This window comes from Longimicrobium sp. (assembly GCA_036387335.1).
In the GTDB taxonomy this organism is placed as follows: domain Bacteria; phylum Gemmatimonadota; class Gemmatimonadetes; order Longimicrobiales; family Longimicrobiaceae; genus Longimicrobium.
On record DASVTZ010000140.1, the window covers coordinates 1 to 53933 of the forward strand.

The following is a 53933-nucleotide window of genomic DNA, read 5'->3' on the forward strand; positions in this document are numbered from 1 at the left end:
CGTCGGCGGCCTGCCGGCTGTCGACGTCGTTCCAGCGGCCGGAAAGGTCGATCTGCTGGTCGGGGCTGATGCGGGTCACCTGCTTGCCGCACCCGCCGGACACGACGACGAGGCCGGCCAGGGCGAGGGCAGCGCGGCGGATGGCGCGTGCTTGGGTCTTCATGGGATCTCCCGAAACGGGTTGCCGCGGAGGAAGGACAGGGTGCTGCTTGACGGTCTGCGGGAACGCATCCGGCGTACCGGAAACGGCCTGATTCGGATGTGAATATAGCGAAAAGAGTTACGTTGCGCGGCCCCCGGCAGGGCGGATCGGTGTGTCATCGCGGGAGGACAGGGGGGAGGACAGGCCCCCACTCCCCGGCCCCCTTCCCTCGCAAGCGGGGGAGGGGGAGAACTGTCCGTCCTGTCGTCAATGCCCTCGTAGGGGCTGCGATTTATCGCGCCCGTGCCCGACGCCGCTCCGTCAGCGGCGGAGGAGGGGGTCGCGGCGGGGGCGGGACATCAGCCAGCCCACCAGGATCATCGCGACGCCGCCGATCCCCAAAAAGATCCAGTCGTAGAGCGGCACGTGCCCGGGGAGGTCGCGGACGTGGTGGAGGGCGAGGAGGTGGTGGTCGATCAGGCCCTCCACCAGGTTGAAGAGGCCCCAGCCCAGCAGAAGCTGGCCCGCGAGCGCCCGCGGCCCCGGGAGCGGATGCCCCTGCCGCGCGTGCGACCAGAGCATCACGATCCCCGCCATCGCCGCCAGCCAGGTGCCGGCGTGGAAGAGGCCATCCCACAGCATGTTCTGCCGCATGGCCTCCATGGTGTCCGGCCGCAGCACGGACGAGCCCATGTTGTGCCACCGCAGGATCTGGTGGAGGACGATGCCGTCCACGAAGCCCCCCATCCCCACGCCGATGACGATGCCGCTGCGGGTGCGCGGCCCGTGCCTCACCAGCACCATGCTCAGAAGCCCGCCGGGCGACGCGTGTGCCAGTCCGTGTGGCGCTGGTACTCGGCGGCCACGGCGATCACCTTCGCCTCCTCCCACGCGCGCCCCGTGAGGGAGAGCGAGGTGGGGAGGTTGTCGCGCCCGAAGCCGTTGGGAATGGCGATCCCCGGGAGGCCCAGGAGGTTGGAGGCCGCCGAGATCGGCTCGCCGCCGCCGGAGGCGTCGGTGTAGGCCTCGCCGAACTTCTTCCCAACCGGGTACGAGACGGTGCCGCGCGTGGGGTGCGCCAGGGCGTCGAAGCCGCGCTCCGCGAAGAAGCGGTCCATCGCCTCCGCGGCGGGCGTGCGGATGCGCAGGGCGCGCAGGTAGTCCTTGGCGAACACCACCTGGCCCGGGTAGCCGCCCAGCCGGTCCTCGGGCGCGGTCAGCTCGTGCACGCGGCCGCTCTCCACCAGCTCCTCGAAGATGCTCGCCGCCTCCGCCTCGATGATCAGCGACGCGGCGGCGCCGTAGGGGAACTGCGGAAGGGTGATGTCGCGCACCACCTCCGCGAACTCGGCCATCCGCTGCACCGACGCCTCGAAGTTGCGCCGCACCTCCGGCTGCGACCCCTCCGCCAGCCCCTTCAGCACCCCGATGCGCGGGCGGCGGGTGGGGCGCGCCGCGGCGTGGCGGTACGGGCGGTCTGCCGATGCGTCGTCGCGCGGGTCGGGCCCGGCGATCGCCTGCAGGATGACGCCGGCGTCCTCGGCGGTGCGGCACAACGGGCCGATCTTGTCCATCGTCCACGACAGCGCCATCGCCCCCGCGCGGCTCACGCGGCCGTAGGTGGGGCGCAGGCCAGTGACGCCGCAGAAGGCCGCGGGGGTGATGATGGAGCCCCACGTCTCCGACCCGATCGAAAAGGGGACGAGCCCCGCCGCCACCGCCGCACCGGGTCCGCTGGACGAGCCGCCGCTCCAGAAGTCGGTGTTCCAGGGCGTGCGGCCCGGGCCGGTGAACGATGCGTTCGCCTGCTCGTACCCCATCCCGCCCGCCAGCTCCACCGATGCCAGCTTCGCCACCAGCACCGCGCCCGCCGCCTTGAGCCGCGCGACGACGGTTGCGTCCTGGTCGAAGCGCTGCTCGCGGTACGGCTGCGCGCCCCAGGTGGTGGGGTATCCCGCCGCCGCGATGAGGTCCTTGGCGCCGTACGGGATGCCGTGCAGCGGTCCGCGGTAGCGCCCCGCGTTGATCTCCGTGCGCGCGGCGCGCGCCTCCGCCAGCGCGCGCTCGCGGGTGAGCGTGACGACGGCGCCCAGCCGCGGCCCCAGCGACTCCAGCCGCTGCAGGGCGGCCTCGGCGAGCTCCACCGGATCCAGCCGCCGGTCGCGCACCTGCCCGGCGAGCCGGGTGAGCGGCTGGTAGAAGACGTCGGCCGGGATCATCGCCCGCCTCCACGGTACGCGCGGAACACCGTCGACGGCTCGGTGGAGATGGGAAGCCGGAAGTCGTGCAGCGCCTTGGCCACGCGCAGGTTTCCCTCGATCCCCTTCCTCACCTCCTCCCACTGCTCGCCGCTGAGCCGGTCACGGTACTTCGCGCGCAGCACCTCCATCAGCTCCTCGGCCATGGGGTCGCGCTGCTGCTCGTTCCGCCGCTGCGGCGGCGACGAAGGAGCTGTGGGCGTCGCTCCCGCCGTCGCGGCCGGCGCGGGCGCACGGGTGGGCTCCGGCTGCCCGCCCGCGCACGCCGCCATCGGCGCGATCACCGGTACGAGTGCCGCGGTCGCCGCGGCCTTTGCGAAGCCGCGTCGGGTCAGGTTCTGCGGATCGGATGACATGCGTGCGCGGGTGCGGGGTCGTGGCTGCGTGGATTTGGATGTGGGTGCAATGTGGGGCGCGGGCGGCGATCCGGCGAGGGGGGCCCTCACCCCCGCTCGTTCCTCGCTGCCCCCTCTCCCGATAACAGGAGAGGGCTCCGCCCTCTGTTATCGAGAGAGGGGGCGTGGGCACCTTTCCGTCACGCCGATGTCATTGTAGGGGCGCGATTTATCGCGCCCGTGCCCCGCGCGGCTCCCCCCCCGCCACCTGCACACCGAACCGGTAGGGGCAGACCCACGTGTCTGCCCGCCCTCGCCGCTGCGCAGACCCTCGACTAACGCACCGATCCCTGTAGGGGCTGCCCCACGTGGCTGCCTGTGCCCCGCCGCGCGACGCGCCCTGCCACCGCGCACAATGCCCGCCACCGCCCCTCCCCCAGGCAGTTGTGGGGGAGGGGCCGCGAGTTCACGAGCGGGGGAGGGGGCCCCGCCCGCCCCCCTACTCGCACCGCCTCGCCTGCGCCGCCGCGGCATCGGCGTGCGGAAACAGCTCGTGCGCGGCCTCCGCGTGCCGGCAACGGAGCACGCGGGTGCGGCGGCCGCTGTAGGAGCGCGCCAGGCGCAGGTGGATGCGGTAGCTACCGGGGTCCAGGCGGGACGCCTGCTCCATCACGCGCGCCGCACCGCTGCCGGCGTATAGGTGCATGGCCGCGGTCTGCGCGGCGCTCTTGGCGGCGAACCCGCCGATCCCCGCCAGCAGCACCAGCATCCCCAGGAAGCGGACCCCGCCCCCCGCATCGAAGCCCCACCGCCCCTCCTCGCCCGCCGTCAGCGCACCCAGCGCGGCCCAGATCAGCAGCGAGGGAAGCGCCAGGAGGAGGACCGCGTCGAACGCGCCCACCACCAGCGTCGCGACGAGCGTGGCAGCGAGAGCGAGGGCGACGAGCCCCTCGTCGGCGTCGCGGGCGGTGCGCATGCGGCGCCAGGCGGTGCCGGCCAGCCCCGCCATCGCCAGCACCAGCAGGGCAAAGGCGGGAAGGCCGCGCTCGGCGAGGAGCGCGACCCAGTCGCTGCTGGGCCAGGGGTTGGAGGTCATCCCGCCCTCGTTGGGATCCATCGAGGGGTCGCGGCGCCTCGCGAAGCCGGGGTACTCCACGGGCCAGTTGCCGGGGCCCACGCCGAGCACCGGGTGCGCCGCGGCCATGCGCAGCGTGTTGCCGTACTGGATCAGCCGCCCGCGCCCGCTCCCCTCCTGGTAGTTAACCACGCCGCGCGCCGTCTCGCCGTACGGATCGTCGCTGTTCCAGCGCAGCTTGTTGGGGACCATCAGCGCCACCGCCACGCCCCCGCCCGCGAAGAGTAGGAGCATCACCAGCCGCATCCAGCTGCGCCCGTCGCGGCGCACGGGGCGTACGATGAGCCAGCCGAGCACCAGCGTCGCCAGCCCCGCGGCCACTCCCAGCCACGCCGCGCGCGAGCGGGTGAGGACCAGCACCGCCGCCAGCGCCGCGAACCCCACCGCGCCCAGCGCCACACCGGGGCCTCGCCACGCCCGCAGCGCGCAGAGCGCCAGGATGGGGAGCCCGAAGGCGCAGAGGTGCGCCACGAAGTTGCGGTTCCCCAGCGTGCCGCCCGGAGCGCGGTTGACGCTGAAGAAGTCCAGCCGCACCCCGTACGTCTGCGCGAGCGAGGTGAGCGCCCCCAGCGTCACCGCGATCCCGATCGCCACCAGAAGGGGTCGCGCCAGACCGGCCCGGCCCAGCGAGCGCGCGGCCCAGAACACCACGATCCCGGACCCGCTCACCCCCAGCGCCCGCATCCCCGCCCACGGGTTCTGCGCCAGCGCGGCGGACACGGCGCCGAGCACCAGGTATCCCGCCAGAAGCAGGTCCACGCGCCCCAGCGACACGCGCCGCGCCGCGCCCAGGCAGAGCAGCCCCGCGATCAGCGCGGTGAGGTGCAGCACCAGCTCCTTGGGGACGAAGAAGCGGTCCAGCTCGAACACCTTGTACGTGGCCGCCACCAGCACCACGGCGAGCGCGCCGGCCTGGAGCACGCGCAGCGCCAGCCGCTGAGCCCCACTCGGCTGCGCCGGGTAGATGTAAGTATCGTCGCCTGTGTGCTCGTAGACGGGGGTGCGGCGTGCGTAGAGCGACATGGCCGGGGCGTGGAGGCTGGGTGACGGCGGGGAGCGGAAGAGTATGCGACGCCGCAGCTTCCACCGCAATCGGCGCGGCGCCCGGGCGTCAGTGGCCTCCGCCCCAACTCCCCATCCAGAGCCCGGTGAGGAAGACGAGGCCGCCGCCCAGCAGCACCTGCACCACCGTCTTCCCCAGCGGCGACTTCATGAAGCGGTAGCGGATGTACGCGATCGCGACGAGCTCCACCGCGACCACGACGTACGCCATGGTGAGCGCCAGGTGGAGTGACGACAGCAGAAAGGGGAGCGTGTGCAGCGTCCCGCCGACGATGGTGGCGGCGCCGGTGATGGCTCCGCGCATCCACGGATGGCCGCGCCCGGTCGTCTCCCCATCGTCGGAGAGTGCCTCGGCCAGCCCCATGCTGATCCCGGCGCCGATCGACGCCGCCATCCCCACGATGAAGGCTTCGCGTGGTTTGCCCGTGAGCGCCGCCGCCGCGAAGAGCGGGGCCAGCGTGGATACGGAGCCGTCCATCAGCCCCAGGAGAGCCGGCTGGATCACCTGCAGGACGAAGCGCGAGTCGGCTTCCCGCGTGGCGTTCATTCTCAAATCGTCGTGGGATGGGTATGATGGCGCGCCGGCTTGCGGAGCGCGGGGAGGAGCGGGCGGCTCAGGCGCCGCCGCATCCCCGGATGGCCTGCCGCAGGCTGGACTCCACCGATGCGCAGCCGATGTGCGCGGGAGCGCGGGTGATGGTGATGGCGAGCGTGCCCGCCTCCTCGTCCCAGCGGTACTCGGCCTCCACGTTGTGGTACGCCACGATCCCGCTGGCCCCCTTTGGAGCGGGAAAGCCCATGCTCCTGGCCTGCTGGATCAGGCAGTCGTACACCTCGCGCGTAACGCCGCTGAAGTTCATCGTTGGGCAGGACATCCGCATCTCCTTCGATCGGTAGCAGGTAGCTCGCTCGCCACCCCCCGCGCAAGTGAAGTGCCGGGCTCCGCAATCGATCGTCCGCGTCCAACGTGCGTTCCGACGCACAGGCTTGCCGCGTCGGTGGCTCATTAGAACTGCGCTTCGCTCGCTGTGCGTCACCCCTCGAACCACATTCAATCGGCCTCTGGTCATGGCATCCAATCTGAGGTACACTCCGATCGGCGCCGTACCTGAATAGGAGGAAATCATGTCACCGATAAGCGTCATCCACAGCGATCCGGAAATTCTTGGCGGCACGCCCGTGTTCGTGGGCACACGGGTCCCGCTGAAGAACCTCACCGACTACCTGAGCGCGGGTCACCCGCTCGAGGAATTCCTTGACGACTTTCCCGGTGTCACGCGCGAGCAGGCAGTCGCGGCCCTGGCGGAAGCAACGGAGGCTCTGATCCAAAGTGCGCGTGCTGCTAGACGAATGCCTGCCGCGGCAGCTCGCCACGGAGCTTCCGGAGCATGAAGTCCGGACGGTAAGAGAAGTGGGTTGGGCCAGCATCCAGAATGGAGCGCTCCTCCGGCGTGCGGGAGGCGTGTTCGACGTCTTCGTGACGGTGGATTCGAACATCGAATTCCAGCAGAACACCGCGACGCTTCCGATTGCGATCGTCGTGCTGATTGCCTACACCAACGATGTCGACGTCCTGCGCCTTCTCATGCCCCAGCTTCGTGAGCTCCTGCCGTTAGTCGAACCTCGCCGCCTGTATCGGATCGGACCGCCCGGTCCTACGCGCTGAATACCCCCACTTCCCTCCCTTCGCCGGACAGAGTCGTCACAGGCGGCGTCGCGATCGTCACTTCCAGGTTGGAGCGCGGGCCGGGCGGGCTTAGTCATACGCCCGTTCGACCGCAACCAGCCCACGGAGATCTCCATGACGATACGACCCCTGGCCCGCGCCGCCGCCCTCGCGCTCATCACCGCGGTTGGATGCGCGGCACCATCACCCGCGCAGAGCGCCCGGGCGGAGCGGCTGACGCCGGCCACGAGGCACGCCATCGCGGACAGCGTGGCGCGCATCCTTGAGGCACGCTACGCGGACTCCACTGTCGCGGTTCGGCTGGCGGAGCGCCTGCGCACGCGCGCGGCGGCGGGGGCGTACGAGGCGTACCACGAGCCGGCCGCGTTCGGCGCGGCGATGATGGCGGACCTGCAGGCGGTTCGCGCCGACAAGCACCTGCGGCTCAGCTATGAGCCCACGCGCGAGTACTCCGTGACGCCCGGCGCGGCGGGCGGCTCCGCGTCAGGCGGCGCCGTGCGCTGGAACCGGATCGACGGGCGCGACTCCGCGGCCATCGCGCGCACCAACTTCGCCTTCGACGCGGTGGAGCGACTCGATGGCAACGTGGGCTACCTGAAGATGCGGCAGTTCGTGCCGCTCGACTACTCGCGCGAGACGGCCGTGGCGGCGATGGCGTTCCTGGCGAACAGCGACGCCGTCATCGTCGATCTGCGCGACAACGTGGGCGGGAGCCCCGAGCTGGTGGAGCTGATCCTCAGCTACTTCTTCGGCCCCGAGCCCGTGTCGCTCCTCACCACCTACGGCCGGTATGCGCGGATCACCGGCGAGCGCCGCACGCTGCGCGAGGTGCCGGGGCGGCGCATGCCGGACGTGGAGCTGTGGGTCCTCACCAACGGCAACACCTCCTCCGCCGCCGAGATGTTCGCGTACGCCGTCCAGCGGCTGCGGCGCGGGACGCTGGTGGGCGAGACGACGGCGGGGGCGGGGATCGGCGGCGCCAAGCAGTCGGTGGGAGCGGGGCTGGCCCTCTTCGTACCGCAGATGCAGGTGACTTCCGGCCCCGGGTACGAGCGCACCGGCGTGACCCCGGACGTGCGCACCACAGCGGAGAACGCGCTCGCCGTCGCTCACCGCATGGCGCTGGAGAAGCTGGCCGCCGCCGACGCGCCCGGCGAGGTGCGGGAGGAGCGCCGCTGGGCGCTGGAGATGGTGCACGCCCGGCAGCGCCCCGCGGCGGCGGACCCGGCCCTCCTCCGCCGCTACGCCGGCCGGTACGGCACCCGAACCTTCACGGTGGAGGAGGGGCGCCTCGTCTCCACCAGCGCGCTCGGGTGGAAGACGGCACTGGTGCCGGTGGGCGGCGGCGTATTCCGCGGCGAGCAGGAACGGCTTCGCTTCGAGACCGGCGCGGACGGCGCGATCCAGGCCGTCACCATCGAGATCCTCAACGGCTCCTCCGCGCGGCGTGCGCGCGAGGCAGACACCCGCACCGCCACCCGGGAGTGACCATGCACCGCCACGCACTGCTCGTCCTGGCCGCGCACGTGGCCGCCGCGCAGGCGCCGCGCGCCCTGCCCCCGCGCACCGACGAGCTGGCCGCCCTGAACGACGAGTTCGCCAGCGCGGCATCGCTGGCCCGCTGGAAGGAGTTCCACACGGCGGAGGGGTGGCCCAGCATGACGCGCAGCATGGCCGTGGATTCCGCCTCCGGCGAGCTGCGGCTGGAGCCCGGCACCAGCGGATGGTACGCGGACTTCCACGCGCCCTTTCTCTTTCGCGAGGTGACCGGCGACTTCCAGGTCACCACGCGCCTGCGGGCGGACGGGCCGGACGGGGAGGTGCCGACCACGCCCTGGTCGCTCGCGGGGCTGATGGTGCGCGCCCCGCGCGCCGTCACGCCCGCCACCTGGACTCCGGGGGGCGAGGCGTGGCTCTTCCTGACCACGGGCGTCGCGGGGGCCCCCTCCACCCCCGTATTCGAAACGAAGACCACCGTCGCCAGCCGCTCCGCCCTGCGGCTTCACCCCGCGCGCGCCGGGTGGGTGGAGCTGCGCATCGTGCGCCGCGGCGCGGACTTCGAGCTCCTCACCCGCTACGACGGCGAGGCGTGGGAGGTGCGCGAGCGCTTCCACCGCCCCGACCTTCCCGCGACGGTGCAGGTGGGGATCAACGCCTACACGGACTGGAACTCGGCCGCCGCGCTCCACGGAGATCCCTTCCGCTTTAACACGGTGCCGTTCCAGGGCGGCTCGCCGGGGCTTCACCTGCGCGTGGATTGGATCCGCTTCGCGCGCCCAGAGGGGACGGTTCCTCTCTCTACCGAAGCAGCCTGCGCAGCTCCTCCGAGTGGGCGCGGCTGGAGGTCAGGCGGGTGCCGTCCGCGAGGGTGAGCGTGTACTCGCCCCTCGCGTACGGCTCCACGCGTGCGATGCGGTCCACGTTGACGATGGCGGAGCGGTGCACGCGCACGAAGCGCTCCGGGCTCAGCTTCTCGCGAAAGGCGCGCATGGTGTCGCGCACCAGGTGGGCGCGGCCGCCGGCGTGAAGGCGCACGTAGTTCTCCTCGGCCTCCACCCAGTCGATCTCCTCCGCCCGCACGAAGTAGGTGCCCCCGCGCGGGTCGCGCACCGCGAACCGCGCGGGATAGTCGCGCTCCCGCCGCAGGGAGTTCAGCACGTCGAGCAGCTCGGGGTCGATCGCCTGAGCGCCCGCCGGGGCCTCCGCGCGGCGGGCGAGGGTGTCCGCGGCACGGCCCACAGCGCGGCCCAGGCGCTCGCGGTCCACCGGCTTGGTGAGGTAGTCGCGCGCGTTCACCTCGAAGGCGGAGAGCGCGTACTCGTCAAAGCCCGTCACGAAGACCACCACCGGCAACGGTCCGCTCCCCTCCGCCAGCGCGCGGGCGACCCCAATCCCGTCCAGCTCCGGCATCTGGATGTCGAGGAAGACCAGGTCCGGGCGGACGGAGGCGATCGCGTCCACCGCTTCCACGCCGTGCTCGCACTCGGCCACAACCTCCCACTCCGGCCACTCCTCCAGCAGCATGCGCAGGCGCTCGCGGGCGAGCGGCTCGTCGTCGGCGATCAGGACGCGGTAGGCGCTCATGCCGGCACCGGCTCCGCACGCGGAGAGCGGCGCAGCGGGAACTCGACCGAGGCGACGGTACCGCCTTCCGCCTCGCTCGCCAGCTCCAGCCGCCCATCGCTCCCGTAGAGCTGCTCCAGACGGCGGCGGGTGTTGGATAGCCCCACGCCCTCGTGCCGCGCCGGGCCTACGCCGGGCCCGTCGTCCCACACGGTGAGCCGCAGCCGTCCGTTCGCCGCTTCGGCGGCGATGCGCACGCGGCCGGTGCCGGAGCGCCGCTCGATGCCGTGCTCCAGCGCGTTCTCCACCAGCGGCTGCAGGAGGAAGGGGGGAACCAGCGCGTTCTCCAGGTCGCGCGGCACGGCCTCCTCCACCGCGAGCCGCGGGCCGAAGCGGACGCGCATGATGTCCAGATAGCGGCGCAGCAGATCCATCTCGGCGCGGAGCGGGACCTCGCGCGTGCCGGGCGTGCGCAGCGTGGCGCGAAGCAGGTCGGCCAGGCGCGTGAGCATCAGGTCGGCGGCGCGCGGGTCGCGGTGCATGAGCACCGAGATGGCGTTGAGCGTGTTGAAGAGGAAGTGCGGACGGAGCTGCGAGGCGAGCGCCTCCAGGCGTGCTTCGGAAAGGCGGGCCTGCAGCCGAAGCGCCCGCCGCTCGCCGTGCACCAGGCGCCGGCGCAGCTCCAGCGCGTACACGCCGCCGGCCAGTAGGGCGAAGGAGAGGAACTCGCCGATCCCCTTGGCCACGCGGCTCCCGCGAAAGGAGACGCCCGGGATGAGGATGCGCTCCAGGTAGGCGCCCCCCATCGTCTTGGCCAGCGCAAAAGCGGCGGTGGCGGCTACGAGGACGAGCGCGTGCGCCGCCCACCCACCGCGCCCCGCCGGCCTCCGCACCAGCCGTAGGAGGAGCGGGAGGTACAGCGCGCCGAGGGCCAGGTCCAGCCCGCGCGGGGGGAGAATCCATTGCCAGCGCACCTCCGCGCCCATCCCCTGCATCCCCAGCACGGCCTGCACCGTCCCCAGCGCCACGATCGCCACCCAGGCGGTGAACAGCCCCGCGAGCCAGCGCGCCGCCGAGCCGCGCTCGGCCGCGTCGTCATCCGCGGGGTAGTTCATGGGCTGGAACTCCATCCGCCGAATCTGCGGCTCTCTCCGCCGGCCGTCCAGCATCCGGTGACGAACGCGACTTTCGCGAGGACGACCGCGCGGGGTTTGACCTCGCCCGCCGCGCGAACGATTATACCCGATCCACGCCGCCACCCCGAGGGAGCCATGCCCGAGACGATCGCACCCGCGCCCCACCTCGCCCCCGCCGCCGCGCCCACAACCAGCCCCGCGCCCGTCTCCGGCCCGTCCGCGCCGGGGCGGCTGCAGTCGCTGGACGTCTTCCGGGGGATCACGGTGGCGGGGATGCTCCTGGTGAACAACCCGGGGACGTGGAGCGCCATCTACCCGCCGCTGGAGCACGCGGAGTGGCACGGGTGGACGCCCACCGACCTGATCTTCCCCTTCTTCCTCTTCATCGTCGGCGTGGCGATGGCGTTCTCGCTGCTCCCAGCCGCGGAGCGCGGGACGCCCCGCGGCAAGCTGATGGGGAAGGCGGCGGTGCGCGGGATCAAGCTGTTCGGGCTGGGCCTGGTGCTGGCGGCCTTCCCCTTCTACACCCTGGACCTGGCGCACCTGCGCATTCCCGGCGTCCTGCAGCGGATCGGGGTGGCGTTCGTGGCGGCGTCGGCGCTGGTGCTCTTTCTGAAGCCGCGCGCGCAGGCCTGGGCGACGGCGGCGCTCCTGCTGGGATACTGGGCGGCGATGCGGCTGATCCCCGTGCCCGGCTACGGGGCGGGGAACCTGGGCAAGGATGGCAACTTCGCGGCGTACGTGGACCGCGCCATCATCGGCACCGATCACCTGTGGAAGTCGGCGAAGACGTGGGACCCGGAGGGGATCTTCAGCACCCTCCCCGCCATCGCCACGGTGATGCTGGGGGTGTTCGCCGGACGCTGGCTGCGCTCCGCCCGCCCGCCCGCCGAGAAGGCGACGGGGATGTTCTTCGCGGGGAACGTGGCGCTGGTGGCGGGGCTGATCTGGCACGCCGCCTTCCCCATCAACAAGAACCTGTGGACCAGCTCGTACGTGGTCTTCACGGCGGGGATGGCGCTGAACTTCCTGGCGATGTGCTACTGGGTGGTGGACGTGCGTGGCTACCAGCGGTGGGCGCGCCCCTTCCTGGTCTTCGGCGTGAACGCCATCGCCGCCTTCTTCCTCTCCGGCATCATGGCGCGCATCCTGGGCCTGGTGAAGCTCCCCGCCCGCCCCGAGCCCATTGCCCTCAAGACCTGGATCTTCGACCACGCCTTCGCCTCTTGGCTCTCCCCCGTCAACGCATCCCTCGCCTTCGCCCTCTGCTTCGTGCTCTTCTGGATCGGCGTGATGGAGGTGCTGTACAGGAGGCGGATCTTCTTTAAGGTCTGAGCGGATAGTGCGTTAGTGCGTGAGTGCGTAAGTGCGTAAGTGCGCTGGAGTCCTAAGTGCTGAGTGCTAAGTCCTGAACTGCGAAATAGCGCGCAGGACTCCAGCACTTGGCACTTAGCACTTAGCACTTGGTTTAAACGCACTCACGCACTAACGCACTCACGCACTTCCGTTCAACGCCTCCCCACCCCAGGCGGAATCGTAATCGTCACCCGCTGCCCGGGCCGCACCTGCATCTCGTAGCTGGTCGCGGTCTGCTGGTTGCCGATGGGGTCCGCGATGAAGCGGAGGGCGCGTCCCTGCCCCACCGCGGTCGCGGGGATGCGCAGGTTGGCGGTGGCGGTGGCGCTCACCATCCCGAGGCGGGTGCGGGCGGTGCTCCCCGACTGCACCACGTAGATGGTCATGTCGAACCACGCCCGGTTTTCCACGCGCAGGGTGGCGCCCTGGTTGCCCGGCGCGACGCTCCCCGGCTGCCGCGACGGGGCACACCCCGCCACCAGCAGGAGGAGCGCGAGAACGGAGGACAGACGACGAGTATGCATGGGCCTCATTCCGGTGAAGGGACTCCGCGGCTATCTGCCGGGGTACGGGAGCATCGGGACCTGCCAGCGGCGGAAGAGCGCCAGCCCCACCATCACCAGCAGTAAAAGGGTGAACAGGATCATCGTTCCGTACAGGCACCCGGTGAGCCCGCAGCCGCCGGGCGGGGTGCGGTTCGGCCCGGGCTCGGGTGGAAGCCGGACGATGCCGTCCGGAAGGTCGTCGTTTTGCCGCAAGCGTGTGCCGGGTTGTGAGGTTTAGCGGCCGAGCCGCTCGATCTGGTCTGACTCCACGATGACGGTGCCGCGCAGCCCTTCCCTGGCCAGCCGCACCAGCGCCGCCGCGACCGTCGCCGCGTGGACCGCGCGGTATTTCCGCAGCCCGCCCTGGAGCAGCGGCGAGAGGAGCGGCGCCACCTTCTGCGCCAGCGCCTCCGCCGGCCGCCTCTCCGCGCGTGTACCCAGCAGGAGCGAGGGCCGCAGGAGCGCGACTCCCGCAAACGGAAGCGCCGCGACCGCCGCCTCCGTCTCCCCCTTTACGCGGTTGTAGAAGACGCGCGACCCCGCATCCGCCCCCGCCGCGGAGACCAGGAGAAAGTGGCGCGCCCCCACCCCCGACGCCACCCGCGCCGCGTGCACGGGAAGGTCGTGGTCCACGCGCCGGAATGCTTCCTGTGACCCCGCGGCGCGGATGGTGGTTCCCACGCAGCAGAATACGTCCGCCCCACCGAACGCTGATGCGTGCTCGTCCAGCAGCCGCTCGACGTCGCCCACGTACTCGTCCAGCCGCGTGTGCGCCCGCCCGCTCGCCCGCCGCCCCAGCACGACCACCCGGCCGTACTCCGGACTGCCCAGCAGCAGCTCCAGGCAGTGCCCGCCCACCAGCCCCGTCGCACCGAGGAGCACGGCGGCGCGCGGCGAGCCGCTATTCATCCGGTTCCCAGATCTCGTCTATCGGGGAGATTAGGTCGCCGTACCACTCCACGGAACCGGCGAGGAGGCCGACGATCGAGGGAGCATCGGGCTCCGCGACGGGAAGCTGTTGCTGCGTATCATCCACCTCAGACATGGGCGCTCCAGGGTTCGTTTGCGCACTCCGTGAACTGCATGGAGCAGACCCGCCCGGTTACTCCCCGTACAACCCGCGGTAGAGCGCGATGTTGCGGGTGAGGATCTTTACGTAGTCGCGCGTCTCCTCGAAGGGGATGCGCTCGGTGAAGAGCTCCGGGTCGCGTGCCTCGGGAAAGCGTCGCCACCGCGCCACCCGCACCGGCCCCGCGTTGTACGCCGAGAAGACGTACGGGAGGTTGCGGTCGTAGGTGCTCATCTGGGAGGCCAGGTAGCGGATTCCCAGGTGGACGTTGATCTCCGGGTTGAAGAGCATCTCCGTGTCCCATCCGCTGATCCCCGCGCCGGCGGCGAGGCCGCGGGCCGTGGTGGGCATCACCTGCATCAGCCCCAGCGCGCCAACCGGCGAACGCGCACGTGCCCTGAAGACCGATTCCTGACGCGTGAGCGCCGCCACCAGAAACAGGTCCAGCCCGCGCTCGCGCGACTCCGCCTCAATGATGGGGCGGTACTGGAGCGGATAGAGGATGCGCAGGAGGCGCGCGTTCGGCTTCTCGCCCTTCGCCTCCAGGGCCCGCGCAATGCGCACGCCGTGCACCGTCCACCCGCGCGCAGCCAGCGCCTCGCCCAGTGCGTAGCGCGTGGGGGTGTCCTCGGGAGCGGAGCGCACCACGCGATCCACCTCCGCCTCTGCATCGGCGTGCATGCCCGCCTCGCGGAGCACATCGGCGGCGGCGAGCGCGTCGGCCATGCGCGCGGCGAGGTCGCGGTCCACCTGCGGGGCCGGGTCGAGCGCGGCGGGCCAGTACGGCGTGTTCAGCCGGCGCGCGGCGAGCACGGTGTAGTACGAGACCGGCGCACGGGTGCGGAGCTCGGCCCAGCGCTCGCGCGCGGCGGCGGCGTTCCCGGCGGCCTGGTGCGCGCGCCCCGCCCAGTACGTCGCCTGCGCCCACCCCTCCGTCTCGCGGGTGCGCGAGCGCAGGCCGTCCCACAGGCGCGCGGCTCCGGCCGCATCGCCGCGCAGGAGCGCGGCGCCGCCTACCCGCATCGACGCCAGCGCCGCGCGGGGGCTGGACGGATGCCGCTCCATCACCTGACGATAGGCCGCGAGCGCCTCGGCGTCGCGGCCGGCGTCGTCGTCCAGGTCCGCCATCAGGTAGAGGCCGTCGGCGGCCTCGGGCGCGTCGGGGAAGCGGGTCGCCAGCTCGGCGAACGCGGCGCGCGCGCTTCCAGGCGCTCCCCGCAGACGGGCGCGGCCGAGGAAGTACAGCGCCAGCGGCCCGGTCGGCGCCGCCGCGCGCGTGATGGGAGCCAGCGCCGCGGCGGCATCGGCGTGGCGGCCGGCGGCAAAGAGCGCGCGGCCCATGCGAAGCTGCACGGCGTCGCGCTCGGCCGGGGTGCCCGCGCCGGCCGCGAGCCACGCGCGGAACTGGCCCGCCGCCCGGTCCGGCGCGCCGCGCCCGAGCCACGTCTCCGCCAGCGCCATCCGGTCCGCGGGGGTGAGGCCGCCGAGTCGCTCCAGCCCCTCGCCCGCCTCGCCCGCGCCGGCGCTGGTGGGAGCCGCCGCGAGCGCCGCGCGGAAGTCCTGGCGGGCGGCACTCGTGTCGCCCGCGGCCGCGGCGGCGCGGCCGGCGGCGGCGCGGATCGCGGCCCGGTCCGGCTCCGAGCCCGCCTGCGCTCCCAGCGCGAGCACCCGCTCGCGCCCGGCACGCGGGTCACGCGCGCGGATGTACGCGTCCACCAGCGCACCCGCCGCGCGCCCGGACGGCACCTGCGCCGCCGACGAGACGAAGCGCCGGACGCGCGCCGTGTCCCCCGCGGGGGCGAGCGCTTCCGCGGCCAGCAGCGCGGCCCACCCCGCCGCCGCCGAGGAGCCGGGACCCATCCGCCCCAACGCCGCAACCCCTTCCTCCGCCCGCCCGGCGCGCAGCAGCACCAGCCCATGCCGCAGCTCCGCGACGGTGTGCTCGGCCTGCGGGGCGCCGCGCGTGGGGTGCGCGCGCAGGTATCGCTCGTACGCATCCGCCGCCTCGGCCCAGCGGCTCTGGTCCTCCCGCGCGCGCGCCAGCAGGTACCAGCCGTCCCCGCCGCCCGCGCTGTCCAGCCACGGCTTGCCGTCGAGCAGCGAGCGCACCGCATCCCAGGCGCCCCAGGCGGCGTTGGCGCGCGCCGCCACCAGCACGAGCTCGGGGTCCGAATCCGCCCGCACCAGCTCACGCAGCCGCCTCGATGCCCGCCAGTTGCGCCCCTCGCGCAGCAGCCGCACGACGTCCGCGGGAAGGTCCACGCCGTACGCGGCCGCGGCTTCGGCGGGGGTGGGCGCGCTCTGCACGGGACCGCGCGCGGCCGTCACCTGCGCGGCAGCAGCCGTCGTTTCGGTGCGCGGGTCCCGCCCGGTCAGCCGCGTGGCCGCCCAGATCACCGGGAGCACAAGGAGCATCGCTGCGGCGAGGATGTAGCTCTGGCGACGGTTCATTCGAGGGGGACGGCGGGTGACGGCGCGCGCAAATTCGCTCCGGTGCGAGGCTTGCGAATCACGTGCCCCCACGGGGAGCGGCGGGTTCCATGGGTGCCAGCGGAGGAGCGATGCAGCACGAGGGAGCGTTCGGGGCCGCCGAGGGGTTCGTGCGGAACGGGGTGGATTGGCTGCGGCTCGGCGTGGAGTCGATCGGCGCGCTGGTGATCGCGGCGGGGATCGTGGCGGCCATCGTGAAGTTCAGCACCGTCTGGCGCTCGGGCGGGCCGCGCGGGTACGCCGCGCTGCGGCTGACGCTGGCGCACTACCTGGCGGTCGCCCTCGAGTTCCAGCTCGCCGCCGACATCCTCTCCACCGCCATCGCACCCACCTGGGACCGGATCGGCAAACTGGCCTCCGTCGCCGTCATCCGCACCGGCCTCAACTACTTCCTCGCCAAGGAGATGCAGGCCGAGGAAGCGCACCTCGCCCACCGCGCCGCTGACGACCGGCCGGAGGAGCTGCGCGCGACGCCGTGAAGGGGAGGGCCCCCTCCCCCCGGCCCCCTCCCCCGCCTGCGGGGGCGCAGGGCGGGTGAGGGGGAGAACTGCGGCCCGCGCTGCACAGATCCCGTGGGGGCGCGATTCATCGCGCCCGTGCCCGGCGCCGCACCGTTGCCCGCCCCCACATACAAACCTCCGTAGGGGCGGACCTGCGTGTCCGCCCTCCCTCGCCGCATCTCCGAACCTCCCGCCCCGCGCACAAACACCCGTAGGGGCCGCCCCACGTGGCTGCCCGTGCCATCCGTCACACCGCCGCCCGCTCTTCGCACCCGCCTCTCTCCCGCGTCTCCGCGCCTCCGCGTGAGGCCCGCCGGGGCACAACGACGAAGGGCCAGCCACCGCGGCTGGCCCTCCATTGCTATTGCAGCACCGGCAACCCGCCACCGCCGTCACTCCCGGCCCCAAGCGGCACCTTGATGCACGCGGCGAAGTGCCCGCCGCCCTTGTCCGCCAGCGGGGGGACGATCTTGGCGCAGTCGGCGTCCTTGAGCGGGTGCGGGCAGCGCGGGTGGAACGGGCACCCCGACGGCGGGTTGGCCGGCGAGGGGACGTCGCCCTGCAGCACCACGCGCTCGCGCTTGATCCGCGGGTCCGGAATCGGCACGGCGGAGAGGAGCGCACGGGTGTACGGCATCAGCGGGTTCTTGTAGAGCTGGCGCGAGTCCGCAAGCTCCACGATGCGCCCCAGGTACATCACCGCCACGCGGTCGGAGATGTGCTCCACCACAGACAGGTCGTGCGCGATGAAGATGTACGTGAGCCCCAGCTCCCGCTGCAGGTCCTGCAGCAGGTTGATCACCTGCGCCTGCACCGACACGTCAAGCGCGGACACGGGCTCGTCGCACACGATCAGGTCGGGCTCCACCGCAAGCGCCCGCGCGATGCCGATGCGCTGCCGCTGCCCACCAGAGAACTCGTGCGGATAGCGAACGGAGTGCTCCGGCCGCAGCCCGACTACCCGCAGCAGCTCGGCGATGCGATCGTTGGCCTTCTGCCCCTTGGCGATGCCGTGGATCCCCAGCACCTCACGGATCGTCTCCGCGATGGTCATACGCGGGTTCAGCGACGAGAAGGGGTCCTGGAAGATGATCTGGACGCGGCGGCGCATCCGGCGCAGGTCGCCCTTCTCCATCTTGAAGATGTCGTTCCCCTCGAAGTGCGCACTCCCGGCGCTGGGCTCGATCAGCCGCAGGATGCTGCGTCCCATCGTGCTCTTGCCGCACCCCGACTCGCCCACCACCCCCAGCGTCTCGCCGCGCCGCAGCGAGAACGACACGCCGTCCACCGCCTTCACGTCGCCCACGTGGCTGTTGAAGAAGCCCTTGTGGATGGGGAAGTACTTCTTGAGCCCGCGCACCACCAGCAGCGCGTCCGGCGGCGGCTCCATGTCGTCCGGCGTGGAGCCGCGCAGATCGCTGTCGCCCTTGGCGGGGGGGAGCACCTCGCGCCCCGGCGGCTCGGGGATGCGCGCCACCTGCGCGCGCCCCTCGGCGCCCTCGCCCGTGGCGGTCATCGGGCCGCGCTCGATCCCCTCGCCCACCAGCCCCTCGGCTCCGGCGTTCGGCTGCGAGCCGCCGCTGCGCTGTCCGTCGCCGGCGCCCTGGCCGCCGGCGGGCGTCGGTCCTTCGGGAGTCGCCGGCATCAGATGCCCTCCGCGGTGCCCGCGTCCACGTCGTCCGGCGAGCCGGCCACGGGCGCCACCGGGCCGGTCGCCGACACGGCGCCCGCCGGGGTGAAGCCGCCGCCCGCGCGCCGCACCTCTTCACGCTGCTCGGGGTGCTCCACGAGCCAGCACTTGTTCTTGCGTCCGGGGCCGATCTCGAACAGGGGTGGCTCCTCGTGCAGGGTCTTGTCCCAGTGGTACGGGCAGCGGTCGTAGAAGCGGCACCCGCTGGGCCAGTTGGTGGGCGACGGCACCACCCCGGGGATCACCGCCAGCCGCTCCACCTCCTCCCCCAGCTTGGGCATGGAGCGCAGCAGCCCCTCTGTGTACGGGTTCTGCGGGTTGTGGAAGACGTCGTCCACCGAGCCTTCTTCGAACACCTGCCCGGCGTACATCACGATCACCCGGTCGCACGTCTCGGCCACCACGCCCAGGTCGTGGGTGATCAGGATGATGCTCATCCCCAGCTCGGACTTCAGCTTGTTGATGAGCTCCAGGATCTGCGCCTGGATCGTCACGTCGAGCGCGGTCGTCGGCTCGTCGGCGATCAGCAGCTTGGGGCTGCACGAGAGCGCCATGGCGATCATCACACGCTGCCGCATGCCGCCGGAGAGCTGGTGCGGGTACTCGTCCACGCGCTGGTGCGGAATGGGGATGCCGACCAGCTCCAGCATCTCGATGGCCCGCGCGCGCCCCTGCTTCTTGTTGAGCCCCTGGTGCAGCCGCAGCGACTCCACGATCTGGTCGCCCACGGTGAACACGGGGTTCAGCGAGGTCATCGGCTCCTGGAAGATCATCGCGATGTCGTTCCCGCGGATCTGCCGCATCCGCTTTTCCGACGCGCGCGCGATGTCCTCCATCTCCCCGTTCTCGCCGCGGAAGAGGATGCGCGACTCCGGCTGGATCTTCCCCGGCGGCTCCGGGATCAGCCGCATCACGGAGAGCGAGGTCACGGACTTGCCGCTCCCCGACTCCCCCACGATCCCCAGCGTCTCGCCTGGGTTGACGTGGAACGACACGCCGTCCACCGCGCGCGCCAGCCCCGCGTCGGTCTTGAAGTAGGTCCGCAGGTTCTCCACCTGCAGGATCGGCCCAACCCCGCCCCCGTTCGTCAAATCAGCCCCCATTCCTTTTCGAGGACCCACCATTCGTCTGGGAGCGGTTCGCTCCGCAGCCATGCCGGATCGATCCACATCCCTTCCATGACCTCGCTTCGTATCCGCCCGTCCTCGCCGGGGAGGACCACGTCGTAGCCTCCCGGCCCCAGACGGTACACCTCGAGCTTGTTGCGCAGCGGGTCGATGATCCAGTACTCGCCCACCCCTCCCGTCTCGTACTCGTAGAACTTCTCGCCCCGGTCGCGCCCCCGGCTGTCCGGGCTGATGACCTCGACCACCAGGTCCGCGGGACCGTCCAGGTACGTCTTCCTGATCCGCCCCAGGTTCTCGGTGCGCACGAACAGCACGTCCGGCTCGCGCGCCCCGGCTTCGGGGCCGGCCCGCATGTAGAACGGCGCGTGTATCACCCTGCCCAGCCGCCGCTTTTTGGCGAATAGGTTGAGCAGCGTCGTGAGAAAGACGGTGATCTCCGCGTGGCGGTCCGTTGCGGGGCTCATCTCCACGATCTCGCCGTTGACCCACTCCACACGCGCGTCCTCGTCCACCGTCGCGATGAACTCCTCGAACGAGATGGTTTCGGCGGATGGAGCGAGGCGCGTAGCCATGTCACGTCCTCAGCCGCGGGTCCAGCGCGTCGCGCAGGCCGTCGCCCAGGAGGTTGAAGGCGATCACGGTCAGCACGATGGCGATGCCGGGGAAGGTGGCGATCCACCACGCCTCGATCAGCGCGTCGCGGCCGTCGGCAACCATGTTCCCCCAGCTCGGCGTCGGCGGCTGCACGCCAAGGCCCAGGAAGGAGAGCGACGCCTCCGTCAGGATCGTCTGGCCGATGCCGAGGGTGGCGGAGACGATCACGGGAGCCATCGTGTTGGGGATCACGTGGCGCGAGATGATGCGCCAGTCGCCCATCCCCAGCGCGCGCGCGGCCTGCACGAACTCGCGCTCGCGCAGGCTGAGCACCTCGCCGCGCACCAGGCGCGCGGTCCCCATCCACCCCGTGAGCCCCAGCACCACCACCACCAGCCAGATGGAGGGCGAGAAGAGCGCGATCACCACGATCAGGAGCACCAGGCGCGGGAACGACAGCATCATGTCGGTAAGGCGCATCAGGATGGTGTCCACGAAGCCGCCGAAGTAGCCGGCCAGCGCCCCCACCAGCGTCCCCAGCGTCACCGAGATCCCCACCGCGATGAAGCCGATGGTGAGCGAGATGCGGGAGCCGTACAGCACGCGCGAGAAGATGTCCCGCCCGAACTTGTCGGTCCCCATCAGGTGCGCCATCGACGGCGCCAGGTTGCGCGTCAGCACGATGTCGCCCTGCGCGGCCGGGTCGTACGGCGCCACCAGCGGGGTCACCAGGGTGATGACGTACAGGATGATCATCACCGCGAGCCCCGCCATCGCGAGGCGGTTCTTCTTGAAGTGCCGCGACGCGATGGACCACTGGCTGTCGCCGCGCGGCCGGGCCACCCCCGACTGCCGGCGCCGGACGCCGCGTACCGTGTAGTACGCCATCGCGATCGCCATGGCCGCCATCGTGGCCGCCGCCAGGTACAGGTCGGCGGTGATGCGCCCGCCGCGCCCCATCCCCCACAGCCGCTCGCGCGACAGGAAGAAGAGCGAGAGGACGAAGCCCCAGGCCAGCACCGAGAGCACGATGCCCGTCCACGCGGCGCCGGCGGGGCGCACGCTGCCGCCGCCCATGCCCGCGCCCGCGCCCGGAAGCGGCTCCGGGGGGGAAGACTCTACGTTGGGAGAAGCTCGCATCGCCGCCTTATTCCGTACGGATGCGGGGGTCGACCACCGCGTAAAGGACGTCCGAGAGCAGGTTGCCCGCCACCACGATGGCGGCGATCACGAACGACGTGGCCATCACCATCGGGTAATCGCGCTGGAGGATGGCGTCCACGATCGCCCGCCCCATTCCCGGCCACCCGAAGATCGTCTCCACCAGAACCGCGCCACTGAGCAGGAAGGGAAGATACAGCCCCAGCAGCGTGATGATGGGGATCAGCGCGTTGCGCAGCGCGTGCTTGAACACCACCGTCCGCTCGCTCAGCCCCTTCGCCCGCGCGGTGCGGATGAAGTCCTGGTGGATCACCTCCAGCATGGAACCGCGCATGTACCGCGCGACGCCCGCCGCCGACCCGATCCCCAGCGCCGTCGCGGGAAGGATCAGGTGCATGATGCGGTCGCTCACCTTGCCGCCGAAGCTCAGGTAGTCGTACTCCACCCCCGTCATGCCGGATGCCGGGAACTGGATGGGCCACCCCGCCGTGTTCGCCTTGAGCGAGAAGATCAGGATCAGCATCAGGGCGAACCAGAACGACGGCATCGAATAGAAGAAGAGCGCCAGGAAGGTGAGCACGTTGTCGGCGATCGAGTACTGCCGCACGGCCTGCACGATCCCGATCAGCATCCCCACCGCAAAGATCACCACCAGCGAGATCAGGGTGAGCTGCACCGTGTTCCACAGCACCTCCGGCAGGATCTCGCCGATGGGCCTCATCTGCCCGAACGAGTAGCCGAAGTCGCCGCGGATGAACGACCAGAGCCACTTGAAGTACTGGATGTGGAGCGGCTGGTCGAGCCCCAGGTTGCGCCTCATCTGCTCGATGACCTCGGGGGCCACGTTGGGCGAGAAGAAGCGCGCCGTGGGGTCCCCGGGCGCCAGGTGCACCACGAAGAAGATCAGCGTCAGGATCCCCAGCAACAGGGGGATGGCGCCCAGGATGCGGCGCAGCAGGTATCCGATCATTCAGTGCCCGGGGTGATAGTGCCTGGTGCCCAGTGCCCAGTGCCTAGTTGGGTGCGCTGTCTTTCGCCGGCCCGGCGGTCATGCTGGGGGCGCCGCGGCCCTGGCGCGCCCGCGGAATCCACCACTCCCACGCGTTCTGGTACGCGCCGTAGGTGTCGATGTGGATGCCGCGCAGGCGGTCGCTCACGGCGTCCACCTGATCGTAGAAATAGAGCCAGGTGTACGGCTGTTCCTGCACGATTCGCTCCGCGGCGGCGCGCCACAGCGGGTTGGCCTTTTCGGGCGTCGGCTGCTCCTTCGCCTGGCGCATCAGGCGCTGCCCCACCGTGTCCTGGTAAGACACGATGTTGAGCTGCGCGTCGCTGGCGAAGAGCGGGGTGAGGTCCGGGTTCAGGTTCACCCCCCAGCCGCCCAGCACCGCCTCGTAGTCCTTTTCGATCTGGCGGTCCATGAAGGTGTTGAACTCCTGCTGCTGGAGCCGCGCGTCCACCCCCAGCGCCTTCCACTGCTGCTGCAGGATCAGCCCCACGTCCGCCCGGCGCTGGTTCCCCGAGTTGCTCAGCATGGTGAAGCGGAAGGGCTTCCCATCCTTGTCAAGCACGCCGTCGCCGTCCGTGTCCGTCCACCCGCGCGCGGCCAGAATGCGCCGCGCCCCCGCCGAGTCGAAGGCCAGCGGGCGCATCCGCTGGCGGTCGTACACATCCTTGAAGATGGGCGGGTACGGCCCACCGGAAGGCTCCGTGAACTCGGCGAGCTGCAGCGAGCGGATGATGCGCGGCACGTCGACCGCCATCCCCAGCGCGCGCCGCACCTGCGGGTCGCGGAAGGCCTCCACCTTCGCCGGGTTGTACGCCACGAACTCCCAGAAGCGCCTCGCCTCGCGCTCGAAACGCAGGTTCGGTGCCCTTTGCCGCAGCCCCGGAATGCGGTCGGTCGCCAGCCCGCGCACCATGTCCACGTTCCCCGTCTGTAGCTCCACCAGCCGCGTGGTCATCTCCGGCACGACGCGGATGACGATGGACTGCAGGCGCGGCGCGGGGCGGAAGTGCGGGTTCGGGACGAAGGTGATGCGCTCTCCCGGCTTCCAGGCGCCGATGCGGAAGGCGCCGCTCACCACCAGCTTCGTGGGATCGTTGAGCGAGGGGTGCGTGCGGATCCCGGCCGCGCCCGCCGCCTCGAACTGGTGGCGCGGCGCGATCGTCATCCCGGACGCGAAGTGCATCTCGGGCGAGCGGCGGTTGAAGTAGAAGACCACCGTGGAGTCGTTCTCCGCCTTCACCGAGTCCACGGACGCCACGTCCTCCTGGCGCGGCGAAGCGACGCGGGGGTCCTTGAACATCCGGTAGGTCCACACCACGTCGTGCGCGGTGATCGGCTTCCCGTCCGACCAGCGCAGTGCCGAGCGCATCCGGTAGCGGAGCGATGCGGAGTCGGGGGTGGCGTACTCCCAGTGCCACGCCATGGCCATCGGCGACTCCTCGGAGAGCAGGTACTCGAGCCGCCCGTTGCGCCAGGCGCCGCGGGTGAGCCCCATGTACATGATGTCCACGATGTCCGAATCGAGCGACGACTGCCACACCAGCGGCATGGGCCGCTCCAGGTCGTTGGACTCGGCCAGCACCGCCGTCCCACCCGTCTCCGGCCGCTCGGCGCCCTTGCCGGTCAGCGGCGGACGCAGCTCCTCCGGCGGCCCCTTGTCGCCGCCGCACGCCGCCAGCACCACCGCGGCCAGGAGCGCCGCCCCGCCGTTCTTCATCCGCATGAAGGTCATCTGTTGTGGGGTCGGGGAGGCGCGTGGTTGTGGGGTTCGTGACGAGATCTGGTGCTTACCGCTTTAGTGCTAAGTCCTAAGTGCTAAGTCCTGATTAACAGCACTTAGCACTTAGGACTTAGCACTTCAGTTCATCTGTTCTTCGTCCACTGCGCCACGCTCACCAGCTTGCTGCGCGGGTCCATCGTCACGTTCTGGATGCGGCGGCCGATCCCGGCCATGTCGTCGATCCAGAAGAGGGTGGTCAGCGGCTGGTCGCGCTGCAGCATCTGGGAGAACTGGGTCCAGGTCTGCTTCGCCGCGGCGGGGTCGTTGGTGCGCATCCCCGTGTCCATCAGGCGGTCCAGCTCGGGATTGCAGTAGCCGGTGCGGTTGGGCGAGCCCTTCTTCTGTGCCTCGGCGCAGGAAAAGAGGGCCACCGGATCCACGCGGAACGTGTCCAGCACCCAGCCGCTGATGATGGCGTCGTAGTCGCGCGCCTTGTGCTGCTGGAGCATCGTCTGGAACTCGATGGTGCGCAGCTGCGCGTCCACGCCGATCTGCTTGAGCTGCTGCTGCACGAAGGAAGCGACGTCCTTGCGCAGCTGGTTCTCCGAGTTGGTGAGCAGGACGAAACGCAGCGGCCGGCCGTTCTTCTCCACGATGCCGTCGCCGTTGGTGTCGCGCCATCCGGCCTGCGCCAGGAGCTGCTTGGCCGCGGCGGGGTCGTAGCGGTCCGCCTGCGACAGGTCGGTGTGCATGGGGCTCCACGGCGGGATCACGCCGTGCGCCGGCGACCCGAAGCCGCGCAGCAGCCCCTGAATCATCTGCGGCTTGTTGATGGCCATCCCCAGTGCGCGCCGCACGTTGGCGTCCTTGAACGGCTCGCGCTCGTTGTTCCACCCCACGTAGTAGAACTCGCGCGAGGGGAAGTTGCTCAGCCGGTAGCCCTGCTGGCTCTTCACCTGCGCCGCCTGGTCTGGAAGAAGGGTCCAACCGATCACGTCCGCCGTGCCGTTGAGCAGCTCCGTCACCAGCGTTGTGGCCTCGGGGATCATGCGGAACACGACGCGGTCCAACTTCGGCCGTCCGCCGATCCCCGCGGGGAAGGCGGGGTTCGCCTCCAGCACCAGGCTCTGGTTGGGCCGGAACTCGCCGACCTTGAAGGGGCCGCTGCCGATCGGCTTCTGGTTGTACGGGTGCTGGGTGAGCTGCTCCGGCGGCACGTTGCCCAGGATGTGCTTGGGCACCGGCGACCACCAGAAGTCCTCCAGCGCCATCGCGTGCGGCTGGGTGAAGGCGAAGCGGATGGTGTACGGGTCCACCACCGTGGCGGACTTCACCTGCGTCAGGTACACCGAGCCGACGAGCCCCGAGGTCGCCTTGGGGTTCTTGGCCAGATCGAAGGTGAACTTCACGTCCTCGGCGGTTACGGGCTGCCCGTCGTGCCACTTGACATCGCGGCGCAGCTTCATCGTCACCCCGGTGTCGCCCTCCATCTGCCAGCTCTCGGCCAGGTAGGCGCGGGGCTGCAGCTTCTCGTCGAACTGGATGAGCGGGGTGAAGAGCATGTACCGCTCGATGTCCTGCACCGTCGAGGCGGTGTTGGTCACCGGGTTGAATGACTGGACGTTGCCCAGGATGCCGACGATGGCGGTCCCGCCCTGCCCCGCGCCGCCGGAACCGCCCTTGCCGCCCCCGCTGTCTCCCCCGCCGCCGCACGCGGCCAGGAGTGCCAGGGCGCTGAAGATCGTGTACGCTCGAAGTGCGCGCGGTGCGGGCATGCCTTGCCTCAGACGGACTGGGTTGGTGCGCGAGGGGCTTGCCCCCGCCGCGTTGGGCCTAAGCGCACCCTATCGATGCCAAGTCCATGCCGTGCTTCCGTAGCGCTCCGCCAGCACCTCCGCCCGCGCCCTCTCGCCCGCGCTGGGAGCGCCCGGTTCCACCTCCGCGCCCAGCGCCTCGCGCCACCCCTGCGCCAGCGCCTCAACGAGCTCCTCCCACGCCGGCTCGCGCCCAAGCAGCGGCACCAGCGCGGCGGGCCGGTCCGCATCCGTCAGCGGCTGGCGGAGGAGCGCCGCCACCTCTCCCTGGTCGTCGTGCAGCGGCAGGGAGCCGTGCTGCAGGAGGACGCTCCCCATCCGCCGCTGCGCGCTCCCCACCAGCTTGCGTCCGCCGGCCATCACCTCCCCCTCCACTGGCTCCGCGAAGCACGGCGCGGTCGAGGGGACGGGTGCGCGCCGTCCGGTGTCGCCCTGCACCGCCGCGTCCACCCCCAGCCGCCGCAGCCCCGCCACCAGCGCGCGGTTGATCGCCGTGTACGCCTCTTTCGGCGAGCCCAGGAGCGTGTCGGGCAGCGCGGCGGAGTAGGTCAGCTCGCGGTGGTGGAGTACCGCGCGCCCACCCGTCGGACGCCGCACGACGTCCCAGCCTCGCGCGCGGATTGCTTCCTCGTCGTACAGCCCCGCCGCGGGCTGGTTGCGCCCCAACGACAGGCACGGCGGGCTCCAGCGGTAGAAGCGCAGCACCGGCGCCCCGCCCTCCGCCACGGACTCGGCGAGGGCCTCGTCCAGCGCCATGTTCCACGCCCCCCGCGCGGGCTGCGTGTCGAGTAGACGCCACGACATCGGGGAATCGGGAATGGGGGATGGATGGCCGCGGGCCGAGAATGGGGGTGGTGCGGGCGGGCGTCAAGAAGCCCCGCGGCTCGGTGGTCGCGGGGCTTCGGAACGAAGTTGAGTCTCAGGCTGCGTCGGGCTCTGAGGCCGGGCCCTTCGTCTTCAGATCCTGCGTTGAGGCGGTATACACGCGCTCGGGGTGCAAGCGCTGCTGCTCCTGGAAGTATCGCCCCATTGCTTTCATGTCTCCGTTGAACCTGTCGGACAGCTCCCGCCTGATCTGCCACAACTCCTCCATGACTTCATCGACGTGATCCGGATCGTTCACGTTCAGGGGTTTGTTCTCTGACATTTCATCCACTCCTCAGCAGTATGTCAGGTGTACACAAAATCGGAAGTTCGGCTCCGTAGTCGTGGCATATCGTCTCGCATCTTCGATACATGCGCGGGTTCGCGATATGCCGGCAGTCCCAGGTCAGGAGGTAAGCAATCCTCTCCATCGCTGCGGCAGCGATGTGGAATGCATCAGTTTTGGCCTTGACCGGCAACGGTCCGCGTGCGACCAAGGCCTCAGCAAGAGCCGCGATCCCGCTGTACGCCGGAATGATTGGTATCCCCGCAAGCGCCACTACACGCCTACGCGCCATAAAAGCCTCCCCGAGGCGGCATTCCTCAATGGTAGTCTCCGAAGTAAACAACTGATACTCCCCGCGATGGTTCTCCCACCAGTCGCGGGTCTGGCGCTGGCGCTCGGCCATCGTGGGGTCGCGGCTGGGGCGCGCGACCAGGTAGCTGACGATGCTCGTTTCGATGTACACGGAGGGCGGCATGAACCACGCTAACCACACCCTCCGCGCCCCACAATCGGGCCCGCAAAAGTCGATCCGCGGTTGGCCTAAAACGATGCGGGGGCGCCCCTTTAGGACGCCCCCCCTCGAAATCAGCCAGCGGTCGAAGTCACAGTTCGAGCGATGTCCCCGGCTTCATCACCTCGACCCGCGCGAGACCGCCCACGAGGCGTCGGAACTCCTCCGGGTCCTGGCGGATCAGGTCGAAGGTGTCGTAGTGCATCGGGATGACGGTGGAGGGCTGGATGAACTCCACGGCGCGGGCGGCGTCTTCCGGGCCCATCGTGTAGTTGTCGCCGATGGGGAGGAGCGCGACGTCCACCTGGCCGCGAAGGAGCTGCATGTCCGTGATCAGCGCCGTGTCGCCGGCGTGGTAGAGGCGCCGCCCGTCCGCCAGCGTGAGCAGAAATCCGGCGCAGTCGGTGGTGAAGGCGCCTTCCTCGTCGCCGTCGATGCTGCCGGTGTGCAGGGCGGGGGTCAGCTTGACGCGGCCAAAGGGGAACTGGTGCCCTCCGCCGATGTTCATCCCGTGCCCGTTCTCCACCCCCTGCTTCTGGCAGAAGGCGACCAGCTCAAAGGTGGAGACGACGGTCGCTCCCGTCTTCTTCGCCAGCTTCACGCAGTCGGCGAAGTGGTCGAAGTGCCCGTGCGACACCAGGATGTAGTCCAGCCGCTCCACCGCGTCCGTCTTGATGTCGGCCACGGGGTTCTGATCGAGCCACGGATCGAACATGATCCGCGTGCCGTCGCCGGTCTCCAGGGTGAAGCAGGAGTGGCCGTGCCAGGTGAGTCGAGCCATGCGAGTCTCCGGGGAAAAGAAGTGCGTTAGTGCGTGAGTGCGTCAGTGCGCTGGATCGAAACGCACTTACGCACTAACGCACTCACGCACTGTCGTTCATCCGATCAGCTTCTCGTACGCCGCCGCGTCCAGCAGCCGCTCGACCTCCGACGGGTCGTCGGCGCGGACCTTGATCATCCAGCCGGCGCCGTAGGGGTCGTTGTTCACGGCGGCGGGGTCGGCGTCGAGGGCGCCGTTCGACTCCACCACCTCGCCCGAGATGGGGGAGTAGAGGTCGGAGACGGCCTTGACGGCCTCGATGGTGCCGAAGGTCTGCATCGCCTGGAGGCGCGTTCCGGCGGCGGGGAGCTCCACGAAGACGATGTCGCCCAGCTCGCCCTGCGCGTAGTCGGTGATCCCCACGGCGTACACGCCCTCGCCCGCGGCCTTCACGTACTCGTGCTTCTCGGTGTATCGCAGATCCTGCGGGACGTTCGCCATCGCGCGTTCCTCGTGCCTGGAATAAGGAGGGTTGCCGGCCGGGGGAACACGATACGCGCCCTCCCCGGCCCCGGCAAGCGTGCCCAGGGGAACACCGGCGGCTCTGCGACGTACCGGGGAATGTGCGCGGCGGGCCGTCGTCCGCCGCACCCCACCCGTGTGTGAACCATGATGAGCTTTCCCGGTGCCGCCCGGCGCCCCGAGACCGATGCCCGCAACCGTGCCATCAGCGACCTGCGGAAGGCGCTGGTGAGCTTCGGCAACGCGTTCGACCTCCTCAAGGGGACCGAGTGCGACTGCGACGACCCCACCTGCCCGAACCGCTCCCCCGAGACGATGACGGCGGAGCGGCTCCTGGACTGGCTAGCCGACGCGTGGCACGGCCTGGCCGGTTGTGGCCACGTGGGCGACGAGGCGCCGCCCCCGCCCGCCGTGATGCTGGACCGCAACCGCTGGCTGGTGGCGCACTTCGCCCGCCACATGGAGACCATGGGCGACGAAGGCTGGCGCAGCGTGCTCGCCCGCTTCCGCGACATCGCCGTCACGCCGCTCTTCGAGGAGGCCGCGTCGCTCGTGTCGCACGGCGTGACCGAGATCTTCCCCGACGCGGAGGACGATCCCGCCTGCCAGCGCGCCCTCCACGCCGCGGACGCGTGGGCCGATGCGTGGGCTCTGGACGAGGCCACCCTCGAGGACCTGGGCACGGCGATCGAGTGCGCGGCCCTCGCCCTGTTCGGCTTTGGCATCGCGGACGCGCGGCTGACGGAGGCGCTGTACGAGCCGTTCGCGGCGGCGGTTCCCCTCAATGAGCTCGTGTTCCAGGCGCGGTCCGGGGCGCCCTAACGGCAGGGCTCACGCGGAGACGCGGAGCCGCAGAGGAAAGGCTCACACAGAGACAACGGAGGCACAGAGGAGCGTTTTCCTCTGTGCCTCCGTTTCTTTGTTGTTTTCTCTTCTCTCTGCGTCTCCGCGTCTCCGCGTGAGATTGCAGTTGGCGCTGTCAGAAGCGCAGAGTCGCGGTCATGCCCACGGCGCCGTCCGAAGTGGCGAGGGGGGCGGCGGCGAGGAGGGCGTGGTGGCCGGGGGCGAGGCGCACGCTCCGGGTGAGGGCGGGTGCGGCCTCCGGGCGAAGGAGCGTGTAGGCGCCGATCAGCGTCGTCGCGGCGCCGAAGCCCGTGTTGAAGATGCCGTACGGCCGCGCCGATACCTCGCCCAATCCGCCGATGCCGATCGCCGTCTGGAGCGCGCCGCCCGCGATGGCCAGCCCGCTCCACATGCGCGACTCGCGCTGCAGACTCATGTACATCAGGCCCGCGTTGGAGAGCGTCGACGCGCCGGTCGCGACGTGGTACGCCCACATGAACTCGTCCGAGGTCGGTTCCGGATCGTCCGGCCCGTACGTCGGCTGCACGCGGGCGGCCTCGGCGGCGGTCATCCCGTTGGCGCGCAACCAGGCGACCAGCTCCGGGTCGTCGGCGAGCTGGCGGATGAGGGCGAGGTTGCGGGTGGCGGCGATGCGCCGTACGAGCGCCACGTTCCCCGACTCGGCGATCAGGTACGCCATGGCGCACGGGGTGCCGTGCTCGTCCACGAAGACGGGGACGCGCGCGCCGGGAACCCGGTGGTTGTGCGGGAAGCGGCCCGCCAGGCGGTAGCGGCGCAGCGCGGCCAGGGCACGCCCGCGCGCCTCCCGCTGCGGCGCGGCGAGGCGCGACACGTCGTGCGACTCCATCTCCCGCTCGGCGCCCAGGAGGTGGGCCCGGATGCGCGCTGTCTCGGCGTCCGGCGGGGTGGCGGCCGCGGGGGAGGCGGCGAGGAGCGCGGCCAGCAGAAGGAGGGCGCGGCGCATGGAGGGGCTCCTGTGGCGGGGTGTGGTGTACGGGACGCCTTCACAACGCGCGTGCTACGCGCCGCGTGACGAAAACGGGCGGCGCGGTTTGCGGCGCCTTGACGGCCGGGCTAAATTTTCGCCCTTCCCAACAGTACGCCGCCAATTGGAGATGCACCGTGAATAGATCGGTCTTTGCCCACACGGACACCTTCGTCCGCCGCCACATCGGCCCGGACGAGGGCGAGATCGGGGAGATGCTGGAGACGCTCGGCTACCCGTCGCTGGACGCGCTGATCGACGACACGGTGCCGGCGTCCATCCGCCTGGATCGTCCCCTGAAGCTGGGGCCGGAGCGCAGCGAGTACGAGCTCCTCTCCGAGCTGCGGGAGATGATGTCAGCCAACAAGGTCTTCCGTTCCTTCCTGGGGATGGGGTACCACGACTGCATCGTGCCGCCGGTGATCCAGCGCAACATCCTGGAGAACCCGGGCTGGTACACGCAGTACACGCCGTACCAGGCCGAGATCGCGCAGGGCCGCCTGGAGGCGCTCCTCAACTTCCAGACAATGGTGGTGGACCTGACCGGCCTCCCCGTCGCCAACGCGTCGCTGCTGGACGAGGGCACCGCCGCCGCCGAGGCGATGGCGATGGCGTACGGGATGGGCGGCAGCGCGGAGCGGAACACCTTCTTCGTCTCCGAGCACTGCCACCCGCAGACGGTCGACGTGGTCCGCACCCGCGCCGCCGCCCGCGACATCGATGTGGTGGTGGGCGACCCGGAGAAGTTCGACTTCAAGACACCCGTCTTCGGCTTCCTCCTCCAGTACCCCGCGACCGACGGGGCCGTGATCGACTACGGCGCCTTCGTCCAGCGCGCCCGCGAGGAGGGCGCGGCCGTCATCGTCTCCGCCGACCTTCTCGCGCTGGCGCTGCTCACCCCGCCGGGGGAATGGGGCGCGGACATGGTGGTGGGGACTACGCAGCGCTTCGGCGTGCCGCTGGGCTTCGGCGGGCCGCACGCGGGCTACTTCGCCTGCCGCGACGAGCTCAAGCGCCAGATCCCCGGCCGCATCATCGGCGTCTCCACGGACGCGGAGGGGAAGCCCGCGCTGCGCATGGCGCTGCAGACGCGCGAGCAGCACATCCGCCGCGAAAAGGCCACCTCCAACATCTGCACGGCGCAGGTGCTGCTGGCGGTGATGGCCGGAATGTACGCCGTCTACCACGGCCCGGAGGGCATCCGCGCCATCGCCGCGCGCGTGCACTCGCTGGCCCGCGTGGTGGCCGAGGGCGCGCGCCGGCTGGGCTACAAGGTGGTGCACGAGAACTTCTTCGACACGGTGCGCATCGAGGTGGGCTCGCGCCAGTCGACCATCCTGGCCGCCGCGCGCGACCGCTCCATCAACCTGCGCCCCTTCGGCGAGACCTCCATCTGCATCGCGCTGGACGAGACGACGGGCGAGGAGGAGCTGGAGACGATCCTCATCTCCCTGAACCGCGGCTCGCCGGTCTCCTTCACCGCCCGTGAGATCGCGGACGGGCTGGAGGATGAGACGATGCCGCTGGCGCGCACCAGTCCGTACCTGGAGCACCCGGTCTTCAACCGCTACCGCAGCGAGACGGAGATGCTGCGCTACATCCGGCGGCTGGAGTCGCGCGACCTGTCGCTGACGCACTCCATGATCCCGCTGGGGTCGTGCACTATGAAGCTCAACTCCACCTCCGAGATGTTCCCGGTGAGCTGGCCGGAAGTGAACCGTATCCACCCCTTCGCCCCCGCCGAGCAGACGATCGGCTACCGCGAGCTCTTCCGGCAGCTCGAGGAGGAGCTGGCGGAGATCACGGGCTTCGCGGCGGTGTCGCTGCAGCCCAACGCGGGGAGCCAGGGCGAGTACGCCGGCCTCCTCTGCATCCGCGCGTACCACGAGGCCCGCGGCGAGGCGCACCGCAACGTCTGCCTGATCCCGGGCTCCGCGCACGGCACTAACCCGGCCAGCGCGGTCATGGCGGGGATGAAGGTGGTCGTGACCGGCACCGACGCGCGCGGCAACGTGGACGTGGACGACCTGCGCGCCAAGGCCGAGCAGTACGCGGACAACCTGGCGGCGCTCATGGTGACCTACCCATCCACGCACGGCGTCTTCGAGGTGGAGATCCGTGAGATATGCGACATCGTGCACCGGCACGGCGGGCAGGTCTACATGGACGGCGCCAACATGAACGCGCAGGTGGGCCTCTGCCGCCCGGGCGACTTCGGCGCGGACGTGTGCCACCTGAACCTGCACAAGACGTTCTGCATCCCGCACGGCGGCGGCGGCCCGGGGATGGGGCCGATCTGCGTGGGGGAGCACCTGGCCCCCTTCCTCCCCGGCCATCCCGTGATCCCGGTGGACGGGCGCGAGCACGGCGCGGTCTCGGCGGGCCCGTGGGGGAGCCCCAGCATCCTCCCCATCTCGTGGATGTACATCAACCTGATGGGCGCCGAGGGGCTGACGCAGGCTACGCGCGTGGCGATCCTGAACGCCAACTACATCGCGCACCGTCTGCAGGAGCACTACCCGGTGCTCTACCGCGGCGCCAACGGGACGGTGGCGCACGAGTGCATCGTGGATCTTCGCCAGCTCAAGCAGAGCGCGGGGATCGAGGTGGAGGACGTGGCCAAGCGCCTGATGGACTACGGCTTCCACGCCCCCACCGTCTCCTTCCCCGTGGCCGGGACGATGATGATCGAGCCCACGGAGAGCGAGGCGCTTTCGGAGCTGGACCGCTTCTGCGAGGCGATGATCTCCATCCGCGAGGAGATCCGCGCGGTTGAGCTCGGCATCGCGGACCGCCGCGACAACCCGCTCAAGAACGCGCCGCACACCATGGGCGCGGTGATGGCCGACGAGTGGTCGCACCCCTACTCGCGCGAGCAGGCGGGCTTCCCCGCCCCCTGGAGCCGCGAGCGGAAGTTCTGGCCGCACGTGGCCCGCGTGAACAACGCCGCCGGCGACCGCAACCTGGTCTGCTCCTGCCCGCCGATCGAGATGTACGCGTCGGTGTGAGGTGCGCGGGTTGGTGGTTGGATGAAGGCGGCTGGTTGATGAACGACGGCGGATGAAAGGCGGCGGGGCTCCTTCCGAGGATGGAGGGAGCCCCGTTGTTCGGGCGGCTAGGGTCCGGCGGTTGAAACCGCTGCAACAACCGCGGGAAGCCTGCCTTCGCAGGCTTGTCGGGGCGGGGTTGGTGTGGGGGCGGACGCCGTGGCCGGCCGGGGGCGATCACCGGGGGCGATCACCGGGGGCGATCACCGGGGGCTAAAGCCCCCGGCTGGAACTACGGGAAGACCGCTGAAGCGGTCTGGTGTGCGCGCGTTTAAGCGCAGCCAGTACGAGATCCGCGTGAGCCGCAGGGTAGTTCTCCCCCTCGCCCGCCCTGCGCCCCCGCAGGCGGGGGAGGGGGCCGGGGGGAGGGGGCCCGGATTTCCGCCCCCTCTCTCGAGAACGGCGAGGGCGCAGCCCTCTCCTGTTATCGGGAGAGGGGGCAGCGAGGAACGAGCGGGGGTGAGGGCCTCCCTTCACACCCCGAACCCCCCGCTCCGCGCCCTCCACTGCCGCGCCGGCAGCCCCAGCATGCGCACGAAGATGCGGCGCACCCCGCGCTGCACCACGCGACCCACGGGCTTCTCGCCCTCGACGGCCGGGCGAGCTTCGCCGCGGAGCCAGCGGCGCAGGTCGTCCAGGTCGGAGAGGGAGAGGGTTTCGACGTCCAGGGTGGCCAGGTAGTAGAAGCGGCCGCGCTTGCGCGGGTGCAGCGTGGGGGCGAAGGCCACCTGCAGCGCGGCCTCCACGGCGCCCATCGAGGGGAGGGTGCGCTGCACGCGGCCGTCCTCCAGCACGTAGCCCTCGTCGAGGGCGCTGCGGAGGACGGCGAGCGAGACCTCCTGCGCGCCTTCGAGCTGGTCCAGCACGTCCTTGCGCCAGAGCTCCACGCGCAGGTGCAGGCGGATGGGGAGACCCGAGGCGAGCGCGTCGCGGAGGGCGCGGTCGCGCAGGGCGCCGTTCACGCGCACCACGGGCCGCCACTGCTGCGCCGGACCCGCCACGCCCAACACCAGCGTCCGCTGCGCGTGGAGCGGTGCGGGATCCGCGAGCGCCCCCAGCATCAGGAGGAGCGCGGGAAGGACCCGGCGGAGGAACGAAGTCAAAAGCGCGAGTTCAGCCGGACGAAGATGTTGGGCCCGCGGCTCGCCCGCACGAAGCGGCCGTCGCTGGCGACCGGCACGGCCGCGTACACGCCCAGCCGGCCCAGGAGGACGCCGGCCCCGATGTCGAACGCGTCCTGCTGCACGCCGCCCCACGGCGCCTTTCCCCACCCGCTCGCCGCGTCGGCGAAAAGGCTCCACCCGAGCGTGCCGTCCCACTCGGCGCTCACGCGGCGCACGCCGTCGTCCTCGCGCTCGCCGTCCGGGCGGCCGACGTTGATGTGGAGGTCGACGTTGCCGCGGTACTCGGCCTGCACCAGCACCACCCGGTCGCACCCGTAGCCGCCGTAGAAGGCGCGCGGCGCGGGGTTCTGGGTGGGGTCGGAGGGCACGCGCACCACCTCGCCACGCGCGGCGCAGTCCAGCGAGAGCAGGTTGAAGCCGGGGAGCGACGCCTCACCGCCCAGCGCGTGCTGCCGCTGTGGCGGAAGGAACTCGTCGCCGATGCCGCCGGCGGCCATGGCGCGCAGGTTGAGCCGGGCCGTGGGGCTGATGCGGTTGTAGCGCCGCAGGTCCACCAGCCCGTGCGTGAACAGCCCGTAGTGCCGCTCCGGCCGCACGGTGCCGACGGGGTCGTCGCCGCCGACGGCGACGGAGACGAGCTCGGGCTGGCGAAGGGTGCTGCGGACCGCGCGCTCCAGCTCCGTCTCGAAGTACCAGCCGGTGGACGGGTCGACGGGGTCGCTGCGCCCATCCCACTTCACGCTGGCGAGAATCGAGTTGAGGTCGCCGCGGGCGGAGTAGGGCTGCAGCCGCCAGGAGTCGTTGTTGTTGAAGATCGTCCACGGGTTGCCCGCGGCGAGCGGAAGGTGGCGCTCGGCGCGATACTCCAGCATGGCCGAGAAGGGGGAGCGCCGCGGGCCCACCGCCGCGAAGACGCTGTACCCCTGCCGCTCGTAGTAGTCGCGGTAGTCGCGGTGGAACACAAAGGTGGAGAGGCTGTTCTCCACGTTGCTGAGGTGCCACCCCTCGATGGGCGACACGACCGACCTCACCCCGCCGCCGATGCGAAATAGGCCCGTGCCGCCCAGGAACTGCTCCGCCAGCACGTCGCCGCCCCAGCGCTCGGCGCCGTACGGTCCCTCGGCTTCGGTGCGAAAGATGCCGCGCGCGCGGAGCCGGAACGGATTTCGTCCCGGCGTCTCCACCACCGGCCCGAAGGTGATCGGAAGCCCCTCCACGCGGTTGTAGCTCCCCTCGGTGGCCAGCACCAGGCGCGTCCTGCCGCGGCGGGGGCGCAGCGTCGTGCCCTCGCCCGTGGAGTCGCCCACCGTCTCCGGTTCCTGGAGGACGAGGCGCTCGCCTTCCTTCACGTACTCCAGCGGCGCGGAGTAGGCGTTCGTCTCCCCCTGCACGCGCGCGCTGTCCGCGCCGGTGATCCGGCCGCCGACCACGGTCACGCTCCCGGCGACCACGGCTCCGGGAAGGAACTCCAGGTCGCCGTTGATGACCACCACGTCGCCCTCGACACGCCCCGCCACGGAGAACGGGCCGTCGAGCACCGCCACGGGCCCCGACACCGTCCCGTCCACCGGGATTCGGGTGCGGCCGTTGAAGTGGAGGGTGCGGGCGTCGTTGAAGAAGGCGGTCACCCGTTCCGCGACGTCGGCCGGAAGGCGGGCTTCGGCGATCTCCTGCGGAACGGTGTCTTGCTGCGCGCGTGCGGGAATCGCGGCCAGCAGCGCCGCGGCAATGCCGAGCGCCAGGATGCTGCGCATGGTACCTCCAGTATCGAAAAAGGCCGGTCTACGACCCACGTTTGCACCTTCCGCAAAAGCAGATGCCGTGCCCCGTGCCGGAAACCTTGCAACTCATTCGTGCCCAGCCACTTATCGATTTCACCCCGCGCCGCACGTGTGTCACAATGACGCAGAACGCAGGGGAAGGTGTCTCTTCCGCGAGGAACTGAAGTGCGTTAGTGCGTGAGTGCGTGAGTGCGCCCGACCCCTTTTTGTCATCCTGAGGGAGCCGCCGGACGAGATGTCGGCGATTGCAGGCACTACTCCCTGCGGCGACCAAAGGATCTAGCCGGCGAGGCAGGAGGCCAGTGGGTAGCGGCAGGCCTCGCGTCACGCGCAGTAGATCCTTCGCTACGCGCCAAAGGTCGCACAACGGGAGAGATCTGAGAAGCGCTTCACTCAGGATGACAATGAAAGGGGTGCCTGAACTCCACTGTCCTCCGGTCACGCACTAACGCACTAACGCACTAACGCACTAACGCACTAACGCACTCACGCACTTATCGGTCGATCCCCAACCGCCGCATCCGCCGGTACAGATTCGCCCGGTCCGTGCGCAGGCGGCGGGCGGCTTCGGCGACGCTGCCGGCGGCGGCCTCGAGGGCGCCGTTCAGGAGGTCGCGCTCGTAGGCGTCCAGGCGGTCCGCGAGGGGGCGGTCGTCGTCGTCCAGGTAGGCGGGGGCCGCATCGCCCGCGATGGGGGCGCCGCCCGCGAGGAGAACGCGGATCTCGGCGGGGCCGACCTCGCTGCCGGAGTGGAGGATCGAGAGGCGCTCCAGGATGTTCGCCAGCTCGCGCACGTTGCCGGGCCACGGGTGCCGCACCAGCGCGTCCATGGCGCCCGGAAGAAGGCGCGGCGGGCGCAGGCCGTTGGCGGCGTGGCGGGCGAGGAAGTGCTCGGCCAGCAGCGGCACGTCCTCGCGCCGTTCGCGCAGCGGGGGGAGGTGGATGGGGATCACGTGCAGCCGGAAGAAGAGGTCCTCCCGAAAGCGCCCCGCCGACACCTCCGCCCGCAGGTCCTTGTTGGTGGCCGCCAGGATGCGCACGTCCACCTTGATCGGCTCGTGGCCGCCCACCCGCTCCACCTCGCCGCCTTCCAGGGCGCGGAGGAGCTTGGCCTGCGCCTCCAGGCTGAGGTCGCCGATCTCGTCCAGGAAGAGGGTCCCCCCGCTCGCCAGCTCGAAGCGGCCACGGCGCCGCTCCGTGGCCCCGGTGAAGGCGCCCTTTTCGTGGCCGAACATCTCGCTCTCCACCAGGTCGCGCGGGATGGCGGCGCAATTGAGGCGCACCAGCGGCCCCGTGTGGCGCGCCGAGCGCTCGTGCACCGCGCTCGCCACCACCTCCTTTCCCGTGCCGCTCTCGCCGGTGATCAGCACCCGCGCGTCGGTGGGCGCCACGCGCTCGATGACGCTGCGCACCTGCTCGATGGCGGGAGCGCGCCCCACCATCCCGTCACGCGAGCGGAGCTCTTCGCGGAGAGCGCGGTTCGTCGCCCTGGCGTGGCGCAGCTCCAGGGCGGAGCGCAGCGAGAGGAGGACGGCCTCCGGGGCGAGCGGCTTCTCCACGAAGTGAAAGGCGCCCAGCTTGGTGGCCTTCACCGCGTCCGAAAGGGAGGCCCGGCCGCTCATCATGAGCACCGGGACGTCGGGGGCGGCCTTTTTGAGCTCCGGAAGCACCTCCAGCCCCGTGGCGTCGGGCATGTAGAGGTCCATCACCACGGCGTCCGGCTCGTCGTTGCGGATCTCGGCCAGGGCGCTGCGTCCCGAGCCCGCCTCGCGCACCTCGTACCCCTCCGCGCGAAGCAGGGCGCCCAGCATCCGGCGGATGTTGGGCTCGTCGTCTACGATCAGGACGGATTGCATGAGGCGGGGGTCAGGGGGCCGGGTGCACGACCATCGGCGGAAGCTCGTGCGGGGGCGGATGCGCGGCGAGGTAGCGCAGCGCGCGCGGCTGGCCCGTGGTGGCCAGCAGCTCACGCGCGCGAGAGCGGGACTTCGCGCTCATCCGGGGGTTGGCTGCTATGGAGACCAGCGAATCCGTGTACTCGCCGCTCTCGAATGCCGCGGACAGCGCCAGGCTGCGGCGCAGCTCGTAGGCGAGCGGGTCGCGGTTCCCGCAGATGAGGCCGTCGTTCGGCAGGGCTATGACCCAGGAGTCGTCCAGCTCCCCGGCCACCGCCGGCGCGGCAAGCCACAGCCCGCCGGGGATGCACCACAAAGCCGCGCACAGGGCGCGGGTCAGCGATTCCTTCATGAAGCGCGTCATCGTCTCCTCACGCCGAGTGCGCCAGCGCCGCGTCGGGCGCCAGGGGAAGGACGACGCGGAACTCCGCCCCGCCCTCCGGCCGGTTGCGGGCGGCCACGCGCCCGCCGTGCGCCTGCACCGTCTGCTTCACCAGCGCCAGGCCGAGCCCGGTGCCGCGCGACTTGGTGGTGAAGTCAGGCTCCCAGATGCGCTCCAAGTTCTCGGGCGGAATGCCGGGGCCGCCGTCCAGCACCCGCACCTCCACCCACCCCTCGGCCGCGCGCGCCACCACCTGCACCGACCCGGGAGCCGCATCCGCGCCCACCGCGTCGCCGGCGTTGAGGAGGAGGTTGGCGAAGGCGCGGCTGAGGGCGTCGTAGTGGCCGCGCACCATCGGCAGCTCCACCGGCAGGCGCAGCCGCGGCTCCGAGCCGGCGGGGAGGTGGGTGCGGAGGAGGTACTCCAGCAGCTCGCGCAGGTCCACCTCGCTCTGCGGCCCCTCGGGAAGGCGGCCGAACTGGGCGAAGGAGCGGGCCAGCTCCTCCAGCCGCGCGCTCTCCTCGCCGAGCGTCTCCAGCGCCTCGCGCTCGGCGGGGGTGCCTGCGCCGCCGCGCTCCAGCGTGCGCAGGGCGAAGCGGATGGGGGTGAGCGGGTTCTTGAGCTCGTGCGCCACGCGGCGCGCCATCGCCACCCAGGTCCGCATCCGCTCCGCCTCCAGCTCCCGGGCGCGGGCCTCGTCCAGCTCGCGCGCCATGGTGCGGAAGGCGTCGCGCAGCACTCCGAACTCGTCGTTCCCCTGCCGCCCCTCGTCGTCGGCGGGGAGCGCCTGGCCGCAGGCGACGAGCCCCGCCCACCCCACCAGCTCCTCCACCGGCTGGTAGAGGCGGCGCCCCATGCGCCGGGCCGCGCGCGCGGCCATGGCGGCCAGCACCAGCCCCGCGAGAGCCCCGGCCACCGCGATCCACACCACCGCGCGGCGCAGCACCCACTCCCAGCGGCGCGCGTTGGTGACCGACGCCTCCAGCTCCGCGCGGTGCGTGCGTGCCGCGGCGACGACCGCGGGGTCGCGCGAAGCCTCCGCGGCGCGGATCAGCGAGCCGCCGCTCTCCCCCACGCGCTCCCATGCCGCCACCGAGTCGCTGAGGGCGGCGGTGCGCAGCACGACGTAGGTGCCGCCCGCCAGCAGCGCGAGCGAGGGGAGCACGGAGAAGAGGACCAGCGCTCGGCGGATCCGGCCTTCGAAGGAGCGCCGCTGGACCATGCCGGATCTCTCGCGGGTTGACGGAGCGGCACCGGGGCGCGAAGCTCCCGGCCCGGAAACGGAAAGGTAGTCCCCGCCGCCGCGCGGGAGCAAGCTCGCCATGCATCGCGGAGGAAACAGTTGTCGCCCAACGAGGCCGAGCTGCGCCGCCGCTTCGCCGTGCGCGAGGAGACGTTCGAGCACGCGGGGTGGCGCGTGGACCTCATCATGCCGCGCGCCGCGGACGAGCTGATCGTGGAGGACGATTTCGACGACGACGAGCGTCTTCCCTACTGGGCGGACCTGTGGCCCTCGGCGCGCATCCTCGCCCGGCACCTGCTCGATGCGCCGCCCGCCGAGCCCGCCGCGCTGGAGCTGGGGTGCGGCGTCGCTCTCCCCGCGCTCGCCCTGCGGCACCTGGGCGCCGACGTGCTGGCCACGGACTGGTATGATGACGCACTCCGCTTCGCGTCCGTCAACTCGCGGCGCAACGGGCTCGGGCCGCTGCGCACCGCCCTCCTCGACTGGCGAAAGCCTCCCGATGACGAGCGCTACCCGCTGGTGATCGCCGCCGACGTGCTGTACGAGATGCGCAACGCGGAGATCCTCGCCGCGCTCCTTCCGCGCGTGGTGGCGCCCGGCGGGCGGGCGCTGGTGGCCGATCCGGGGCGCGTGTACCTCTCCGAGTTCCGCAATCGCATGTACGCCGCCGGCTGGCGGACCGCCGAGATCGACCGCCGCGACGAGATCAGCGACCCCGCCACCGGCGCGCACAGCATCGTCCGCGTGTGGGAGGTGACCCCGCCGGACAGGTAAACGTTCGATTACGCCCGGTCAGCACGCCGTACGGGCACAAGGTTGCACGCAAGAGACCGCCTGTCCCCGCGTCCAGAGCTCCCTTGACACGGGTACATGCGCCACGCATATATGCATCGTGCATGTGACGTTCACCGATTCGGAGGCCGTACATGGGAATGGACCGGCAAAGGCCCGTCGAGCGGTTTCTGCCGCTGCGGCCCGTGGAGTTCGACATCCTGCTGAGCGTGGCGGCGGGGGAGCGCCACGGCTACGGGATCATCCAGGACGCGGAAGGGCGCGGCGCCATCATCGTTCCGGACGTGGGGACGCTGTACCGCGCGCTACGGCGGATGCAGGAGCAGGGGATGATCGTCCCGTCCGAGCGGCGCGAAGCGCCGGACGCGGCCGACGAGCGGCGGAACTACTACCGGATCACCGAGCTGGGACTCCAGGTCGCCCGTGCCGAGGCCAGGCGGCTGGCGGCGCTGATGCGCGCGGCCCGGCTCGGCGGGCTGCTGGACGGGGTGGCGACATGAGCGAGACGCGCTGGCTCAGGGTCTCGGACGCATGGGTGCGGCTCCTGATGCGGCTCTACCCCTCCGACTTCCGCGACGAGATGGGCGACGCGGTGGTGGAGGCGTACCGCGACCGCTGCCGCGCGGCACTGCGCGACGGGGGGAGGGGCGCGCTCGTGTGGGTGTGGCTGCGGGCCCTGGCGGATTCGCTCCGCAACGGCCTCGCGGAGCAGGTGCGCCCGGCGCGTGGGGTGCCGCGCAACGGAAGCTTCGGCCGAGACGCGCAGCTGGTGGTGCGGCGCCTGACGCGCGCGCCGGTCTTCGCGCTGTCGATGGTGGGGATGCTGGCGGTGGGGCTGGGCGCCTTCGGCACGGTCTACTCGGTGGTGAACCGGGTGCTCCTGGCGCCGCTCCCCTATCGCCAGGCGGAAGATCTGTACGTGGTGTGGCGCGACTACACCTGGATCGGGCTGAACCGCGGATGGCTCGGCGGAACCGACCTCGTGGAGCTCGCCAGGGCGAAGGGCATCGTAGAGGGCGCGGTGGCGCTGGACCGGACGCGAGCGACGCTCACCGGCGTGAAAGGGGGCGAGCCGCGCGAGATCACCCTCATCATGTCCTCTCCCGGGCTCTTTCCGCTCCTGGGGGCAAGGCCCATGCTGGGACGGGGCTTCGCGTCCAACGAGTTCGGCCCGGGAAGACCCGCGACCATCGTGCTCGGTCACGATCTCTGGCGCGACCAGTTCGGCGCCGACCGGGGCGTCATCGGAAAGGAAGTCCGGCTGGACGGCCAGCCCTATCGCGTGATCGGCGTGATGGACCGCGGCTTCCGCTTCGTGCGGCACGCGGGAGCCGGCCCACCGGAGCGGGCGGACGCCTACACCGCTCTCGACGTCAACCTCGCCTCCACCGATCCCCAGGCGGGTGAGTACGGGGGGCTGATCCGCGCCCGCCCCGGCACGCCGCCCGCCACGGTGATGGCGGCGGTGAAAGCAGCGGGAGCGGTGGTGGACCGGCGCGATTTCGGGGGCGAAGGGCTCCGCCTGAACGCCATCGGCCTCAAGGACGACCTGGTCTCGCGCGTGCGGCCGGCGCTGATCGCGCTGGCGCTTTCGGGCGTGCTGCTGGTGGTGGTGCTGGGAGTGAACGTGGGAACCCTCCTCCTGGTGCGGACGGCGCAGCGGGAGCGGGAGTTCGCCATCTCCCGCGCGCTAGGCGCTCGGCCGGGGGCCCTCGCCCGCGCCACGCTCCTGGAAGGCGGGCTCCTGGGTGCGCTGGGGGGTGCGTGCGGTGCCATGGCGGCGGTGTGGGGGACCCGCGCGCTGGTGGCGCTCGCCCCCGACGACTTGCCGCTGCGCGAGTCGATCGGGGTGGACTGGCGCATCGGCCTGACGGTGACGCTGCTGGGCGCGGGGCTGGGGCTCGCCGCCAGCGCCTTCCCCGCCCTGACCACCACGCGGATGAAGCTTTCCGGGCTGATGCGGAACGCGGCGGTGCGCGGCGGCGGCGGCGGGCACGGCCGCATGCGGCGAGGGATGGTCGTGCTCCAGGTGGCGCTCTCCCTGGTGCTGCTGAGCGCCGGCGGGCTGGTGGCGCGGAGCTTCGACCGGCTGCTGCGCGCCGATCCGGGCTTCGATCCGTCGGGCGTGCTCACCTTCAAGGTTCCGCTCCCCGGGGGTGCGTACGACACGGGCACCGCTATCTTCGCGGGGTTCGCCCGCATCCAGCAGGAGCTCTCCGCGCTGCCGGGGGTGAGGGCGGTGGGCGCCGCGTCCGCGCTCCCGCTCTCCGCCCGCGCGGATCAGAGGGCGGTGGCATTTCCCGGCGCGCCGGGGAATACGGGCAAGGAAGATCTCGACGCGCCGATGGTGGACGTCGTGGTTACGCGCGGAAGCTACTTCGACGCGATGGGGATCCGCCTCCTCTCGGGGCGCGGGTTCGCCCCGTCGGTCTTGAAGGGGGTACGCGAGGTGATCATCGACCGGATCCTCGCCGAGCGCTTCTTCCCCGGCCGCGACGCCGTCGGGGCCACGCTCCACATGATGAACGACTCCGCGCGGGTGGTGGGCGTGGTGAATCACGCGCGGCTGTACGACGTGCACCAGGACGGGCGCCCACAGGTGTACTGGCGCGACGAGGAGTACCCGGAGCGGGCGCTCTACTTCGCCGTGCGCACGGACCGTGACGTGGCGAGCCTTGCCCCTGACGTGCGCGCCGCGGTGGCCCGCGTGGACCCGGCACTCGCGCTCTCCGACTTCCGGACGATGGACGAGCGGGTGGGCGACGCGCTCCGGCAGCAGCGGATCGGGGCCGTGCTGATCGGCGGCTTCTCGCTGGGGGCGCTTCTGCTGGCCGCGATCGGGCTGTTCGGCGTCGTGGCGGGCTCCGTCAGCCGGCGCCGCCACGAGCTGGCCGTGCGGCTGGCGCTGGGCGCCGACCACGGGAGGGTAGTCGGGATGGTGCTTCGCGAAGGGGCGGTGCTCATCGGGCTCGGAGTGCTGATCGGGCTTCCCGGCGTCTACCTGATGGGACGCGCGATCCGCGGCGTGCTGGTGGGCGTCTCGCCCTCCGATCCACTGGCCCTCGCCGCCGCTTCGTGCAGCCTGGCGCTGGTCGCGCTGGCGGCTTGCTACCTTCCCGCCCGCCGGGTCACCCGCATCGAGCCGGCCCAGTCGCTGCGCCAGGAATAGCCGGGCTTTCGTCGCACGATCCCCGCGCCGCTCTCCGCCCGCCGGTTCACGACGTGGGCGGCGGGCGGCGCACGCATTCCCCCAACCACCCCGGAGCGTTAGATTTAGAGCGTTTCGGAAGGCACACTCAGCCGATCTCTCAAGACCCGATGATGGCATACAGGCGCAGACCGACCGTCACCGCAGACGTGGGCGGCGTGCTCGTGGGAAGCGCGCACCCGGTGGTGGTGCAGTCGATGACCAACACGGACACGGCCGACATCGAGGGAACGGTGCGGCAGGTGGCCGCGCTCTGGCGCGCGGGGAGCCAGATCGTGCGGGTGACCGTCAACAACGAGGAGTCCGCCGCCGCCGTCCCGCACATCGTCGAGTTCCTGCGCATGCGCGGCGTCGAAGTCCCCATCGTGGGCGACTTCCACTACAACGGGCACATCCTCCTCCACAAGTACGAGGACTGCGCCCGCGCGCTCAGCAAGTACCGCATCAACCCGGGGAACGTCGGGGCCAAGCGCCACGACGAGAACTTCGCGGCCATCGTGGAGCGCGCCATCGAGTTCGGCAAGCCGGTGCGCATCGGCGTCAACTGGGGATCGCTGGACCAGGCGCTCCTCACCGAGTTGATGGACCTCAACGCCACCCGCCCGGAGCACGCGCGCAAGGACGCCAAGACGGTGATGATGGAGGCGATGGTGGAGAGCGCCATGCGCTCCGCCGCCACCGCCGAGCGCCTTGGCCTGCCGCACGACCGCATCCTCCTCTCCGCCAAGGTGAGCGGGGTGCAGGACCTGGTGGCGGTCTACCGGATGCTCGCCCCGCTCAGCGACTACCCGCTGCACCTGGGGCTCACCGAGGCCGGGATGGGCACCAAGGGGATCGTGGCCTCCGCGGCCGGCCTCAGCATCCTGCTGCAGGAGGGGATCGGCGACACCATCCGCGTGTCGCTGACCCCCAAGCCGGGCGGCGACCGCACGGAGGAGGTGCACGTGGCGCAGCAGATCCTGCAGTCGCTGGAGCTGCGCTCCTTCACCCCGCAGGTCACGAGCTGCCCCGGCTGCGGGCGCACCACCTCCACCTACTTCCAGAAGCTGGCCGAGGACATCCAGGGCTACCTGCGCGACCAGATGCCCGTCTGGCGCGACACGCACCCCGGCGTGGAGGAGATGAAGGTGGCGGTGATGGGGTGCGTCGTGAACGGCCCCGGCGAGTCGAAGCACGCCAACCTCGGCATCTCCCTCCCCGGCACCTTTGAGGAGCCCAAGGCCCCCGTCTACGTCGACGGCGAGCACACCGTCACCCTCCGCGGCGACCACATCGCCGAAGAGTTCAAGCGCATCCTGGACGACTACGTGGACTCGCACTACCCCGCGCGGATGGCGGAGACGGCGGGGGTGTAGGGCGGGCGGTGGGCTTGGAACAAGCAGCGGGGCCGGCGATCGTCGCCGGTCCCGCTTCTGTTTTACTGCACGGGTACCGATTCCGTACTCATTGCGCGGCGGACTCGGTCACCGCCTCCAACAGGCGCCGACATTCTGCAGCAGTCACACCCACACAGATCTTATAGCCTCCGATCTCCTCGAGCAGCGTTGCTGCTGCGTTGCGTATCGGTTGAGGCGTGTGGGGATCACCCGCTACGCGACGCATACGGTGTTCAGCTCTGCTCAGCGCGTCGCTCGGGAGCGCGCGCCCCGTGAAAATCGGGTCATCGGCAGTCGCAATCAGCCCGTCAATGCCGACCCCTTTCTCGGTTGTTCTGGACATTGCGTAATAGTCGTAACTGGCCGAAGCACCGCCCCCCTGGGGGTCGAGTTGCGCAGAGAGGATTCGGATGGCCTGAACTCTCGCGGCGATGCTCGCGGTCGGATCGGAGGTCATCGCAAGCGCAGTCTCGTATACAGAGGCGTCACGCAACCTTGTCGCCGCCCAGACGATCGGCTCCATCACCGAAGGATTCAGCGACCGCTGATACCGCTCGAGCGTGCGAGACAGTGCTACCCCACCCTCGTTGCCGCACGAGACGATGATGTTCAACGCCCACCCCTCCCGGGTGGCAGGCTGCCCGAGGGTAAGTACCTGACTCGCCAACCGGCAGTCGTTCCGATGCTTGATGGAATCAGGGTCGACCTGACCCGCCAAGCTCTGCGAAATGGCCGTACACAAGCACACCGCTAGAACGACAAGAGTCGATCTGTACATCCGTGCCCCCTCGATGTCGATGTTTTGGAATTCTTCATCACCTTGGATTGCGCCGCAAACCGGTTTCGCACCCAGGATCCAGGTAACCAATCGTGCTGTGATCATCATCTACCATCTCTCCGATCCATTTGCGGAGGTTGCGCACAACCAATCTTGTCAACTCCTCCCGGAAGCGCTCCTTTGGAGCGAAGCGGACGAGCGATTCGAAATGCATGTTGACGTAACCCCTCTCCGCTAAACGCTGAGCGTGATCAGCATGGCTTCCCTCGTGCACCTCGACCGCCGAAGCGAGATCCGATGGGCGGCAATTCGATCTGCGGTACAGATCGCTGCGACGGTCGTACAGCTGCTCGTTCAGAAAGACAACGAGCGCAGCAAAGCGGATCGGAGCATCGCTCCCGCTAACGTACGACCAGCCTGTATTCGGCCCTGACTCGATCTCCGCGTACGGAATCGCCAAACCTGACTCCGGGTACAGCTTCGTTTGTCCGAGATCCCGATCGTACACCGGAGGTGAGCCGAGAGGGCACTCGTCCGTAAGAGGAAGAGAGCATCCGACCTTTCTGAGCTGCGCGGGCGGAACCGGATCGTGCCAGACGCGAGCATCGACTTCGATTCGGGCAGCCGCTGGCCGCAACGCGAGCTCCCCAATCGTACCTGCGACCTCTATTCGTCCACCTTTAGCCATGACGCCCGCCCACGTGGTCGACGTCACATCACCATCCGTGCGTGCTTTCCCCTCAAAGCTCCAGCCGGTGATCTTGAGCTCGCCGGGGGCGCTCGCGGGGTCTTTGCTGGCGGTGCAGGTGATGGACTGGCCGCGCGTGACCGGGTTGGGAGTACAGCCCAGCTTCAGGCGAACGGGTTGGACACGCACGATCTCGCTCTTGGCGAAGACGATCTGGTCCTCGATGTGTCCGCGCACCCACATGCGCCCGCTCACCGCGACGCGGGTGGTGCACGCCTCTTTGCGCCGACAGCTCGCGAGCGCGTCCCAGTCCGCCGCCGGCGCGGCCGCTGCCGAGATGGAGAACGATGCTCCACCGGCGCGTGCGAGCGCCGCGGCCGGTCCGCTCTCCGGGAGGGTGTCGCCGGCGACGAAGGCCCATTCCAGGTTGCGCATCTCCTCGTCCGCGCGGGCGGTGAAGCCCACCGGTTCGCCGGGATCGGTCTCGGTGCGGTCTGCGCGGACGGAAAGCGGGTTGATCTCTTCGACCGTAAGGGTCTGCGTGCCGGTGAGGCGGTAGCGTCCCGCGCGGCCGGGCTCGTGCGTGCACGACCAGCAATCGCCGAACTCCCAAAGCCCGGCACGGCCCGCGAGCACGCTCGTTCCCGCGCTGACCCACATGATGTCCTCCGCACCGTCGCCGCCGGATGCGCGGGGACGCCACAGGAAATAGGCGTTGTTCATCGCCACCTGTACCTCCAGCCCGTCGTTCACCCCGAGCGGGCCCGCGGAGGCGCCGTCGTACGGGGGCGGGCACTCGGACGGCGGGCCGGGGTTGCAGAAGCGGCGCACCCACTCGGGATCGGCGTCTATCCGCACGCTGCCGCTCACCCGCACGCGCACCCACATGTCGCGCGGGATCACGATGCCTGTGGGCGCCAGGCGGACCTCGCCGAACTCCTGCAGCGTGCTCCCCGGCACGGAGATCGTGTGCGTGGCCGAAAACGACGCGGACGCGGCAGCCATGGGCCGTCCACCAGAGAGCGGAGCGGATCCCGTGGGGGCGGTCGGCTGGTCCACGCACGCCGTGATCAACAGGATGGACGCGAGCGCGAATCTTCGGAATAGAGGGTGGCGCGGCATCAAGGTGCTGGCTGGCGGTGGGGAGAAGACGTCAGGGGAAAGACGAAGCCCCGTGCTCCGGGGCGGGTGCCGGGAGGGCACACGGGTCCGAAGCGACGGGGCGCGATAGGGGCGGCGTCTGGCGGGCTTCGGCGGCTGGGCCGTCTCCACGCGGGAGACCCCTGGCTTTGCGGACCGGCCTCACGACCGGGGTGCTCTTGTCGGCTGCGGAAAGGTTACGCTCCCGTGCGTTTCAAGTCAATGTTTCCGTGCCAGCCTTCCGACGCGCCCTCGCGTGCCCCGCGCCCCCTGCCCCGGCGCTGGCGCGAGTCCTGCGTTGCCGCGCGGGTTGCGCGCCGGGCGCCGTCCCCATGCGGCAAACGGATCTCCGGCGCACGAGGAACACCCCAACCATAGCCATGGCAGAGACGTCAGACCCGGACGACCTGAAGGCGCGGGTCGAGCAGATTGGCAGGGACGCGGGCGCCGAGCGGGTGGCGTGCTGCATGTTCGACTACCACACCCGCGGCTGGTGGGACTACCAGGGCGACGAGTGGTTCCACGCGGCCAGCACCATCAAGGTGCCGATCCTGGTGGGGGTGTTCGGCGCCATCCACCGCGGCCGGCTCGCGCGCGAAAGCCGGGTGCACGTGCGGAACCGCTTCCTGAGCGTGGCCAACCGCCAGCCCTTTCGCGTGGAGGCCGCGCGCGACGCCAACGCCGTCGTCCCCCAGCACCTAGGGCGCACGCTCAAGGTGGACGAGCTGTGCTTCCACATGATCGTCACCAGCAGCAACCTCGCCACCAACCTGCTGGTGGACCTGGTGGGGCTGGACGACCTGCGCGCCTCGGTCAAGGAGCTGGAGATCGACGGGGTGCAGCTGGAACGCGGCGTGGAGGACAACGACGCCTTCGACGCCGGGATCAGCAACCGGGTGACCGCGCGCGGAATGGTGAAGACGCTGCGCCACATCGAGGAGGGGACCGCCTTCTCGGTGGAGGCCTCCGCGCGGATGCTGGAGATCATGCACGAGCAGGAGTTCCGCAGCGGGATTCCCGCGGGAGTGCCGGACGGGGCCAAGGTGGCCAACAAGACGGGGGAGATCTCCACGGTGGCGCACGACGCGGCCATCGTCTACCTCCCCGGCCGCAAGCCGTACGCGATCACCGTGCTTACCGAGTGGGAGCCGGGCTCCAGCGGGCGGCACGACACCATCGCCCGCATCTCGCGCGCCGTGTACAACCACCTGACCGCCGCGGGGAAGAAGAATGCCTGACGCGACGGTGCTCAAGATGGTGGACGGGACGACGCTGGGCGCGGAGTACCGCGCCGTGCTGCGCCCCGGCGAGCTGATGCGCGACCGGTCGCGGCGCGTGCGGCGGCTGCCGCGCTTCTTCTACGAGATCCCATCGTGGGACGTGGCGCTGGACACGCAGCTCGCGCCGCACTTCCAGCTCTGGGAGTTCATCAACGTGGACGTGCGGGAGACGGAGCTGCTGCGCGCTTCGTGGCCCCGCTACATTCCGTGCGCCGTGTCGCTTCTGGCCGCGTACCTGGAGCTCTTCCGCCAGGAGGTGGGGACGTACGTGCACGTGGCGGCCAACGGCGGGTACCGATCGCCGGCGCACCGCTTTTCCGGCCACGCGTCGCCGCACCTGTGGGGGACGGCGGCCAACATCTACCGCATCGGCGACGACTGGCTGGACGACGACAAGACGATCACCCGCTACGGGAAGATCGCGGAAAAGGTGCTCCCGGGGATACGCGCCCTGCCGTGGGGGCACGGGGTTGGCGAGACGGACGACCAGCTGCACCTGGACCTGGGCTACACGGTGGTGGTTCCCTCGGACGCGCCGGGGGAGGAGGAAGCCGGGCCGGTGCCCGGCCATGACGCGGAAATTGCCGAGGTTGGGGCGCGATGACGACTGACAACAAGAAAGGCGCCGGGACGTCGGCCAAGGGCGCTGCCGGTACGGACCGCCTGGAGCTTGCCGCGATCGGGATGGAGGCGGAGTTCTCGGTGCTGGTGGACGGCGAGCAGGTGCGCCCGGAAGACGTGTTCGGCGACCCGCGGGCCTTCGTGCGCGGCAACCTGATGCACCGCGTCGGCACCTCGTACCACCTCCCCACCGGAGGCGCGGTGTACTTCGACACGGGAGTCATCGAGGTAGCGACCCCGGTCATCGAGATCGAGCGCGGGTGCGCGGCGCGCGCCGGGCGGTCGCTGTGGGAGAGCATCCTCTACCTGCGCGGCGAGCTGGACGCGTGGGAGCGGCGCGAGCAGCGCGAGGTGAAGCTGGTGGGGTTCAGCACGCACTACAACGTCTCGTTCGAGCTGCCGCGCGCCGAGCAGGGGCGTAGCCGCACGGTGCACAAGCTGGCGCTCCTCCTGTCGTACATCCTCCCCGCGCCCGTGATGATGCTGGCCGCCAACCGCCGCTCCACGGGCGTGGGCGTGCGCCCGCGCGGCGACCGCATCGAGATCACGGCCGACTTCACCCCCAGCGCGTCGCTGATGATCGCCACGGGGACGCTGATCGCCGGCATCGTGCGCGAGGTGATGACCTGGCCGTCGTTCGAGCTGGACATGCTGGAGCGGATGAGCCTTCCCGTGATCAGCGGCTACCGTCCCATGCCGCACACCTCGCGGAAGGGGTGGCTGGCGCGCTACGACACCTTCCCGATGAACCCCTTCCAGGCGGACGTGGACGCGCCCATCTGGAGCTCGCGCGACGGGCGGAAGCTGAGCCTGCGCGCGATCGCGGGGCTCACGGTAAAGCACTTCTGGCATCCGATCCGGCGGATCTCGGACCCGTTCACCTTCCGCCTGATCGGCTCGGTGATGCGGGGCCGCGCGCCTTCGCTGCTGGACCTGGACGACAGGCCGGAGGAGTACGGCGACGTGGGGCGCCTGTGCACCTGGGACAACCTGTTCCCCGAGCGCGAGCTGTCGCGGAGCCGCTACGAGCAGGTGCTGATCAAGGCGATCTCCGGCCAGAAGCTGACCATGCACGGCCGCCACTACACGCCCACGGGGATGCGCGGCTGGAGCGCCGTCGTCTTCCGCGGCGACGGCGACCACCGCCGCCACGTGTTCGGGATCGACTACCTCCTGAACCACCTGCGCGACTGGGAGCGGCCCGCCACGCGCGGGGGGTGAGGGGGGGTTGGGCGCCATCGCCGGCGCCGCAACGGCACCGGGGGATAAATCCCCCGGCTGGAACCACGCGAAGACCGCTGAAGCGGTCTGGGTAGCAGAGCAACGCGCGCAGATCTATGCAAAGCCACCCCCTCCTCAGGCAGTTTTGGGGGAGGGGGATGCGTCGCGGAGCGACGCTGGGGGTGGGGCCACCACGCAGCCGCCCCCTCTCCATGCATCTGGAGAAGGGGCGGCTGATGTCGTCGTGCAAGGGCGGGGGCGCGTGCCCCCGCCTTTACGTCGAGACTAGCGGTTCATGCTGGTCAGGATGCGGTTGGCGGCCGCGGTCAGCTCGGCGCCGGTCGAGGCCGGGAGCTGGCCGCTGCGCACCGTCGCGTCCACGTGGTTCAGGAAGGCGCGCATCTGGCCGTTGGCGGCGGCCAGGTTGCCGCGATCCAGCGAAGCCTGCGCGTTCCGCAGCGGTGCGGAGAACGAGGCCGCCTGGTCAAGGCCGGCTACCGCGCTGAGAAGCGTGGCGGAGATCGCCTGCTGCGCCGTCAGCACCGTAACCGTCGCCGTGCCGTTGCCCGAGCCGCCGTCGTTGTCCTGCACCGTCACGCTGACCGTGTGGGTGCCGGCGGCCGTGTAGGTGTGGCTCAGCGAGAAGCTCTGGCCGTTCAGCGCCAGCGGGTTCAGCCCGCTGCCGTCGCCGTAGTTCACGGTGGCCGACCACTGGTCGGGGTCCGCGTCGGCAAAGGAGCCGGCGGCGGCGTAGCTCTCACCCGGCAGGAGCGTCGCGCCGGAGAATGACGAGATGGCGGGGGCGATGTTCGCGATCACCACCGTGCTCGTGGTGGTGCTCGAGAGGTTCGCGGCGTCGACCACCGTCAGCGACACGCTGTAGCTGCCGGCGCGCATGTAGGTGTGGCTCGCCTGCGCCGTGGTGGCGGTGTTCGAAGCCGAGGCCGCGTCGCCGAAGTTCCACGCGTAGCTCTTGATCGCCTTGCCGTTCGGGTCGAACGACGCGGTGCCGTCGAACGCCATCGCGACGCCCTTGTTGCCCGTCGAAGCGTTCACCGGCTTCGCCACCGGCGCGGCGTTCGGGTTCTGCCCCGTGATGGCGCGGTAGGCGTTGATGCGGCCGGCGCCCGTCCGGTTGTCCCAGCCCGGAGCCTCGATGTCGTCGGCGGTCTCCTTCAGGCGCTGGCGGATGGCGTTCGCGTCGCGGGTGCCCGTCGCCCACAGCAGCGCGGCGAGGCCGGCGACCTGCGGGGTGGCCATCGACGTGCCGGCCTTGAATCCGAACGAACCATCGCCGGAGTTGCTCGCGGCCAGGATCAAGCTGTTCCCCGTGTTCAGCGGATTGCCGTCGCCGCCTGGCGCCGAGATCTCGATCTGCGGGCCGTAGTTGGAGTAGCTCGCCTTGGTGTCGCCCCAGTTGGTGGCGCCCACCGCCATGCACTCGTCGAAGCGGGCCGGGTAGCCCACGCCGCCCGTGTAGCCGTTGCCCGCCTTGGCGTCGTCGTTGCCCGTGGCGCACACCGGAAGCACGTTCTTGCTGGCGGCGTAGCGCAGGGCGGCGAGCTGCGCGGCGGAGCCGGAGCCGTCCGGGTTACCGCCGAAGCTGCCCAGGCTCATGTTGATGACGTTGGCGCCGTTGTCGGCCATCCACACGATGCCGTCCGCCGTCGCCGAGCTGGGGCAGGTACCCGCGGAGTTGCACACCTTGCCCACGAGGAGCTTGATGTTCTTGCCGTACGCCACGCCCGGTACCGCCGAGGTGCCGATGCCGGCGGCGATCCCGGCCACGTGCGTGCCGTGGCTGTGGTCGTCGTTGTAGTTCGTGACAGCCACGCCGTCGTTCAGGAACCGGCGCCCGCCCAGGATCTTGCCCGCGAACTGCGAGTGCGTGGCGCGGATGCCCGTATCCAGCACGCCGATGACCGCGGAGCCGGCGAAGCTGTTGCCGCCCAGGTAGTCGAAGGTCTCCGCCCAGTCCATGTCCGCGTCCGCCTTGGTGCTCGCCTGCGTCAGCACCGTGCCGGTGTTGTGCAGGTCCCACTTGTAGCCGAAGAACTGCCCGTCCGGCAGCGTGCAGGAGGTCGAAACCTCGCACGGCCCGATGCGCATGATCCGGTCGGTCTCGGCGAACTCCACGTTCGGGTTCCTCGAGAGCTGGGCGGCGATCTCCGCCTCCTGCCCCACCGGCACTTCCATGATCTCGGTGCGCTCCAGCAGCATGTCCGCCTTCTTGTGCGCGCGGTGCTGCTCCGCGATCTCCGAGCGGGCCGCGCCCGGACGGAAGCGGACGATGATCTGCCCCGGCACGATGTCGTGCGCGTCGGCGGCGGTCTCGTTGAGCTTGATCCCGCCCGGCGCGAGCGCGTCACGCGCCGAGTCCACGGGGTTCAGATCGGAACAGGCACCCAGACCGAAAAGACCGGCAAGGAGGAAAGGCGCAGCACGCTTCATGGGATCTCTCGAAAACAGGGGGGGATTCAGCCGGCGGGTACCGGCGACTTCGGGTAGGATGCTCAGCGCGCTATCTGCTACTGAACAAGGCTCAGTTTAACGGAGGGGAGCCGGTTCGTCAAGAGCCGGATGTTTACGTAAAACGTTGCTGATAAATACCTTGCGCGCCCCGCCACGGTTTGGCCCGATGAAGGCGTGCGCGGGAAGCGCGGCGGGGCTCC

Annotated in this window: 49 protein-coding genes and 1 riboswitch; of the genes, 15 read left to right on the forward strand and 34 right to left on the reverse strand. The window is 70.7% G+C overall.

Going from position 1 to position 53933, the window contains the following annotated elements:
* Positions 1-463: 463 nt before the first annotated feature.
* From VF647_13025 to VF647_13050, 6 genes are all read right to left on the reverse strand, one after another.
* Entirely contained in the window at positions 464-946 is a 483-nt protein-coding gene (locus VF647_13025; GenBank protein ID HEX8453017.1) for a DUF2243 domain-containing protein, read from the reverse strand.
* A gap of 2 nt (positions 947-948) precedes the next feature.
* Positions 949-2361 carry an amidase gene (locus tag VF647_13030; protein ID HEX8453018.1) on the reverse strand — a complete coding sequence of 471 codons (1413 nt, stop codon included), beginning with the start codon at positions 2359-2361 and terminating at the stop codon, positions 949-951.
* Complete coding sequence (locus VF647_13035; GenBank protein HEX8453019.1) at positions 2358-2756, reverse strand: hypothetical protein; 399 nt, start codon at positions 2754-2756, stop codon at positions 2358-2360. Before VF647_13035 ends, VF647_13030 begins: the two co-directional genes overlap by 4 nt.
* Positions 2757-3234: 478 nt before the next feature.
* The gene (locus VF647_13040; GenBank protein HEX8453020.1) at positions 3235-4893 is read right to left on the reverse strand and encodes an O-antigen ligase family protein; all 1659 of its coding nucleotides are present in this window, start codon (positions 4891-4893) and stop codon (positions 3235-3237) included.
* 88 nt (positions 4894-4981) lie between these two features.
* The gene (locus tag VF647_13045; protein HEX8453021.1) at positions 4982-5479 is read right to left on the reverse strand and encodes a hypothetical protein; all 498 of its coding nucleotides are present in this window, start codon (positions 5477-5479) and stop codon (positions 4982-4984) included.
* Positions 5480-5546: 67 nt separating this feature from the next.
* Positions 5547-5807 carry a hypothetical protein gene (locus tag VF647_13050; protein ID HEX8453022.1) on the reverse strand — a complete coding sequence of 87 codons (261 nt, stop codon included), beginning with the start codon at positions 5805-5807 and terminating at the stop codon, positions 5547-5549.
* A 250-nt stretch (positions 5808-6057) separates the two neighbouring features.
* Here VF647_13050 and VF647_13055 point away from each other — a divergent pair, with 250 nt between their 5' ends.
* The 4 genes from VF647_13055 (at position 6058) to VF647_13070 (ending at position 8991) form a co-directional block, all read left to right on the forward strand.
* Entirely contained in the window at positions 6058-6324 is a 267-nt protein-coding gene (locus VF647_13055; protein HEX8453023.1) for a DUF433 domain-containing protein, read from the forward strand.
* A gap of 70 nt (positions 6325-6394) precedes the next feature.
* Entirely contained in the window at positions 6395-6598 is a 204-nt protein-coding gene (locus VF647_13060; protein HEX8453024.1) for a hypothetical protein, read from the forward strand.
* 135 nt (positions 6599-6733) lie between these two features.
* Entirely contained in the window at positions 6734-8107 is a 1374-nt protein-coding gene (locus VF647_13065; GenBank protein ID HEX8453025.1) for a S41 family peptidase, read from the forward strand.
* Positions 8108-8109: 2 nt separating this feature from the next.
* Positions 8110-8991, forward strand: coding sequence for a hypothetical protein (locus VF647_13070; protein HEX8453026.1), 882 nt, complete (start codon positions 8110-8112; stop codon positions 8989-8991).
* On the opposite strand, the gene VF647_13075 is transcribed toward VF647_13070, so the two are convergent.
* Positions 8918-9703, reverse strand: a complete 786-nt coding sequence (locus tag VF647_13075) for a LytTR family DNA-binding domain-containing protein (protein ID HEX8453027.1) — start codon at positions 9701-9703, stop codon at positions 8918-8920. The two genes, VF647_13070 and VF647_13075, sit on opposite strands and share 74 nt — an antisense overlap.
* Positions 9700-10797 (reverse strand): sensor histidine kinase, encoded by a 1098-nt coding sequence (locus VF647_13080; GenBank protein ID HEX8453028.1) that lies wholly within the window; start codon positions 10795-10797, stop codon positions 9700-9702. Before VF647_13080 ends, VF647_13075 begins: the two co-directional genes overlap by 4 nt.
* 156 nt (positions 10798-10953) lie before the next feature.
* On the opposite strand from VF647_13080, the gene VF647_13085 reads away from it, so the two are divergent.
* Entirely contained in the window at positions 10954-12153 is a 1200-nt protein-coding gene (locus VF647_13085; protein HEX8453029.1) for a DUF5009 domain-containing protein, read from the forward strand.
* A 173-nt stretch (positions 12154-12326) separates the two neighbouring features.
* Here the strand turns inward: VF647_13085 and VF647_13090 are convergent, their stop codons facing one another.
* Genes VF647_13090 through VF647_13110 form a run of 5 tightly spaced genes read right to left on the reverse strand, consistent with a single transcriptional unit; the run spans position 12327 to position 16239 of the window.
* Positions 12327-12698 carry a hypothetical protein gene (locus tag VF647_13090; GenBank protein ID HEX8453030.1) on the reverse strand — a complete coding sequence of 124 codons (372 nt, stop codon included), beginning with the start codon at positions 12696-12698 and terminating at the stop codon, positions 12327-12329.
* 30 nt (positions 12699-12728) lie between these two features.
* Positions 12729-12932 (reverse strand): hypothetical protein, encoded by a 204-nt coding sequence (locus VF647_13095; GenBank protein ID HEX8453031.1) that lies wholly within the window; start codon positions 12930-12932, stop codon positions 12729-12731.
* Between the two features lie 21 nt (positions 12933-12953).
* The gene (locus tag VF647_13100) at positions 12954-13628 is read right to left on the reverse strand and encodes an NAD(P)H-binding protein (protein ID HEX8453032.1); all 675 of its coding nucleotides are present in this window, start codon (positions 13626-13628) and stop codon (positions 12954-12956) included.
* Positions 13621-13764 carry a hypothetical protein gene (locus VF647_13105; protein ID HEX8453033.1) on the reverse strand — a complete coding sequence of 48 codons (144 nt, stop codon included), beginning with the start codon at positions 13762-13764 and terminating at the stop codon, positions 13621-13623. Before VF647_13105 ends, VF647_13100 begins: the two co-directional genes overlap by 8 nt.
* 57 nt (positions 13765-13821) lie before the next feature.
* On the reverse strand, positions 13822-16239 hold the full coding sequence (locus VF647_13110; GenBank protein HEX8453034.1) for a transglycosylase SLT domain-containing protein: 2418 nt from the start codon (positions 16237-16239) through the stop codon (positions 13822-13824).
* Positions 16240-16349: 110 nt separating this feature from the next.
* Here VF647_13110 and VF647_13115 point away from each other — a divergent pair, with 110 nt between their 5' ends.
* Positions 16350-16757, forward strand: a complete 408-nt coding sequence (locus VF647_13115; GenBank protein HEX8453035.1) for a DUF1622 domain-containing protein — start codon at positions 16350-16352, stop codon at positions 16755-16757.
* A gap of 382 nt (positions 16758-17139) precedes the next feature.
* Here VF647_13115 and VF647_13120 read toward each other — a convergent pair whose 3' ends face one another.
* From VF647_13120 to gcvH, 12 genes are all read right to left on the reverse strand, one after another.
* Positions 17140-18423: a dipeptide ABC transporter ATP-binding protein gene (locus tag VF647_13120; GenBank protein HEX8453036.1), complete on the reverse strand. Its 1284-nt coding sequence runs from the start codon at positions 18421-18423 to the stop codon at positions 17140-17142.
* Complete coding sequence (locus VF647_13125; GenBank protein ID HEX8453037.1) at positions 18423-19571, reverse strand: ABC transporter ATP-binding protein; 1149 nt, start codon at positions 19569-19571, stop codon at positions 18423-18425. The genes VF647_13120 and VF647_13125 overlap by 1 nt, the downstream gene beginning before the upstream one ends.
* Entirely contained in the window at positions 19556-20167 is a 612-nt protein-coding gene (locus tag VF647_13130; GenBank protein ID HEX8453038.1) for a Uma2 family endonuclease, read from the reverse strand. The genes VF647_13125 and VF647_13130 overlap by 16 nt, the downstream gene beginning before the upstream one ends.
* A 1-nt stretch (position 20168) precedes the next feature.
* Complete coding sequence (gene opp4C, locus VF647_13135; protein ID HEX8453039.1) at positions 20169-21329, reverse strand: oligopeptide ABC transporter permease; 1161 nt, start codon at positions 21327-21329, stop codon at positions 20169-20171.
* 7 nt (positions 21330-21336) lie between these two features.
* The gene (locus tag VF647_13140; protein ID HEX8453040.1) at positions 21337-22320 is read right to left on the reverse strand and encodes an ABC transporter permease; all 984 of its coding nucleotides are present in this window, start codon (positions 22318-22320) and stop codon (positions 21337-21339) included.
* Positions 22321-22363: 43 nt separating this feature from the next.
* A complete protein-coding gene (locus VF647_13145; GenBank protein ID HEX8453041.1) occupies positions 22364-24091 on the reverse strand; it encodes an ABC transporter substrate-binding protein in 1728 nt (575 codons plus the stop codon).
* 131 nt (positions 24092-24222) lie between these two features.
* Positions 24223-25854: an ABC transporter substrate-binding protein gene (locus VF647_13150; GenBank protein HEX8453042.1), complete on the reverse strand. Its 1632-nt coding sequence runs from the start codon at positions 25852-25854 to the stop codon at positions 24223-24225.
* 69 nt (positions 25855-25923) lie between these two features.
* Positions 25924-26697: a lipoate--protein ligase family protein gene (locus tag VF647_13155; GenBank protein ID HEX8453043.1), complete on the reverse strand. Its 774-nt coding sequence runs from the start codon at positions 26695-26697 to the stop codon at positions 25924-25926.
* Positions 26698-26812: 115 nt separating this feature from the next.
* The gene (locus VF647_13160) at positions 26813-27040 is read right to left on the reverse strand and encodes a hypothetical protein (protein HEX8453044.1); all 228 of its coding nucleotides are present in this window, start codon (positions 27038-27040) and stop codon (positions 26813-26815) included.
* Between the two features lies 1 nt (position 27041).
* Positions 27042-27446: a type II toxin-antitoxin system VapC family toxin gene (locus VF647_13165; GenBank protein ID HEX8453045.1), complete on the reverse strand. Its 405-nt coding sequence runs from the start codon at positions 27444-27446 to the stop codon at positions 27042-27044.
* A 199-nt stretch (positions 27447-27645) separates the two neighbouring features.
* The gene (locus VF647_13170) at positions 27646-28335 is read right to left on the reverse strand and encodes a metal-dependent hydrolase (GenBank protein ID HEX8453046.1); all 690 of its coding nucleotides are present in this window, start codon (positions 28333-28335) and stop codon (positions 27646-27648) included.
* A 96-nt stretch (positions 28336-28431) separates the two neighbouring features.
* Positions 28432-28815 carry a glycine cleavage system protein GcvH gene (gene gcvH / locus VF647_13175; protein HEX8453047.1) on the reverse strand — a complete coding sequence of 128 codons (384 nt, stop codon included), beginning with the start codon at positions 28813-28815 and terminating at the stop codon, positions 28432-28434.
* Between the two features lie 168 nt (positions 28816-28983).
* On the opposite strand from gcvH, the gene VF647_13180 reads away from it, so the two are divergent.
* Positions 28984-29658, forward strand: a complete 675-nt coding sequence (locus VF647_13180) for a hypothetical protein (GenBank protein ID HEX8453048.1) — start codon at positions 28984-28986, stop codon at positions 29656-29658.
* 157 nt (positions 29659-29815) lie between these two features.
* On the opposite strand, the gene VF647_13185 is transcribed toward VF647_13180, so the two are convergent.
* Positions 29816-30664: a hypothetical protein gene (locus VF647_13185; GenBank protein ID HEX8453049.1), complete on the reverse strand. Its 849-nt coding sequence runs from the start codon at positions 30662-30664 to the stop codon at positions 29816-29818.
* Positions 30665-30822: 158 nt separating this feature from the next.
* Here VF647_13185 and gcvP point away from each other — a divergent pair, with 158 nt between their 5' ends.
* Complete coding sequence (gene gcvP, locus VF647_13190; protein HEX8453050.1) at positions 30823-33693, forward strand: aminomethyl-transferring glycine dehydrogenase; 2871 nt, start codon at positions 30823-30825, stop codon at positions 33691-33693.
* 512 nt (positions 33694-34205) lie between these two features.
* Here gcvP and VF647_13195 read toward each other — a convergent pair.
* From VF647_13195 to VF647_13215, 5 genes are all read right to left on the reverse strand, one after another.
* Positions 34206-34835: a hypothetical protein gene (locus VF647_13195; protein ID HEX8453051.1), complete on the reverse strand. Its 630-nt coding sequence runs from the start codon at positions 34833-34835 to the stop codon at positions 34206-34208.
* On the reverse strand, positions 34832-36610 hold the full coding sequence (locus VF647_13200) for a polymer-forming cytoskeletal protein (GenBank protein HEX8453052.1): 1779 nt from the start codon (positions 36608-36610) through the stop codon (positions 34832-34834). The genes VF647_13195 and VF647_13200 overlap by 4 nt, the downstream gene beginning before the upstream one ends.
* Positions 36611-37131: 521 nt before the next feature.
* Positions 37132-38493, reverse strand: coding sequence for a sigma-54 dependent transcriptional regulator (locus VF647_13205; GenBank protein ID HEX8453053.1), 1362 nt, complete (start codon positions 38491-38493; stop codon positions 37132-37134).
* A gap of 10 nt (positions 38494-38503) precedes the next feature.
* Positions 38504-38896 (reverse strand): hypothetical protein, encoded by a 393-nt coding sequence (locus VF647_13210; GenBank protein HEX8453054.1) that lies wholly within the window; start codon positions 38894-38896, stop codon positions 38504-38506.
* A 7-nt stretch (positions 38897-38903) separates the two neighbouring features.
* Positions 38904-40136, reverse strand: a complete 1233-nt coding sequence (locus VF647_13215) for a HAMP domain-containing sensor histidine kinase (GenBank protein HEX8453055.1) — start codon at positions 40134-40136, stop codon at positions 38904-38906.
* 120 nt (positions 40137-40256) lie between these two features.
* Between VF647_13215 and VF647_13220 the strand changes: the two genes are divergently transcribed.
* The 4 genes from VF647_13220 to ispG all read left to right on the forward strand — a co-directional run bounded on the left by VF647_13220 (position 40257) and on the right by ispG (position 45512).
* Entirely contained in the window at positions 40257-40931 is a 675-nt protein-coding gene (locus VF647_13220; GenBank protein ID HEX8453056.1) for a methyltransferase domain-containing protein, read from the forward strand.
* 152 nt (positions 40932-41083) lie between these two features.
* Positions 41084-41449: a helix-turn-helix transcriptional regulator gene (locus VF647_13225; protein HEX8453057.1), complete on the forward strand. Its 366-nt coding sequence runs from the start codon at positions 41084-41086 to the stop codon at positions 41447-41449.
* On the forward strand, positions 41446-44118 hold the full coding sequence (locus VF647_13230; GenBank protein ID HEX8453058.1) for an ADOP family duplicated permease: 2673 nt from the start codon (positions 41446-41448) through the stop codon (positions 44116-44118). The genes VF647_13225 and VF647_13230 overlap by 4 nt, the downstream gene beginning before the upstream one ends.
* 149 nt (positions 44119-44267) lie before the next feature.
* A complete protein-coding gene (ispG, locus tag VF647_13235; GenBank protein ID HEX8453059.1) occupies positions 44268-45512 on the forward strand; it encodes a flavodoxin-dependent (E)-4-hydroxy-3-methylbut-2-enyl-diphosphate synthase in 1245 nt (414 codons plus the stop codon).
* 88 nt (positions 45513-45600) lie between these two features.
* On the opposite strand, the gene VF647_13240 is transcribed toward ispG, so the two are convergent.
* Positions 45601-46419 carry a hypothetical protein gene (locus VF647_13240; GenBank protein ID HEX8453060.1) on the reverse strand — a complete coding sequence of 273 codons (819 nt, stop codon included), beginning with the start codon at positions 46417-46419 and terminating at the stop codon, positions 45601-45603.
* Positions 46349-48004, reverse strand: a complete 1656-nt coding sequence (locus VF647_13245; GenBank protein HEX8453061.1) for a hypothetical protein — start codon at positions 48002-48004, stop codon at positions 46349-46351. Before VF647_13245 ends, VF647_13240 begins: the two co-directional genes overlap by 71 nt.
* A gap of 244 nt (positions 48005-48248) precedes the next feature.
* Positions 48249-48327: riboswitch (cyclic di-GMP riboswitch) on the reverse strand.
* 192 nt (positions 48328-48519) lie between these two features.
* Between VF647_13245 and VF647_13250 the strand changes: the two genes are divergently transcribed.
* From VF647_13250 to VF647_13260, 3 genes are read left to right on the forward strand one after another with little or no spacing between them, the layout of a single operon-like run.
* The gene (locus VF647_13250) at positions 48520-49377 is read left to right on the forward strand and encodes a serine hydrolase (protein HEX8453062.1); all 858 of its coding nucleotides are present in this window, start codon (positions 48520-48522) and stop codon (positions 49375-49377) included.
* Positions 49370-50023, forward strand: coding sequence for a hypothetical protein (locus VF647_13255; protein HEX8453063.1), 654 nt, complete (start codon positions 49370-49372; stop codon positions 50021-50023). The genes VF647_13250 and VF647_13255 overlap by 8 nt, the downstream gene beginning before the upstream one ends.
* The gene (locus tag VF647_13260) at positions 50020-51261 is read left to right on the forward strand and encodes a hypothetical protein (GenBank protein HEX8453064.1); all 1242 of its coding nucleotides are present in this window, start codon (positions 50020-50022) and stop codon (positions 51259-51261) included. The genes VF647_13255 and VF647_13260 overlap by 4 nt, the downstream gene beginning before the upstream one ends.
* A gap of 285 nt (positions 51262-51546) precedes the next feature.
* Here VF647_13260 and VF647_13265 read toward each other — a convergent pair whose 3' ends face one another.
* Entirely contained in the window at positions 51547-53712 is a 2166-nt protein-coding gene (locus VF647_13265; GenBank protein HEX8453065.1) for a S8 family serine peptidase, read from the reverse strand.
* Between the last annotated feature and the right edge of the window lie 221 nt (positions 53713-53933).

Coding starts and splice junctions, on each gene's coding strand:
- VF647_13025 (HEX8453017.1), bottom strand. CDS start 946: ATGGTGCTGGTGAGGCACGGGCCGCGCACCCGCAGCGGCATCGTCATC.
- VF647_13030 (HEX8453018.1), bottom strand. CDS start 2,361: ATGATCCCGGCCGACGTCTTCTACCAGCCGCTCACCCGGCTCGCCGGG.
- VF647_13035 (HEX8453019.1), bottom strand. CDS start 2,756: ATGTCATCCGATCCGCAGAACCTGACCCGACGCGGCTTCGCAAAGGCC.
- VF647_13040 (HEX8453020.1), bottom strand. CDS start 4,893: ATGTCGCTCTACGCACGCCGCACCCCCGTCTACGAGCACACAGGCGAC.
- VF647_13045 (HEX8453021.1), bottom strand. CDS start 5,479: ATGAACGCCACGCGGGAAGCCGACTCGCGCTTCGTCCTGCAGGTGATC.
- VF647_13050 (HEX8453022.1), bottom strand. CDS start 5,807: ATGTCCTGCCCAACGATGAACTTCAGCGGCGTTACGCGCGAGGTGTAC.
- VF647_13055 (HEX8453023.1), top strand. CDS start 6,058: ATGTCACCGATAAGCGTCATCCACAGCGATCCGGAAATTCTTGGCGGC.
- VF647_13065 (HEX8453025.1), top strand. CDS start 6,734: ATGACGATACGACCCCTGGCCCGCGCCGCCGCCCTCGCGCTCATCACC.
- VF647_13070 (HEX8453026.1), top strand. CDS start 8,110: ATGCACCGCCACGCACTGCTCGTCCTGGCCGCGCACGTGGCCGCCGCG.
- VF647_13075 (HEX8453027.1), bottom strand. CDS start 9,703: ATGAGCGCCTACCGCGTCCTGATCGCCGACGACGAGCCGCTCGCCCGC.
- VF647_13080 (HEX8453028.1), bottom strand. CDS start 10,797: ATGAACTACCCCGCGGATGACGACGCGGCCGAGCGCGGCTCGGCGGCG.
- VF647_13085 (HEX8453029.1), top strand. CDS start 10,954: ATGCCCGAGACGATCGCACCCGCGCCCCACCTCGCCCCCGCCGCCGCG.
- VF647_13090 (HEX8453030.1), bottom strand. CDS start 12,698: ATGCATACTCGTCGTCTGTCCTCCGTTCTCGCGCTCCTCCTGCTGGTG.
- VF647_13100 (HEX8453032.1), bottom strand. CDS start 13,628: ATGAATAGCGGCTCGCCGCGCGCCGCCGTGCTCCTCGGTGCGACGGGG.
- VF647_13105 (HEX8453033.1), bottom strand. CDS start 13,764: ATGTCTGAGGTGGATGATACGCAGCAACAGCTTCCCGTCGCGGAGCCC.
- VF647_13110 (HEX8453034.1), bottom strand. CDS start 16,239: ATGAACCGTCGCCAGAGCTACATCCTCGCCGCAGCGATGCTCCTTGTG.
- VF647_13115 (HEX8453035.1), top strand. CDS start 16,350: ATGCAGCACGAGGGAGCGTTCGGGGCCGCCGAGGGGTTCGTGCGGAAC.
- VF647_13120 (HEX8453036.1), bottom strand. CDS start 18,423: ATGCCGGCGACTCCCGAAGGACCGACGCCCGCCGGCGGCCAGGGCGCC.
- VF647_13125 (HEX8453037.1), bottom strand. CDS start 19,571: ATGGGGGCTGATTTGACGAACGGGGGCGGGGTTGGGCCGATCCTGCAG.
- VF647_13130 (HEX8453038.1), bottom strand. CDS start 20,167: ATGGCTACGCGCCTCGCTCCATCCGCCGAAACCATCTCGTTCGAGGAG.
- opp4C (HEX8453039.1), bottom strand. CDS start 21,329: ATGCGAGCTTCTCCCAACGTAGAGTCTTCCCCCCCGGAGCCGCTTCCG.
- VF647_13140 (HEX8453040.1), bottom strand. CDS start 22,320: ATGATCGGATACCTGCTGCGCCGCATCCTGGGCGCCATCCCCCTGTTG.
- VF647_13145 (HEX8453041.1), bottom strand. CDS start 24,091: ATGACCTTCATGCGGATGAAGAACGGCGGGGCGGCGCTCCTGGCCGCG.
- VF647_13150 (HEX8453042.1), bottom strand. CDS start 25,854: ATGCCCGCACCGCGCGCACTTCGAGCGTACACGATCTTCAGCGCCCTG.
- VF647_13155 (HEX8453043.1), bottom strand. CDS start 26,697: ATGTCGTGGCGTCTACTCGACACGCAGCCCGCGCGGGGGGCGTGGAAC.
- VF647_13160 (HEX8453044.1), bottom strand. CDS start 27,040: ATGTCAGAGAACAAACCCCTGAACGTGAACGATCCGGATCACGTCGAT.
- VF647_13165 (HEX8453045.1), bottom strand. CDS start 27,446: ATGGCCGAGCGCCAGCGCCAGACCCGCGACTGGTGGGAGAACCATCGC.
- VF647_13170 (HEX8453046.1), bottom strand. CDS start 28,335: ATGGCTCGACTCACCTGGCACGGCCACTCCTGCTTCACCCTGGAGACC.
- gcvH (HEX8453047.1), bottom strand. CDS start 28,815: ATGGCGAACGTCCCGCAGGATCTGCGATACACCGAGAAGCACGAGTAC.
- VF647_13180 (HEX8453048.1), top strand. CDS start 28,984: ATGATGAGCTTTCCCGGTGCCGCCCGGCGCCCCGAGACCGATGCCCGC.
- VF647_13185 (HEX8453049.1), bottom strand. CDS start 30,664: ATGCGCCGCGCCCTCCTTCTGCTGGCCGCGCTCCTCGCCGCCTCCCCC.
- VF647_13200 (HEX8453052.1), bottom strand. CDS start 36,610: ATGCGCAGCATCCTGGCGCTCGGCATTGCCGCGGCGCTGCTGGCCGCG.
- VF647_13205 (HEX8453053.1), bottom strand. CDS start 38,493: ATGCAATCCGTCCTGATCGTAGACGACGAGCCCAACATCCGCCGGATG.
- VF647_13210 (HEX8453054.1), bottom strand. CDS start 38,896: ATGACGCGCTTCATGAAGGAATCGCTGACCCGCGCCCTGTGCGCGGCT.
- VF647_13215 (HEX8453055.1), bottom strand. CDS start 40,136: ATGGTCCAGCGGCGCTCCTTCGAAGGCCGGATCCGCCGAGCGCTGGTC.
- VF647_13225 (HEX8453057.1), top strand. CDS start 41,084: ATGGGAATGGACCGGCAAAGGCCCGTCGAGCGGTTTCTGCCGCTGCGG.
- VF647_13230 (HEX8453058.1), top strand. CDS start 41,446: ATGAGCGAGACGCGCTGGCTCAGGGTCTCGGACGCATGGGTGCGGCTC.
- ispG (HEX8453059.1), top strand. CDS start 44,268: ATGATGGCATACAGGCGCAGACCGACCGTCACCGCAGACGTGGGCGGC.
- VF647_13240 (HEX8453060.1), bottom strand. CDS start 46,419: ATGATGATCACAGCACGATTGGTTACCTGGATCCTGGGTGCGAAACCG.
- VF647_13245 (HEX8453061.1), bottom strand. CDS start 48,004: ATGGCTGCCGCGTCCGCGTCGTTTTCGGCCACGCACACGATCTCCGTG.
- VF647_13250 (HEX8453062.1), top strand. CDS start 48,520: ATGGCAGAGACGTCAGACCCGGACGACCTGAAGGCGCGGGTCGAGCAG.
- VF647_13255 (HEX8453063.1), top strand. CDS start 49,370: ATGCCTGACGCGACGGTGCTCAAGATGGTGGACGGGACGACGCTGGGC.
- VF647_13260 (HEX8453064.1), top strand. CDS start 50,020: ATGACGACTGACAACAAGAAAGGCGCCGGGACGTCGGCCAAGGGCGCT.
- VF647_13265 (HEX8453065.1), bottom strand. CDS start 53,712: ATGAAGCGTGCTGCGCCTTTCCTCCTTGCCGGTCTTTTCGGTCTGGGT.